Source organism: Mycobacterium sp. NGS58 (assembly GCF_059812385.1).
The window spans coordinates 1-57,671 of the sequence record NZ_JCALCO010000003.1; the positions used below are offsets into that span (position 1 = coordinate 1).

Annotated in this window: 49 protein-coding genes and 3 pseudogenes (1 of these 52 running past the window's edge); 28 read left to right on the plus strand and 24 right to left on the minus strand. The window is 66.2% G+C overall.

Annotated elements, in window-relative coordinates; translation table 11 throughout:
- Together AC5Y4H_RS03635 and AC5Y4H_RS03640 are read right to left on the minus strand one after the other, a co-directional pair.
- Positions 1–222: pseudogene (locus tag AC5Y4H_RS03635) on the minus strand (hypothetical protein); the annotation flags it as partial.
- A 120-nt stretch (positions 223–342) separates the two neighbouring features.
- Positions 343–1,014 carry a TetR/AcrR family transcriptional regulator gene (locus AC5Y4H_RS03640; protein ID WP_499978662.1) on the minus strand — a complete coding sequence of 224 codons (672 nt, stop codon included), beginning with the start codon at positions 1,012–1,014 and terminating at the stop codon, positions 343–345.
- Positions 1,015–1,192: 178 nt separating this feature from the next.
- On the opposite strand from AC5Y4H_RS03640, the gene AC5Y4H_RS03645 reads away from it, so the two are divergent.
- Entirely contained in the window at positions 1,193–2,959 is a 1,767-nt protein-coding gene (locus AC5Y4H_RS03645; protein ID WP_499978664.1) for an N-acyl-D-amino-acid deacylase family protein, read from the plus strand.
- A gap of 31 nt (positions 2,960–2,990) precedes the next feature.
- Here AC5Y4H_RS03645 and AC5Y4H_RS03650 read toward each other — a convergent pair whose 3' ends face one another.
- Entirely contained in the window at positions 2,991–3,596 is a 606-nt protein-coding gene (locus tag AC5Y4H_RS03650) for a TetR/AcrR family transcriptional regulator (RefSeq protein WP_499978665.1), read from the minus strand.
- A gap of 154 nt (positions 3,597–3,750) precedes the next feature.
- Here AC5Y4H_RS03650 and AC5Y4H_RS03655 point away from each other — a divergent pair, with 154 nt between their 5' ends.
- The gene (locus AC5Y4H_RS03655; protein WP_499978667.1) at positions 3,751–4,296 is read left to right on the plus strand and encodes a class I SAM-dependent methyltransferase; all 546 of its coding nucleotides are present in this window, start codon (positions 3,751–3,753) and stop codon (positions 4,294–4,296) included.
- 11 nt (positions 4,297–4,307) lie between these two features.
- Here AC5Y4H_RS03655 and AC5Y4H_RS03660 read toward each other — a convergent pair whose 3' ends face one another.
- The 4 genes and pseudogenes from AC5Y4H_RS03660 to AC5Y4H_RS03675 all read right to left on the minus strand — a co-directional run bounded on the left by AC5Y4H_RS03660 (position 4,308) and on the right by AC5Y4H_RS03675 (position 7,723).
- Entirely contained in the window at positions 4,308–5,681 is a 1,374-nt protein-coding gene (locus AC5Y4H_RS03660; protein ID WP_499978668.1) for a DEAD/DEAH box helicase, read from the minus strand.
- A 303-nt stretch (positions 5,682–5,984) separates the two neighbouring features.
- Complete coding sequence (locus AC5Y4H_RS03665) at positions 5,985–6,275, minus strand: thiocyanate hydrolase (protein WP_499979138.1); 291 nt, start codon at positions 6,273–6,275, stop codon at positions 5,985–5,987.
- A gap of 89 nt (positions 6,276–6,364) precedes the next feature.
- Positions 6,365–6,866, minus strand: a pseudogene (locus AC5Y4H_RS03670) (nitrile hydratase subunit alpha).
- Positions 6,863–7,723: an SH3-like domain-containing protein gene (locus AC5Y4H_RS03675; protein WP_499978670.1), complete on the minus strand. Its 861-nt coding sequence runs from the start codon at positions 7,721–7,723 to the stop codon at positions 6,863–6,865. Before AC5Y4H_RS03675 ends, AC5Y4H_RS03670 begins: the two are co-directional and overlap by 4 nt.
- Before the next feature lie 112 nt (positions 7,724–7,835).
- Here AC5Y4H_RS03675 and AC5Y4H_RS03680 point away from each other — a divergent pair, with 112 nt between their 5' ends.
- Positions 7,836–8,669, plus strand: coding sequence for an enoyl-CoA hydratase-related protein (locus tag AC5Y4H_RS03680; RefSeq protein WP_499978671.1), 834 nt, complete (start codon positions 7,836–7,838; stop codon positions 8,667–8,669).
- Here AC5Y4H_RS03680 and AC5Y4H_RS03685 read toward each other — a convergent pair.
- Genes AC5Y4H_RS03685 through AC5Y4H_RS03720 form a run of 8 tightly spaced genes read right to left on the minus strand, consistent with a single transcriptional unit; the run spans position 8,666 to position 17,321 of the window.
- Positions 8,666–10,363 carry an FAD-binding protein gene (locus AC5Y4H_RS03685; protein WP_499978672.1) on the minus strand — a complete coding sequence of 566 codons (1,698 nt, stop codon included), beginning with the start codon at positions 10,361–10,363 and terminating at the stop codon, positions 8,666–8,668. The two genes, AC5Y4H_RS03680 and AC5Y4H_RS03685, sit on opposite strands and share 4 nt — an antisense overlap.
- The gene (locus tag AC5Y4H_RS03690) at positions 10,360–11,748 is read right to left on the minus strand and encodes an aromatic ring-hydroxylating oxygenase subunit alpha (protein ID WP_499978673.1); all 1,389 of its coding nucleotides are present in this window, start codon (positions 11,746–11,748) and stop codon (positions 10,360–10,362) included. The genes AC5Y4H_RS03685 and AC5Y4H_RS03690 overlap by 4 nt, the downstream gene beginning before the upstream one ends.
- 16 nt (positions 11,749–11,764) lie before the next feature.
- Positions 11,765–13,297 carry an acyl-CoA synthetase gene (locus AC5Y4H_RS03695; RefSeq protein WP_499978674.1) on the minus strand — a complete coding sequence of 511 codons (1,533 nt, stop codon included), beginning with the start codon at positions 13,295–13,297 and terminating at the stop codon, positions 11,765–11,767.
- 8 nt (positions 13,298–13,305) lie between these two features.
- Positions 13,306–14,178, minus strand: a complete 873-nt coding sequence (locus AC5Y4H_RS03700) for an enoyl-CoA hydratase-related protein (protein WP_499978675.1) — start codon at positions 14,176–14,178, stop codon at positions 13,306–13,308.
- Positions 14,179–14,183: 5 nt separating this feature from the next.
- Complete coding sequence (locus AC5Y4H_RS03705; protein ID WP_499978677.1) at positions 14,184–14,432, minus strand: lipoyl domain-containing protein; 249 nt, start codon at positions 14,430–14,432, stop codon at positions 14,184–14,186.
- Positions 14,425–15,423 (minus strand): alpha-ketoacid dehydrogenase subunit beta, encoded by a 999-nt coding sequence (locus AC5Y4H_RS03710; RefSeq protein ID WP_499978679.1) that lies wholly within the window; start codon positions 15,421–15,423, stop codon positions 14,425–14,427. The genes AC5Y4H_RS03705 and AC5Y4H_RS03710 overlap by 8 nt, the downstream gene beginning before the upstream one ends.
- A 10-nt stretch (positions 15,424–15,433) precedes the next feature.
- Positions 15,434–16,414, minus strand: coding sequence for a thiamine pyrophosphate-dependent dehydrogenase E1 component subunit alpha (locus AC5Y4H_RS03715; RefSeq protein WP_499978681.1), 981 nt, complete (start codon positions 16,412–16,414; stop codon positions 15,434–15,436).
- 43 nt (positions 16,415–16,457) lie between these two features.
- Positions 16,458–17,321 carry a mycofactocin-coupled SDR family oxidoreductase gene (locus tag AC5Y4H_RS03720; RefSeq protein ID WP_067913341.1) on the minus strand — a complete coding sequence of 288 codons (864 nt, stop codon included), beginning with the start codon at positions 17,319–17,321 and terminating at the stop codon, positions 16,458–16,460.
- Positions 17,322–17,581: 260 nt separating this feature from the next.
- Here AC5Y4H_RS03720 and AC5Y4H_RS03725 point away from each other — a divergent pair, with 260 nt between their 5' ends.
- Together AC5Y4H_RS03725 and AC5Y4H_RS03730 are read left to right on the plus strand one after the other, a co-directional pair.
- Positions 17,582–18,838 (plus strand): CaiB/BaiF CoA transferase family protein, encoded by a 1,257-nt coding sequence (locus tag AC5Y4H_RS03725; protein ID WP_499978683.1) that lies wholly within the window; start codon positions 17,582–17,584, stop codon positions 18,836–18,838.
- A gap of 242 nt (positions 18,839–19,080) precedes the next feature.
- Positions 19,081–19,368, plus strand: coding sequence for an ANTAR domain-containing protein (locus AC5Y4H_RS03730; protein ID WP_499978685.1), 288 nt, complete (start codon positions 19,081–19,083; stop codon positions 19,366–19,368).
- A gap of 109 nt (positions 19,369–19,477) precedes the next feature.
- Here the strand turns inward: AC5Y4H_RS03730 and AC5Y4H_RS03735 are convergent, their stop codons facing one another.
- On the minus strand, positions 19,478–21,307 hold the full coding sequence (locus tag AC5Y4H_RS03735) for a DUF4407 domain-containing protein (RefSeq protein ID WP_499978686.1): 1,830 nt from the start codon (positions 21,305–21,307) through the stop codon (positions 19,478–19,480).
- 228 nt (positions 21,308–21,535) lie between these two features.
- Between AC5Y4H_RS03735 and AC5Y4H_RS03740 the strand changes: the two genes are divergently transcribed.
- Positions 21,536–22,093 (plus strand): hypothetical protein, encoded by a 558-nt coding sequence (locus tag AC5Y4H_RS03740; RefSeq protein WP_499978688.1) that lies wholly within the window; start codon positions 21,536–21,538, stop codon positions 22,091–22,093.
- Positions 22,094–22,173: 80 nt separating this feature from the next.
- On the plus strand, positions 22,174–22,602 hold the full coding sequence (locus tag AC5Y4H_RS03745; protein ID WP_499978690.1) for a type II toxin-antitoxin system Rv0910 family toxin: 429 nt from the start codon (positions 22,174–22,176) through the stop codon (positions 22,600–22,602).
- A gap of 15 nt (positions 22,603–22,617) precedes the next feature.
- On the opposite strand, the gene AC5Y4H_RS03750 is transcribed toward AC5Y4H_RS03745, so the two are convergent.
- The 5 genes from AC5Y4H_RS03750 to malQ form a co-directional block, all read right to left on the minus strand.
- Positions 22,618–22,893 (minus strand): LapA family protein, encoded by a 276-nt coding sequence (locus tag AC5Y4H_RS03750; RefSeq protein WP_499978692.1) that lies wholly within the window; start codon positions 22,891–22,893, stop codon positions 22,618–22,620.
- Between the two features lie 101 nt (positions 22,894–22,994).
- Positions 22,995–24,740, minus strand: a complete 1,746-nt coding sequence (locus AC5Y4H_RS03755; RefSeq protein ID WP_499979140.1) for a molybdopterin-dependent oxidoreductase — start codon at positions 24,738–24,740, stop codon at positions 22,995–22,997.
- Positions 24,741–25,046: 306 nt separating this feature from the next.
- A complete protein-coding gene (locus AC5Y4H_RS03760) occupies positions 25,047–25,514 on the minus strand; it encodes a nuclear transport factor 2 family protein (RefSeq protein ID WP_499978694.1) in 468 nt (155 codons plus the stop codon).
- Entirely contained in the window at positions 25,511–26,392 is an 882-nt protein-coding gene (locus tag AC5Y4H_RS03765; RefSeq protein WP_499978696.1) for an LLM class F420-dependent oxidoreductase, read from the minus strand. Before AC5Y4H_RS03765 ends, AC5Y4H_RS03760 begins: the two co-directional genes overlap by 4 nt.
- Positions 26,393–26,427: 35 nt before the next feature.
- Positions 26,428–28,593: a 4-alpha-glucanotransferase gene (gene malQ / locus AC5Y4H_RS03770; RefSeq protein ID WP_499978698.1), complete on the minus strand. Its 2,166-nt coding sequence runs from the start codon at positions 28,591–28,593 to the stop codon at positions 26,428–26,430.
- A gap of 421 nt (positions 28,594–29,014) precedes the next feature.
- Between malQ and eccB the strand changes: the two genes are divergently transcribed.
- Entirely contained in the window at positions 29,015–30,532 is a 1,518-nt protein-coding gene (gene eccB / locus AC5Y4H_RS03775; RefSeq protein WP_499978700.1) for a type VII secretion protein EccB, read from the plus strand.
- Positions 30,529–34,695, plus strand: coding sequence for a type VII secretion protein EccCa (gene eccCa / locus AC5Y4H_RS03780; RefSeq protein ID WP_499978703.1), 4,167 nt, complete (start codon positions 30,529–30,531; stop codon positions 34,693–34,695). Before eccB ends, eccCa begins: the two co-directional genes overlap by 4 nt.
- Before the next feature lie 31 nt (positions 34,696–34,726).
- On the opposite strand, the gene AC5Y4H_RS03785 is transcribed toward eccCa, so the two are convergent.
- Positions 34,727–35,890 carry a cytochrome P450 gene (locus AC5Y4H_RS03785; RefSeq protein ID WP_499978705.1) on the minus strand — a complete coding sequence of 388 codons (1,164 nt, stop codon included), beginning with the start codon at positions 35,888–35,890 and terminating at the stop codon, positions 34,727–34,729.
- A gap of 228 nt (positions 35,891–36,118) precedes the next feature.
- Between AC5Y4H_RS03785 and fdxE the strand changes: the two genes are divergently transcribed.
- The 9 genes from fdxE (at position 36,119) to AC5Y4H_RS03830 (ending at position 44,734) form a co-directional block, all read left to right on the plus strand.
- On the plus strand, positions 36,119–36,313 hold the full coding sequence (gene fdxE / locus AC5Y4H_RS03790; RefSeq protein WP_499978706.1) for a ferredoxin FdxE: 195 nt from the start codon (positions 36,119–36,121) through the stop codon (positions 36,311–36,313).
- Between the two features lie 479 nt (positions 36,314–36,792).
- Complete coding sequence (locus tag AC5Y4H_RS03795; protein WP_499978707.1) at positions 36,793–38,070, plus strand: PPE family protein; 1,278 nt, start codon at positions 36,793–36,795, stop codon at positions 38,068–38,070.
- Between the two features lie 84 nt (positions 38,071–38,154).
- Positions 38,155–38,454 (plus strand): PE family protein, encoded by a 300-nt coding sequence (locus AC5Y4H_RS03800; RefSeq protein WP_499978709.1) that lies wholly within the window; start codon positions 38,155–38,157, stop codon positions 38,452–38,454.
- Between the two features lie 7 nt (positions 38,455–38,461).
- A complete protein-coding gene (locus AC5Y4H_RS03805; RefSeq protein ID WP_499978711.1) occupies positions 38,462–39,688 on the plus strand; it encodes a PPE family protein in 1,227 nt (408 codons plus the stop codon).
- 519 nt (positions 39,689–40,207) lie between these two features.
- On the plus strand, positions 40,208–41,479 hold the full coding sequence (locus AC5Y4H_RS03810) for a PPE family protein, SVP subgroup (protein ID WP_499978713.1): 1,272 nt from the start codon (positions 40,208–40,210) through the stop codon (positions 41,477–41,479).
- A 332-nt stretch (positions 41,480–41,811) separates the two neighbouring features.
- A complete protein-coding gene (locus AC5Y4H_RS03815) occupies positions 41,812–43,029 on the plus strand; it encodes a PPE family protein (RefSeq protein ID WP_499978715.1) in 1,218 nt (405 codons plus the stop codon).
- Positions 43,030–43,496: 467 nt separating this feature from the next.
- Complete coding sequence (locus AC5Y4H_RS03820) at positions 43,497–43,796, plus strand: PE family protein (RefSeq protein WP_067123308.1); 300 nt, start codon at positions 43,497–43,499, stop codon at positions 43,794–43,796.
- Between the two features lie 315 nt (positions 43,797–44,111).
- Entirely contained in the window at positions 44,112–44,408 is a 297-nt protein-coding gene (locus AC5Y4H_RS03825) for a WXG100 family type VII secretion target (protein ID WP_007771418.1), read from the plus strand.
- A 41-nt stretch (positions 44,409–44,449) separates the two neighbouring features.
- Positions 44,450–44,734: a WXG100 family type VII secretion target gene (locus AC5Y4H_RS03830; RefSeq protein WP_499978717.1), complete on the plus strand. Its 285-nt coding sequence runs from the start codon at positions 44,450–44,452 to the stop codon at positions 44,732–44,734.
- A 106-nt stretch (positions 44,735–44,840) separates the two neighbouring features.
- Here the strand turns inward: AC5Y4H_RS03830 and AC5Y4H_RS03835 are convergent, their stop codons facing one another.
- The gene (locus AC5Y4H_RS03835; RefSeq protein ID WP_499978719.1) at positions 44,841–46,169 is read right to left on the minus strand and encodes a PPE family protein; all 1,329 of its coding nucleotides are present in this window, start codon (positions 46,167–46,169) and stop codon (positions 44,841–44,843) included.
- A 693-nt stretch (positions 46,170–46,862) separates the two neighbouring features.
- Here AC5Y4H_RS03835 and AC5Y4H_RS03840 point away from each other — a divergent pair.
- The 4 genes and pseudogenes from AC5Y4H_RS03840 (at position 46,863) to AC5Y4H_RS03855 (ending at position 49,835) form a co-directional block, all read left to right on the plus strand.
- Complete coding sequence (locus tag AC5Y4H_RS03840; protein WP_499978722.1) at positions 46,863–47,636, plus strand: response regulator transcription factor; 774 nt, start codon at positions 46,863–46,865, stop codon at positions 47,634–47,636.
- On the plus strand, positions 47,633–49,153 hold the full coding sequence (locus tag AC5Y4H_RS03845) for a sensor histidine kinase (RefSeq protein WP_499978723.1): 1,521 nt from the start codon (positions 47,633–47,635) through the stop codon (positions 49,151–49,153). The genes AC5Y4H_RS03840 and AC5Y4H_RS03845 overlap by 4 nt, the downstream gene beginning before the upstream one ends.
- Positions 49,154–49,600: 447 nt before the next feature.
- A pseudogene (locus tag AC5Y4H_RS03850) lies at positions 49,601–49,664 on the plus strand (hypothetical protein); the annotation flags it as partial.
- Positions 49,665–49,733: 69 nt separating this feature from the next.
- The gene (locus AC5Y4H_RS03855) at positions 49,734–49,835 is read left to right on the plus strand and encodes a potassium-transporting ATPase subunit KdpA (RefSeq protein WP_499978725.1); all 102 of its coding nucleotides are present in this window, start codon (positions 49,734–49,736) and stop codon (positions 49,833–49,835) included.
- Positions 49,836–50,067: 232 nt separating this feature from the next.
- Here AC5Y4H_RS03855 and AC5Y4H_RS03860 read toward each other — a convergent pair whose 3' ends face one another.
- Positions 50,068–50,577 carry a DUF6611 family protein gene (locus tag AC5Y4H_RS03860; RefSeq protein WP_499978727.1) on the minus strand — a complete coding sequence of 170 codons (510 nt, stop codon included), beginning with the start codon at positions 50,575–50,577 and terminating at the stop codon, positions 50,068–50,070.
- Positions 50,578–51,503: 926 nt separating this feature from the next.
- On the opposite strand from AC5Y4H_RS03860, the gene AC5Y4H_RS03865 reads away from it, so the two are divergent.
- The 6 genes in view from AC5Y4H_RS03865 to AC5Y4H_RS03890 are tightly spaced (at most 12 nt apart) and all read left to right on the plus strand, a layout consistent with a single transcriptional unit that may run on beyond the window.
- The gene (locus AC5Y4H_RS03865) at positions 51,504–51,587 is read left to right on the plus strand and encodes a potassium ABC transporter ATPase (RefSeq protein WP_499979142.1); all 84 of its coding nucleotides are present in this window, start codon (positions 51,504–51,506) and stop codon (positions 51,585–51,587) included.
- Positions 51,584–51,673, plus strand: coding sequence for a K(+)-transporting ATPase subunit F (gene kdpF, locus AC5Y4H_RS03870; RefSeq protein ID WP_499978728.1), 90 nt, complete (start codon positions 51,584–51,586; stop codon positions 51,671–51,673). Before AC5Y4H_RS03865 ends, kdpF begins: the two co-directional genes overlap by 4 nt.
- Positions 51,673–53,343, plus strand: coding sequence for a potassium-transporting ATPase subunit KdpA (kdpA, locus tag AC5Y4H_RS03875; RefSeq protein WP_499978729.1), 1,671 nt, complete (start codon positions 51,673–51,675; stop codon positions 53,341–53,343). Before kdpF ends, kdpA begins: the two co-directional genes overlap by 1 nt.
- Positions 53,343–55,493, plus strand: a complete 2,151-nt coding sequence (gene kdpB / locus AC5Y4H_RS03880) for a potassium-transporting ATPase subunit KdpB (RefSeq protein ID WP_499978731.1) — start codon at positions 53,343–53,345, stop codon at positions 55,491–55,493. Before kdpA ends, kdpB begins: the two co-directional genes overlap by 1 nt.
- A 1-nt stretch (position 55,494) precedes the next feature.
- Entirely contained in the window at positions 55,495–56,418 is a 924-nt protein-coding gene (locus AC5Y4H_RS03885) for a potassium-transporting ATPase subunit C (protein WP_499978732.1), read from the plus strand.
- A gap of 12 nt (positions 56,419–56,430) precedes the next feature.
- Positions 56,431–57,671: the 5' end (the start) of a DUF4118 domain-containing protein gene (locus AC5Y4H_RS03890; RefSeq protein ID WP_499978734.1), read on the plus strand. Its footprint extends 1,333 nt past the window's final position; 1,241 of the gene's 2,574 nt are visible here — the first part of the coding sequence; the start codon lies at positions 56,431–56,433; the stop codon falls past the right edge of the window.

Consider the following 57,671-nt stretch of genomic DNA (forward strand, 5'->3'; position numbering starts at 1 on the left):
GATGGTGCGCCGCAATTCGGCGCGCCTGTGGACGTCCTCGGGGGGCAGGCGATCGAGCAAGTCCATGTCCTGCCTGATCGCCTCCCGGTAATCCGGGCCTCTGAATTGCCCCGCCGCGACCGCGAGCAGCGCGCCACCGAAGATGGGTGCGCTGTTCAGCGCGACCTGTCCCAAACCGACCACGCCGAGGCCTCCTTCAATCGGTAGACAACGTCGGCCCATTAAGGATGGCTGGGCCGGGGGCACGGATCAATCGCTCTCCAGGCCGGACACGGCGCGCGGCCGGCCGGACACCATCACGGATATGTATGGTCAGGTTCCGCCCGTCCTGTCTTGGCCGGCTCAGGAGGCTTTCGAGGAACGCCGGCGTGTTCTCGGCGGCCCCGGGGCGCCCACCGCGTCCATCGCCCGGACCATCTGCGGATAGGCGATGGCCGGCCCGATCCAGCGGGTGAGGTAGCGGCGCAGATCGGCACCGCTGCGCGCCGGCCGGCCCGGGTCGGCCAGGAAGGAATGCAGAACTCGCAGCGAGAATTCGTTCAGCTCGTCCAGCCCGGCTTCGTCGAAACCGTAATGCTCCCAATCGATGTCGTAGCGATGGAGCATCGAACGACCGAACGCCAGCGCGGTATCGGAGATGATCGAGACTTTGTGGCCGCCGCGGTGGCGCTGGTTGAGCACGAATTCGACCTGGTTGTCCGCGGCAAGCTCTTCGATTGCGAAAGCCATTCCCTCGGTGATGGCCACCACCGGGTCGGTGACTCCCTGAAGGTGTGCCGCCATGCGATCGAGGAAACCGTCGGCCGACCGCATCGCCGAGGCCACCAACAGGGCCTGCGTTCCGGGGAAGTATCGATAGACGGTCTGCCGGGTCACCCCCAGGGCCCGCGCCACGTCCGCGATGCGCATAGCCGAGCCACGTTCGTCGATGATCTTGTCGGCGGCGTCGAGGATGCGCTCGATCGCCTCCGCATCGGATGACGGCGTATTACCTGACCAACCGTGACTGCGCATGATTAACGGGCGGCAAACCCGTAGTCGGTGAACCCCACAGCGGGATCATATCGTCTTCAGGACGCCATCGTTGCTGGCTAACCGCCGAGTCCCGCCTCGCTCGCGCGGCAAGACAAAATGCGTTTTATGTATGATCACCGCGGGTCCGGAGGCTCCGGCGCAACAGAGAGGCCGACCGATGCAGTACGACACCGTAATCACGAACGGACGCTGGTTCGACGGCACGGGTGGGCCGTCGGCTGTGCGGGACATCGGCATTCGTGACGGCCGCGTTGCCACCATCGCCACGGGGCCACTCGACACGACCGGCGCTCAGATCATCGACGCCACCGGCCAATGGGTGATCCCGGGCATCATCGACATCCACACCCACTACGACATCGAAACACTGTGTGAGCCGGCGCTTTCCGAATCGCTGCGACACGGGGTGACGACCGTCATGCTGGGCTCCTGCTCGCTGTCCACCGTGTACCTGGACAACGTCGACGCCGGCGACATCTTCGGCCGCGTCGAAGCGATTCCGCGGCGCTACGTCATCGAGCAGCTCAACGAAACCCGGTCATGGAACAGTCCCAAGGAGTACGTGGCCGCACTCGAACGGCTGAACCTCGGCCCCAACATTGCGGCGTTCATCGGTCACTCCGACATCCGCGCCGCGACGATGGGACTGGACCGGGCAACCCGCAAGGACACCCGCCCGTCGGCGGCCGAGCTGGCGCGAATGGAGTCGATGCTCGAAGACGCTCTCGACGAAGGCTTCGTCGGGCTGTCGTCGCAGCAACTGCTGTTCGACAAACTCGATGGCGAGGTGTGCCGCTCGCGCACCCTGCCATCGACCTACGCCAAGCCGCGCGAACTTCGGCGTTTGAACGCTATCCTGCGGCGGCGCAACAAGATCCTGCAGTCGGGGCCCGACATCAAGAACCCGTTGTCGATCATTTCTCAACTGGCCACGTCGCTGGGGGTGGGGCGCCGACGGTTGAAGACCAGCCTGCTGTCGGCCGCCGACGTCAAGTCGCTGCCGCCGGTCATTTACCTGATGGACTGGCTCGCCCGCCTGGTCAACGCGCTCGGTGCGGACTTCCGCTGGCAGCACCTGCCGGTGCCGTTCGAGGTCTACGCCGACGGCATTTCGCTGGTGATCTTCGAAGAGTTCGGCTCCGGCGCAGCGGCGCTGCATCTGCAGGATGAGATCGCCCGCAACGAGCTGATGCGCGACGAGGCCTACCGGCGGCAGTTCCGCAAGGACTACGACCAGAAATACGGGCCACGGGTGTGGCACCGCGACTTCTTCGACGCCGACATCGTGGCGTGCCCGGACGAATCCGTGATCGGGAAGTCCTTCGGGCAGGTGGGCTTGGATCGCGGCGGGCTGCATCCGGTCGACGCGTTCCTGGATCTGGTGCTCGAGCACGGCGACGAGTTGCGCTGGCGCACCACGATCTCCAACCACCGGCCCGAAATGCTCAGGCGGCTGGCGCAAAGCGCGGGCGTGCAGATGGGGTTCTCGGACGCGGGTGCGCACCTGCGCAACATGGCGTTCTACAACTCGGGCCTGCGCCTGCTGCGCCACGTGCGCGACGCCGAGAAGCAAGGCACGCCGTTCATGTCGATCGAGCGCGCCGTGCACCGGCTTACCGGGGAGCTCGGTGCGTGGTACGAGATCGACGCAGGCACGCTGCACGAGGGCGACCGCGCCGACATCGTCGTCATCAATCCGGACAAGCTCGACGAATCACTGGACCGCTACGCCGAAAATCCGGTGGAATCCTACGGCGGGCTGTCGCGGATGGTGAACCGCAACGACGACACCGTCACAGCGGTGCTGGTGTCGGGGAAGCTCGCCTTCGGCGCCGGCACGGCTGCGCGGGAGCTGGGCCGGCGGCGATTCGGTGAATTCCTCCGGGCGGGCAGCCCGGCGCGAAAGCTGGCCCGAACCGGTTAGCCGCACCTACTGGCTTGGCGGGCCGAAACGTTCATGCCGTCGACGCACCCAGGATGAGGTTGACCGCCTCGTCGAGCTGGCCGGAGATTTCGGCGAAGCTGATGAACCGGGCGGTCATCAGCGCACCGGAGAAGGTCATCTGCAACGTGGATTTCACGGCCCGGGGCCAACCGGGGCCGAGCGCGGCCCCGATCCGCTTGGTTACTTCTTCGCCGATCTGCTCCCGGAGCGGTGCGACCGCAGGATCGTCGGCCATCAGCGCGGCGCCGCAGGCGGCGGTCAGCTCCGGCTCGTCGGCGACCACGACCGCCATGTCCCGCAGGGTGGCGCTGACCCGGGTCTTGGTCGTGTCGTTGACGTCGGTGTGTAGCGGCAGCTCGCGCAGGAAACGCAGATACACCGCGGCGACGAGCGCACTCTTCGAGGGAAAGTAGGTGTAGGCGCTGGCAGGCGATACCCCGGCGCGAGTCGCGACCGCGCGCATCGTCAGGTTCGCGTATGAGGACTCCCGCAACTCCGCCAACCCGGCGTCGAGGACCTTGCGAATGGTCTGCCCGGGCCGGCGATCCGACCTGCGGGCCGAGTTCGCGGTGGCCGCTTTCCCGGCAACGACCGGCGACGACGCATCTCTAGACACTCGTCCAGTGTAGGAACGGGACTCGCCGCCAACAACATCCACTCAGCGCGGCCGGCTCGCCCTTTTGCTGGCCGTTTGGCAGCGCACGCTGTCCGTACAGATGTCTAGAACAAGACCGAATGCCACCGGCGCGGGCGGGTTCTAGAGTGGCGCCATGGGCGAGGCGGACCGGCATCGCTGGGACGAACGGTATGCGGCGAAGGGACCGCCACCGTTGAGTTCGGTTGCGCCGCCCCCCGTTTTTGCGGGCCACGCGGATCTGTTTCCCACGTCCGGAAGGGCGCTCGAGCTCGCCTGCGGACAGGGGACCGGCTCGGTCTGGCTGGCCGCACGCGGCCTGCAGGTGGTGGGTTTCGACGTCTCCCCGGTAGCCATCGGCCAGGCGCGAGAACTGGCCCAGCGCGCCGCGGTGGGTCACCGCTGTCGTTTCGAGGTCGTCGATTTCGATGGCGGTCTGCCGGCGGGGGCGCCGGTCGATGTCATCGTCTGCTGCAAGTTCCGGGACCCCCGCCTCGACCGGGCGATCATCGACCGCCTGGCGCCGGGCGGGCTGCTGGCGATCGCCGCGCTCAGCGAGGTCGGGGCCGGGGCCGGTGCCTTCCGCGCCGCGGCCGGCGAGCTGCCCGCAGCCTTCGCCGACCTGGAATTGATCGACGCTGACGAAGGCGGCGGTCAAGCATGGCTGCTGGCCCGGCGCTGAATCGCTCCGCCCTAGCCGGCACTTCCTTGCGCTCGGCTCGAGCGGCGACGGTCCGGCCGCCGCGCAGGCGTACCGCTGCGGTGAGACATCGCCGATTCGCTGGGTGCGGGATTGGTCTTCGGCGGCCTCCCGGACCGGCGACGCCGCTGCCCGTTGGTGTTGGTCCGATGCTGCTGGGGCGCGCCTGCGGCCAACCGGGCGGGTGCGGGGGCCTGGTATGGCGCCACCTCACCGACGAGCGCTTGCACCGCCTCGGATGCGGCGGTGACCTGCTGGGGGGCGACAGTGATGCCGGCCTTGCGCATCAGCACCTGGGTGTCGCGGCGCTGCTCGGGCAGCACCACGGTGACCACGTCGCCGGCGCTTCCCGCCCGGGCGGTGCGCCCGGACCGGTGCAGATAGGACTTGTGCTCACTGGGCGGGTCGATGTGCACGACGAGTTCGACCTCGTCGACGTGGACGCCACGCGCGGCGATGTCGGTTGCCACCAGCACCCGGGCGCCACCCGAGGCGAACATCGCGAGGTTGCGCTCACGCGCGGGCTGAGACAGGTTGCCGTGCAGGTCAACTGAGGGAACGCCCGATTCGGTCAGCTGCCTGGCGAGCTTGCGCGCTTGATGCTTGGTACGCATGAACAGAATCCGACGCCCGGTGCCGGATGCGAGCCGGTGCACGACCTCGTTCTTGGCTTGGGCATTGGCGACATGAAACACGTGATGGGTCATCTCGGACACCGGCGAGTTGGCCTCATCGACCGAGTGCAGCACCTCGTTTCGCAGGAACCGCTTGACGAGCTTGTCGACGCCGTTGTCCAGGGTCGCCGAAAAGAGCAGCCGCTGACCACCATTCGGAGTTGCGGCCAGGATTCGGGTGACGCCGGGCAGGAAGCCTAGATCGGCCATGTGGTCGGCTTCGTCGATGACGGTGACCTCGACCGCGTCGAGGCTGATCAACCGCTGCTTCATCAAGTCCTCGAGCCGGCCTGGGCAGGCCACCACGATGTCGACTCCGGACTTGAGGGCTGCGACCTGACGGCCTTGTGAAACGCCGCCGAAGATCGTGGTGATCGCCAAGCCGGAAGCGGTTGCCAGCGGCTCGAGCGTCGCTGTGATCTGCGTCGCCAATTCCCGGGTCGGCGCCAGCACCAGGCCCGATGGCCGCGAGGCCGGCCGGTTTCGCACCGACAGGCGGCTGACGAGCGGGATCGAGAAGGCCAGGGTCTTGCCGCTCCCGGTCTTTCCGCGACCGAGCACGTCCCGACCGGCGAGCGTGTCGGGCAGGGTCTCGACCTGAATCGGGAACGGGTCTGTAATGCCACGCTTGGCGAGCGCCTCCACCAGGTGGTGGCGCACGCCGAGGTCGGCGAAAGTCTTGCTGGTAGTCACTTTTCGGTGCCTTTCAGGCATCGGTGGTGCCGGGGGCGGAGACGTCATCGTCGAGCAGCCATCAGCACTTGAGTGGCGAGATTGCCGGTCGGCAAAATCGATCGCCGCGAGACAAGCTAGTGCGGATGCACGGATCATCTGGATTCAGTGCTCAGCGCGAACTCCGGCCGGCAAGAAGGGGATGAGAAAGCGTTCCACGACGGTGTTGGCGTTCAGTGTGGTGAGGCCAACGTTGTCGTCAGTCTAGCCTATTCGCGACGAACGGCGAAACAGGCGGTCGAAACAGGGGACTGCCCCGAAAGCTCAGGCGTCGCCGGCTTCCAGCCTGGTGCGGACGGCCGCCAGTCGCTCGGCCAACTCGGCCTCGGTGATGACGCCCCGCGCCACGAGCGAGTGCGCCAACGCCACCAGCCGATTCTCTGGATAGGGGAGGGACGCATAGACCGTTGCGGACAGGGAGTCCTCTTCGTTTCGCCGGTCGATGAAACTGAGCACCTCTGTGCCGCAACTGCTTTGGTCCAGGACATCGCACATGCCGTCAAGGCTCGTTTTCCACGGCGGCACCGGATTGTCGACCCCGTGTTTCGCCATCATCCGGCTCCAGACATGTTGGCGTTCAACGATTTCCGCCAATGGCGCGATCCTGGGATTCTCTGAACTGCTCACCCGTCTGCCCCCGGGGTTCAGCTGTCGACCGGATGGATGGCCGGCCGGGTTTCGGTGATCACGTTCGCCGTCACCCCAGCTTTAGGGAGCGCGACACCGATCAGGCAATCGCGAGTGACGATTTCGACCAGCTGGTCCTCGGTCCAGCCCTGGGTCCCTTCCGGACGCACCGGCATCACCATGAAGCGGTGTTTCTGGTTGGAATCCTCCACCCGGATCTCGACGTCCTCGGGAAGAATCAGGCCGAATTCCGCGAGCACCTGGCGCGGCCAGCGCACGATGCGGCGGCGATAGTTGGGCGTGCGGTACCACTCCGGTGAGTTGCCCAGGATCGGGCGCGGGTAGCAGGAGCACAAGGTACACACGATGACGTGGTGCAGGGTGGGCGTGTCCACCAGAACGTGGAAGGCGGTGAAGTCGCTGACAATTCACGAAGGGCGATCTCAAGGACCTCGAAGTCGGTGACTCGTCCACCATCGGTGCGGCGGTCCGGTCGTGGTCGTGGTCGTGGGCGGTCATGCCGATGGCCCCTCGGAATGAACGGCACGCTCGAGCCATCGCTCGGGTATCTCGGTTTGCAGCGTGTCGTTGGGGGGGCCGGTGTAGCCGTGCCAGAGCTCGGACTGGTTGAACCGAACGATGTAGAACCACTCGGGTTTCTGATCCGGGCCCGCCCACGTCTCGTCTTCGGCGGCGGGGCTTTCATATGTGACGACGGCAATCTCACCTACTGCGCCCCGAACGTATTCCTGGGTGCGGGTATAGAGAAGGATGGGCAGGTCCTTCACGACGACCTTGTCGCCGACGCGGAACTTCGGCTCGCCGGCCTGCCCGGCAAATATCTGCGGATCACCTTTGCCGACGGCGTGGATGTGGTGTTCGTTGCGTTTGACCTTGGCAGGATCGCCTTCGAATCTGGGTTCGGCCCGCAACGGCTTTCCCGCCAGCCCGTCCTCATACCGTGCCTTCACCTGGGCCATTCGCTCGGCCAATTCGCTCAGGCCGATGTGGTGTTTTTCGACGAGGACGCGCACCACGGCGAGCAACCACCGCCCGTAATAGGGAAGGCCGAGATAGATGGTGCGGCCGAGGTCGACGTTGCCCATCCGGCGGCGTTCCTCGGACAGCCAGATCCCGCGCCAGCCGAGCACCTCGCACATGATGTAGGTGTTCTCTTCCCAGATCTCGTACTGCTTGTTCTCGTATTCGGCGGGAGCGTCCGGTTCTCCGCCGACATCGTGTGGGGTCTTGACGTACGCGTTGAACCGTTCGTGGTCAATGAGATCCGGTGTGGGGGCGTCCGGGAGTTCGGGGTAGGAGGATTGCAGCCGGGCCACCAGGTCCAGCTGTGCCGCCCGGTCCGACGCAGTCGTCATCACAGCTCCATTCCGGCTGATCCAGCGCTTCCATACACTTCACTCCAACCGCTGACATTGCGCAACCGCAAAGCGAATTCGGAGAATGGCGGTCTCCGGTAGTGTCACCAGGATGGAGCGCCGTGTCCTGGAAGCGGTCATTTATGAACGCGAACCGCCGATTGCGCGGATCATCCTGAACCGGGTGGACAAGGCCAACACCAAGGACGCCGTCCTGGTCACCGAGGTCGACGACTGCCTGCACGAGGCCGACCGGGACAAGGACATCAAGGTCGTGATTCTCAAGGCGAACGGCAAGGGATTCTGCGGCGGCCATGTGGCGCGCTGGGGCCCGGACGAGAACCCGTACCCGGATTTCGGGAGCACGTTCGAGGACCTCTACAAAGGCACCGCCGATTTGTTCCTGTGGCCGACGCTATATCTGTGGGAATTCCCCAAGCCGACCATCTCGCAGATCCATGGATATTGCATGGGCGGCGGGATCTATCTCGGCTTGCTGACCGACTTCTGCGTTGCCTCCGAGGACGCGTATTTCCAGATGCCACTTGCCCAAAGCCTCGGCGAACCCGGCGGGCACACGATGATCGAGCCGTGGCTGTTGATGAATTGGCATCGCACCATGGACTGGCTGCTGCTGGCGCCGACGCTGTCCGCGCAGCAGGCCCTCGAGTGGGGGCTGCTCAACCGGGTGGTTCCACGCGACGACCTCGAGGACACCGTCGAGGAGATGGCGCGCAAGATCGCCCAAATCCCGTTGACCACACTGATGGCGGTCAAGAACAACGTGAAACGCGCGTGGGAATTGATGGGCATGCGGGTCCATCTCCAGGTCAGCCACATCCTGACCAACATGGTGGGTGCCGCGTCCGATGTGCAGGCGCGGCGCACCGAGCTGATGCAGTCGGGCATGAAGCCGCGTGACTTCGTCGACCGCGACGAGTCCTAGCGAGTCCGCTCGCCGGCGATCTTGCGGCCGGCTGCGTGCCGCGCCGCGACGTAGCCGAACACCATGGTGTATGCGATGCTCCCGCCCGCGCCCAAATAGTTTCGGCCCATCACCGTCGCCGTGATGTTGCCCGTCGCATACAACCCGTCGATCACGCAGTCGTCCTCGTCGAGCACCTGCGCGTGTTCGTTGGTGATCACGCCTCCGCACGTCCCGACATCGGCGGGTAGCACCCTGGTTGCGTAGTACGGTGGCCGCTCGAGCGGCCCCAACGCGGCGTTCGGGCGGTAGCCGGGATCACCCAGGCAGTCGTTGTACGCCGACTGGCCGCGGCCGAAATCGGGGTCGAGGCCCTTGACCGCAAACCCGTTGAACCGCTTGACCGTTTGTTCGAGCGCGTCGGCCGGGACATCGATCTGGCGTGCGAGATCGGCGATGGTCGCACCGCGCAGGACCGCGCCCCGCTCTATCAGCTCCTCGGGCAGGCTGCGCTTCTTGAACGGGTTGGCGCCCGAGACGTATCGGCGGATGTAACCCTCGTCGAAGACCATCCAGCAGGGCACCGCCTTATTGGCGTACATGGCCTTGCCGACCTCCACGTAGGAATTCGACTCGTTGCAGAATCTCTTGCCCGCCCCGTCGACGTAAATGGCACCCGGCCGCTGCCGCCCGCTGCCGAGCGCCCTCGCGGCATCACCGCCGTCGGCGATGAAAATGGAGGGCAGCCACCAAGCCTCGTCCAGCAGGTCGGTCTTCGCGCCCAGCCGCATGGCGGTCTGAAGCACCTCGCCGGTGTCGCCGGCATTGGCGATCGACCAACGCGCCTCGTTGGGCTGGTCGCCGCTGTAGCGGCGGCGCATGTCCGCATTGCGGCTGAAGCCACCCGCCGCGAGCAGTACGCCCTTGCGCGCCTCGACATTGCGCGTGGCGCCGCCGTGGGAGACGCGCGCGCCGACGACACGGCCGTCCTCGACGATCAGATCGAGCATGGCCGCGTCAGTCCAGATCGGCGGGTCACCGCGCAGGTCGATCAGCACCTTCAGCATCTGGCCGATGAGTGAGGCTCCGTTGGTGAGCATCTCGCGACGGCGCAGCCGCGCCGCCCTGGTCCGCGCGAACACCCGCATCGCCACGGCGAAGGCGCGCGGCGATCGGTTGAAGTACTGCACCGAGCGCAACTCGTTCGTCTTGAGGACGAACCCGCCGTAGCTCTTGGCCATGGACGGCTGCACCTTGTCGCGCCAGTCTCCCAGCGCCGCCGCGTCATAGGGAACGCATTCGATGGCACGACCGGACTCGTTGCCGCCCTTGTGGTTCGGGTAGTAGTCGCTCCAGCCGGGGCACCGCACGAAGCGGACGCCCTTGCGGATCAGGAAGTTGACCATTTCGTAGCCCGCGGTCAGGAACGTCTCCCGGCGCGCAGGTGAGGACGCGGCCCCGATGTCGCCGACGACGTCGTCGAAGTACGCCAGGCCGTCCTCATGCGAGTCCGCGATTCCGTCGGCGCGCATCAACGGGTTGTTCGGCAGCCACACCATGCCACCGGAAAGCCCCGTGGAACCGCCCACCAGCGACTGCTTTTCGAGCACCAGCGGCTCGATGCCGGAGTCGAGCGCAGCCAAGGCCGCGGCCATGCCGCCCCCGCCGCTGCCCGCGATGAGCAGGTCGACGGAGTGGTCCCACTGGGTGCTCATCGTGCCGCCCTGCCGGCGGCCCCGAATGCCGAAGTGAAGCCGAGATCCACCATCGGCACGTCGATGGTGGTGTTGGTCTTCTGGATGGCGGGTACCAGCGTGTCGTACGGCAGTCCGGCGAGGAAGCCGTCGATGACGCGTTCGAAGTTCGAGATCAGCCCCTCGATTCTGCTGGACAACCTCATGTATTCAAAACCCTTCGAGTGCAGTCCTTTTTGTTGCTTGGGCAGATTGGAGAAGTCCTGCGCGGGAATCGGCGGCCAACGTGGGTCGTCGGGCGCCATCGGAACCGGCGGCGTCGGCTTGGGCGTGGTGCGGTCGGGTGGGATGCGGGTGAGTGACCAGATCTCGAAGAGGGTTTCCTCCGCCCCCAGCGGCCGGATCCGGTAGGACGACGCGCTGCTGTACTGCGGCAGCACAAAGTAATGCGGGAAGCAGAAGTTGATGGCCTCGGTGATGCCTCGCCGTGCCAGGTCGTTGAGGTCGGGGATGTCGCAGCCCCTGGCTCGATGCCAGTGCACGATGGCGTCGTTGAGGGTGCTGCGCCAGACCGCCATCGCCTCGGCCGGATCCGACGGCAACTCCATGTCCTGCAGGCCTTCGGCGATGCGGACGTCATTCTCGTGCGTCATGCCGGCCATGCCCTCGCCGAGCGCGCGCATGAAATACACATTGGTCTGCGCCAGGCCCGGTGGCTTGGCGGTAGTCGGCATGCTGGAAGGCAGCAGCTGCGGGTGGGTCTGCGGCACGTGATAGCCCTCCATGAAGGCGGCCGTCGCCAGCTTCCAGTTCACCGGCAGCCGGCACGACTGCCACCACTCGACGCGCAGTGACTCCACCTTCCATGCGTCGTAGATCGATGCGAACGGCTCGAAGCAGTCGCGCAACGGCGGTGCGTTATCGTCGAGGTTGATCCATGCGCACCCGCCCCAGACCTCGCATCGCACCGAGACGAGGCGCAGATCCTCGGGGCTCAGGTTGTGCTCGTCAAACTCCTCGGGCCTCAACACAAACGTGTTACGCCCATCCATGCCCCAGCACCAGCCATGGAAGGGGCACACGAAGGTGCGCCGATTCCCGTTGCCCTCCACCAACTTCACCCCGCGGTGGCGGCACGCATTGTGGTAGGCGCGCACGGTCTCGGCGTCCAACCGGACCACGATGACGGAATCGTCGATAATCTCGTACTCGACATAGTCGCCCGGCTTGGGGATTTCCTCGAGGCGGCAAGCCATCTGCCACACCCGCGGCCAGAGCAGTTCATTTTCGAGCGCGTAGAACTCCGGGTCGTAGTACCGCTGCTTGGGAATCCGATCGGCGGTCTGGACCGCCCACGGCACCGGAAGCGGGGTCCAGTTCACGTCGTTGTTGTTGGTGGTCACCATGCTTCGATTCCCTTTTTCATAGGATTCGCGACGCCCGTCCCTGCCAGTAACGGTCGCGGATGCGCCTCTTGTACAGCTTTCCGTTTGGGTCCCGCGGGAGCTCGCGGTCGAATTCGACCGTGCGGGGGCACTTGTAGCCGGCCAGGTGGGCCCGGCAATATTCGAGCAGTTCGGCCTCGAGCCCGGGTCCGGGCTCCACGCCGTCGGCCGGCTGCACGACGGCCTTGACCTCCTCGCCGAACTCGTCGTTGGGCACCCCGAATACCGCCGCGTCAATCAGCTTCGGATGCATGACGAGCAGATTCTCCGCCTCTTGCGGGTAGATGTTCACCCCGCCGGAGACGATCGTGAACGTCGACCGGTCGGTGAGATACAGGTACCCGTCACGGTCGACATAGCCCATGTCGCCGAGCGATCGCCACCCCCGGTCGTTGTACACCGATGCGGTCTTGGCGGGATCCTTGAAGTATTCGAAGTCGGGCCCACCTTCGAAATAGAGCTCGCCGGATCCGCCGACGGGAAGTTCTTGCCCGTCTTCGCCGAGCACGTGAACGGGGGCCATCGGAATCCCCACGGAGCCGGGATGCGCGAGCCAATCCTGCGGACCGATCGTGGTCCCCGCGAAACCCTCGGTGCCGCCGTAATATTCGTGAATAATGGGCCCGAACCAGTCCATCATCCCGTGCTTGACATCGACCGGGCAGGGTGCGGCCGCGTGAATGACGCACTGCAAGCTGGACACGTCATAGCGTTCGCGGACCGCCGCGGGCAACTTGAGCATGCGCACGAACATCGTCGGGACGAACTGCGCGTGGGTCACCCGGTGGGTCTCGATCAGCCGCAACACCGCCTCGGCGTCGAACTTGCGCATGAGGATCGACGCCGCGCCCACCCGGTTGGCCGCCATGGTGTAGTTCACCCCCGCCGCGTGATACAGCGGCGCGGGCGACAGGTACACGCTCGAGGAGCTCATGCCGTATTTGTGGATGAGCGCCATCTCGAGCACCGACTGTGCCCAGGATCCGTTGCCGTCGACCGGCAGCGGCCGCCGCACCGCCTTGGGCCGCCCGGTGGTGCCGGATGAATAGAGCATCTCCGACCCGTCCGAAACCGGTGGGGCCGCGCCGGCCGCCGCCAGCGCGTCCTCATATGACCGCCAGCTGGCCAGGAAATCCCCGATCGCGATGTGGGCGACCACGCCGGCGTTGGCGTTGTGGATGTGCGCTGCCAGGCCGGGCATCGAGGCGTCGACGAAGACCGCCTTGGCGTCCGAGTCGTCGATGACGTAGCTGACCTCCTCGGGCAGGAAGTGGGTGTTGACCGCGGTGTAGTAGAGGCCGGAAAGCTGAGCACCCCAAGTGATTTCGAAGAATTCCGGCCGGTTCGGCAGCACCAGTGCCACGCCGTCGCCGCGGCGCAGGCCCGCCTCGTGCAATACGGCGGCCACCCGCCGGCTCCGGGCATACAGTTCGCCGAACGAGATCGTGCCGCCGTCGGTGACCAGGGCCGACGACTGTGCGGCTGCGATCGCGTGATCGGCGATGTTCACCAGCAGCCCTAAGTTGTTGCGGCGCCGTCGGTCTGGGCGGCGGCCGCGGCCTGTCGCCGGGCGTGCTCGGACGGCAGCACCTTGTCCTTGAACACGGTCTGGATCAGCTGCTGCACGTCCTTGCTGATCGAGGCGAGCGCGACGAGGTCGTTGGAGCTCTGCCAGTGCACCCGCATGCCCATCAGTTCCCAGGCGCGTTTGAGGTTGGCCTTGGTGAGCATCAGGGTCGTCAACGGCGCCTGCGCGATGTGGCGAGCGATCGCGTCGACGCGGTCGTCGAGCTGGTCTCGCGCAACGACCTCGTTGACGAGGCCGACGTCGAGCGCCTTCTTGGCGTCGATCACCTCCGCGGTGAACAGGTAGTAGGCGGCGCGGCGCCAGTTCATGAACACCCAGGGCTCGATGGAACATTCACCGGACGGCATGCCGAACCCCTGCAGCGGCGGGTAGGAGAAGTAGGCGTCCTCGGAGGCGATGACGATGTCGGTGGTAAGGCCCATGTGGGTGCCACCGCCCACGCAGTAGCCGTGCACCTGCGAGATGGTGGGCTTGGAGAATTCCCACAGGTTCAGGGTTGGCTTGACGAAGAGGTCCGACTGCGCCTTCCACGGGTGGCCCGTGACCATGGCGTTTTCCACGAACGACGGGTAGTCGACGGCGTTGTTGCCGATCGCGTGCCCGGAGCAGAAGCCCTTGCCGTTGGCCTTGAGTACCAACACCTTGATGTCATAGTCGCGGTCCGCATCCAGCAGCGCCGCATCGACCTCTTCGGCCAGCTTCTGGTCCTGGGCGTTGGCCTTCTCCGGCCAGTTGAGCGTGATGCGGGCGATCGGGCCCACTTTTTCGTAGATGATTCTCTCGCGGGTCTCGTTGAGATCCATAGGGCTTACCCTTCCTCGTTGAGCGTTATGACGCCGATTTCGGCGCCGATGTCATAGGTTGTCCCGACCTGACCCGTCCAGCGCACGGTGCCAGATGCCCCCGCTTCGACTTCCTGTTCCACCTTCTCGGTGGCGATCACGTAGATCGGCGTGCCCGCTTCGACGCGCTCACCGGCATCGACGAGCAACCCGGTGAGTTCGGCCTCGGACACGGCCACCGACACCCGGGGGATGCGAATGATGAACTCAGCCATGCGCATTCGCCTTTTCCAGAGTGCGCTCGGCCGCCTCGACGATGCGTGCCGGCGACGGATACACCTGGGCTTCGAGCGCGGCGGCGGCCGGGTTGGGCACGAACCGAGTGGCGACCCGCTCGATGGGCGCGGCGAGTTCGCCGAACAGCTCGGTCCCGAGGATCGCCGCGATTTCGGCTCCCGGGCCGCCGAATTGGACCGCATCGTGCACGATGACGGCCCTGCGAGTGCGCCCGACGGACGCGATCAGGGTCTCGACGTCCAGCGGCACCAGGGTGCGCAAGTCGATGATCTCGGCGTTGACTCCGTGCTCGGCCAGGGTCGCCGCCGCGGCGAGCGCGTCGTGCACGCAACGGCCATAGCAGATCAGGCTCACGTCGGTGCCGGACCGCTTGATATCGGCCTGGCCCAACGGGATCGAGAACCCGGGATCTAGCGGCACCGGCCCCTTCTTGCTTTGCAACCGGATTGTTTCGATGAACAGGCAGGGATCCGGGTCGAATATCGCCGCCGACAGCAGTCCCTTGCCGTCGCGCGGGGTGGACGGCACGATCACCTTCATCCCGGGGATGTGCAGGAACCACGCCTCCAGGCTTTGCGAATGCGTCGCACCGGTGGCCAGCCCGGCGTACACCTGAGTGCGGACGGTGATCGGCGCCGAGGTGCGCCCGGCCGTCATGAACCTGAGCTTGGCGGCGTTGTTGATCAGCTGGTCGGCGGCGATGCCGATGAAATCCATGATCATGATCTCGGCGACGGGCAGCAGACCGTCGATCGCGGCCCCGACGGCCGCGCCCAGGATCGCGGCCTCCGAGATCGGTGTGTCGAGGACGCGCTGGTGCCCGTACTTGGTGGACAGCCCCGCGGTCGGACCGGACGCGCCGGGATCGGCAATGTCCTCACCGAGCAAGAAGACCCGCTCGTCCGCCGCGAGCGCCTGATCGAGCGCGAGGTTCAGCGCCTCGCGCATCGTCATCTCTTTTTCGTCCATCGCCGAATCCTCAGACCGGGAACCGGATCGGAGCTGCGTACACGTCCCGGTCGAGTTCGTCCGCCGTCGGCGGATCCGCGCTCATCACCGCCTGCAGGGCGGCTTCCACCGTGGCCGCCGCCTCGCCTTCGATGCGGGCGAGTTCGTCCTCATCGCAGGTGCCGGCGTCGGCAAGGTGGCGGCGAAAGCGGGGCACCGGATCGGCAGCCAGCGCCGCTTCGAGTTGTTCGGCGGGTATGTAGGGCATCCGGTCCCCGAAATAGTGGCCGCGGAAGCGGAAGGTCACGCACTCGATGAAGGTGGGACCTTCGCCGCCGCGGGCCCGCTGCAGCGCCGCGTCGAGGGCGGCTTTCACCGCCACGGGATCGTTGCCGTCGACGCGTACACCCGGCATTCCGTATCCGGCGGCCCGGTCGGCCACCTGCTCGAGCTTCATGGTGTCGCCGGTCGGGGTCATCTCGGCGTACTGGTTGTTCTGGCAGACGAACACCATGGGCAGGTCCCAGAGCGCGGCCATGTTGGCCGCTTCGTGGAAGGAGCCGGTGTTGGTGGCGCCGTCACCGAAGCTGACCACCGTGACTCGGTCGAGCCCCTTGCGCCTGGCGGCCATCGCCAGTCCTACGGCCACCGGCGGCCCGGCCCCGACGATGCCGGTCGATAGCATCACGCCCACCTCGGGTTTGGCGATGTGCATAGTGCCGCCTTTGCCCCGGCTCGCGCCGATCGTCCGGCCCATCATTTCGCCGTAGATCTCCTCGAGCGGCACTCCCTTGCCGACGAGGTCGTGCAATCCGCGATAGGTGGTCACCAGCTGATCGTCGGGCCGCAGCGCCACACCCATCGCGGCGGCGATCGCCTCCTGACCGCGCGACGGCCAGTACACGCACATGAACTCCCCGGTGCCGATCCCCTTGGATAGCCGGTCGTCGGCCGCCTTCATCAGCACCATGAGCGCGTAGAGGCGCCGTTGCGTGGAGGGGTCGTCGGTCATCGCGTAATCCCGTTGCGGTGCAGTTGGATTGGTGACACCGCCGTCACGCGCCCGACCACGGCTTGACCTTGAGGAAGCCGCCGCCGTCCACCCGGAGTTGCTGTCCGGTAATATAGCGGGCGGCGTCGGATGCGAGGAACAACACCGCCTCGCTGATGTCCTCGGGCTCGACGTAGGGGATGGGCATCGCCTGCACGAACGGGAAGATCGGTTCGGCGTCCTCGCGGGTCGGCTCCTTCAGGTCGGGCCGGAAGGCCCGGTACATCGGCGGGCTGTGCAACATGTCGGTGTTGACATTGGTCGGGTGCACCGCGTTCATCCGGATGGAGAACGGAGCGAGCGCCAGGGCGAAGTCGTTGACGTAGTGCGCGGCAGCCAGTTTCGCGAAGGCATAGCCGGCTCCGCCGGGGCCGCCGTCGATGCCGGTCGTGTTCATCGACGACATGAAGGCCGCGTTGGACCCGATGACGACGATCGACGCGCCGGCCTGCAAGTGTTTGAGGCTGGCATGGACGAGGTTGAGCACGCCGACCAGGTCCACGTCCACCGCATCGGCGAAGGCCTTCGGTGGCAGGCCCGCGGTCAGCGGGCAGATGCCCGCGTTGGCCACCACGACGTCGAGGTGCCCGAATTCGGCGACACCCTCGTCGATGGCCGCGGCAAGGGCGACGCGGTCACGAACATCGGCGATCGCGGTGAAGGCCCGCTGTCCCTCCTTCTCCACCAGCCGTGCCGTTTCATCGAGGTCCTCGGGGCGCGCCAGGGGATACTCGTTGGTGTCGATGTCGGTGCAGAGGTCCACGGCAATGATGTCCGCACCTTCGGCGGCCAGCATTCGCGCATGTGAACGGCCCTGACCGCGCGCGGCACCACTGATCACGGCCACCTTGCCGGTTACCCTGCCCATCGCCCGTCCTTCGTCCGTGTATAGGAATCACGACCCACGTTGCGCCGCAACGTCACTCGTTGGCACCGCTCGTGCTGGCGTGGGAAGGAATCGACTTCTCGCCCGCCCGCGCCGCAGTACGACGCACCTGTCACCGCGGCTGGCACCGGAATGAGACCCTCGGTCGGCTCCATCGCATCTCTTCCACCAAAAACTGCGCTGACCTGCAGATGGGCTATCACTACGCCCAAGACTAGCTAGAATATCTAAAATAGCAAGGAATGGACACGACGAGGGGATTGACGATGTCTGACGTGCACGGCGGTGTCCTTCGAGGGGTGCGGGTGATCGAACTGGCCTCGTGGACCTATGTGCCCTCCGCGGGCGCCGTGTTGTCGGACTGGGGCGCCGACGTCATCAAGGTGGAGGGCGTCAGCGCGGGCGATCCCGGACGCGCGCTGGTCGTGGGTGGCTTCACCCGTCAGGCGGCCCGCCCGGACGCCGACTTCATCCTGGAGCTGGGCAACCGCGGCAAGCGCAGCATCGCCATCGACATCAAGTCGGAAACGGGCCGCGAGCTGTTCGGCCGGCTGTTGGCCAGTGCCGATGTGTTCTTGACCAATTGGCTGCCGGGTGCCCTCGAACGCGCCCGGCTGACAGTTGAGGACATCCGCTCGTTCAACCCGAAGATCATCATCGCGCGCGGCACCGGCCTGGGGGTCCGCGGGCCCGATCGCGATCGCGGCGGATTCGATGCCACGACGTATCTGGCTCGCGGCGGGGTCGCCTATACGCTCACGCCATTCGGCAGCGAGAACCCCGCGGTCCAGGGGCCCGGCTTCGGTGACTTGCAGGGCGGGGCGACGCTGGCGGGCGGGGTTTGTGCCGCGTTGTTCCACCGGGAACGCACCGGCGAACCCGTCATCGTCGACTCTTCGCTGCTGGCACAGGCGATGTGGTCGATAGCGCCGTCCATTTCGGCGGCCGACTTCTTCGATATCGACGGTATCCCGGGCGCACCGCCGGGGCTGGCCATCAACCCGCTGGTGAATCGGTACAAGACCAAAGACGGCCGGTGGATCCAGCTGGTGTTCCTGCAGCCCGACAAATTCTGGGCGGGCTTCTGCCGGCGCATGGGACTGGCCGAACTGGCCGACGATGAGCGATTCGTCCCGTCGGCCAACCTGATCGCCAACGCGGCCGCCGCGACCGAGCTGCTGGCCAATACCTTTGCCCGTCACGACCTCGCACACTGGCAGGCGGTGCTCGCGGACGAGCCGGGCGTGTGGGGTGCGCTGGCGACCCCACGCGAAACGCTCAACGACCCGCAGGTCGAACCCAACGGATACGTCGTGACCAATGTCGACGACCAAGGTGAGAAGTACCGAATCGTCGCCGCGCCAGTGCAATTCAACGAGACGCCACCGTCTCCCGCGCGCGCCCCGGAGCACGGACAGCACACCGAAGAGATCCTGCTGGAACTCGACATCGACTGGGATGACATCGCCGAGGCCAAGGCGACCAACGCCATTCTCTGATTGCGCTGCTTTGCAGCCCTTTTCGATACCATGTGTCGCGAATTCTTTGATGAGCAACCGATTCCGAAACGGTAACGGCCGCGTCTCAATGTCAATGGTGCACTGGCACAACGCGACGGATCCGCAAATCATTGCACAGGGCGCCTTTTGGGGATTGCGGCCGCAACGAAGCGTACCGCACGAATTCCTGCCGCTATGCGAGTAGCGGTTCCGCAAGGGCGCAGCAGGAGGTATCACACAGCATGACGTCGAACTGGGTCCCCGCCCAAACTTCTTGTGGGCCGAATTCCGGTCGGATTCTCGACACCGCCCGGGGCATTCTCATCGGCCTTCGCCGGTGTCCTTCCGACGCCGCTTTGGACGAATTGCACAGCGCGGCGATACGGCACAAAGTACCGGTATTCGCCATGGCCTGGGCACTCGTCCACCTGGCGGGCGACGGCGAGAAGACTCCCAGCTTCGTCGACGCGCAGTCCGCAGCCCGCCACGAGTGGGGTGCGCTGTTCACATCCGCCGCCCTGACCTGCTGAGGGCGCCAAGACGTTGGGGCGGCCGAGCTTCGAGGGGTTGCCCGGCCGCTTCCAACTACGACGATGTCAACCCGACAGCAAAGCGCTTCCGATGTCGAATAACGACAGGCTATTTCGGCGGCGGCAGCTGGCGCGGGCCGTCCGGCGGATCCAATTCGGGTGGCCCGTCCCGCTTCGTCAGCGAACGCCGAGAGCCGCGGTCGGCGGATTCCACCGACAGCCGTCCCGCATCATGTCCGGACCGCCGCGGCAAGGGCGAATGGAAATCCCGACCCGCCACCGGCCGACGTGCTCGACCGCCGGGTTCCTGCCGCGACGAGGCGACGAATTCCGTTTTTGCCGAGCCGGTTTGAGCGTTGGGGGGCAGCCCAGATAACTCGGTGTCCGAGGCCTCGGAGTTGACCGCCAACTTGCGGCTCCGCTTCAGCGTGAATGTGATCTCTTCCGTCTCTTCCAGGACGCCTTCGAACACCTGGCGCGCGCTGCGCAGCGGCTGGGTGGTCGTATCGATCACCTTCGCCACGAACGGCGGCACCAGCGGGCGAATCCAGCGGGCCGCTGCCCTGGTGGCGTCCGGGATCGACGGGATCGACGGTGCATTCCGCTCTTCGTGGGCCTCGACCTCGCCGGCCTGCGGCAGGGGCGCGGGCAGGTTCTCCGGCGCCTCGGAGGTCTGGGCAGTGCCTGCGGCCGGTTCCGGGGCGGGCAGTTGGGTGATCGCCAGGCTGGCCGCCTCGGCTTCGGCGGCGATCGGCAGATACACGTCGTCGTCGGCCGGCTCGAAGGCGCGGTGCGATGGCGCGTGCACCGCGGGGCCCAAAGCCTCGGAAACCCGGCGGCGCTGCTGCTCGCGGTCGATCTCGGTCTGCGCCGCAATGGCAAGCCGAGCCTGCGTCAGTTGGTGTTCGGCCCAGAGGATTTCGGCCTCGCGGCGCACCTCGGCGCGCTTGACGGCGATGGCGGTGTCCGCATCGAGTTCGGCGCGTTCACGCTGGGCGCGCGAGGAGGCACGGCGATCGTGGGTAGTCTCACCGCGCCACAAACCCAGGATCAGTGGCGTCACGTAGAGCAGCATGCACAGCGCGATCGTCAGCAGCCGCAGGGTCATTGCCCCGGCATCGGCGGAGGCGAGGTCGTTCATCGCGACCCACCGTGCGCCCAGGCCACGGCCCGCGTCCGCCACGGCCCCGCTCCGTGCGTTGCGCAGAGCCAGCTCTTCACGGGAAATCGCGGCATCCAGGTCCGGCGCGCGGCTGTCCCGCGCCGCCAGCGCGGTGTCCAATTCGTGCTGAGCATCCGCGAGAAGCTCGTTGGCCGTGCGCGTCTCCGGCCCGGCGCCGGGATCACCGGTGATCCGGGTCTGGGGGCAGCCAGGCGTGGGACGGTATTCGCAGCGGGCGACGACCAAGGCCTTGTCCTGGCGGTCGCGGGCCTGCGCGACCGCGCTGTCGAGCCCGGCGCGGGCAGCCTTGGATTGCTGCAGCGACGCCGACGCTTGCGCGACCGCGGGGGCCGATTCGGCGTTGCGCACCGCTCGTTCGTCGAGACGATGGTCGATCGAGCTGGACAGTATGACCAGTGCCGCCAGTTCGCCGACGACGACGCCCACCGCCGCCGCCACAGCGGCGCGGCCCACGACACCTGGGCGGCTGCGTTTGAGCCCCGGGATGGTGCCGCGGACGACAGCGCCGACGAGCAGGCCGAAGACTCCGGTGAGCGGCACGACGGCCGGCAGCGGCCAGCGAGCCGACTCGCTGACCGCCAGGATCGCGACCAGCCACGCCAACACCGCGCCCGCCAACACGACGGCGCCGGCGACCGCGTGAGTGGACCGTTCGTGACGCTCACCCAGCTCGCGCCGGTGTCCGCCACCGAGCCAGATGAGGACCTCCGACACCTGGGCCAGGCCCGTGCGCGGTTCAGTTACTTCCTGGGGCATGAGACTCCAAACACCTCCACCATCAAGCCTTGCAGGCGATCGCCCTGCGCATCGAATCGAAGCCCCCCGCCTGTGATGCGCTTCACAAACTCCGCGGAATCGATGCATGTTGCCGGGGGATCGACCGCCGGGTTTGCCAGCCCTGGACGAGGGGATCTGACGCGTGATTAGTGCGACGCGAACAGATCAGCGACTGTTCCGGCAGGCGACATGAGACGGTATAAGCCTATGACGAATCACGATTATGTCACCTACGAAGAGTTTGGCCGCAGGTTCTTCGAGGTCGCCGTCACTCCGGAGCGGGTCGCTGCCGCGTTCGCCGACATCGCCGGCAGCGAGTTCGCCATGGAGCCGATAGCCCAGGGACCGGGCCGAATCGCCAAAGTCAGTGCCAACGTCCAAATCCAGGAGCCCCGCGTGACGCGCCGGCTGGGCGACAGCATCACCTTCGTCATTCACATCCCGCTCTCGATCGACCTGCTGGTCGACCTATGGCTGGACAAGCAGCGTTTCAAGGTCTCCGGGGATATTCAATTGCGCGCGACCGCGCGAGCGGCCGAACCGCTGTTGCTGATCGTCGACGTCGCCAAACCGCGGCCTTCCGACATCACCGTCAACGTTTCGTCCAAGTCAATCCGTGGCGAGGTGCTGCGAATCCTGGCCGGTGTCGACGGTGAGATCCGGCGCTTCATCGCGCAATACGTCGCCGCCGAGATCGATGCGCCCCAATCGCAGGCGGCGCAGATCATCGACGTGTCCCAGCAGCTGGAGAAGGCCTGGCCCTGAGCGGGCGGCCCACGAATACGTGCGGCGGCGTCGGGGTACCCAGCCATGGTTGTGCGTTCTGATCGCCAGGGAGGAAGACGTTGGCTCGCGTAGATGTCTCGGTGTCGTCGCAGGTGGAACCGGAAGCGGCTTGGAAGCTGGCGTCCGACCTGGATCGATTCGATGAGTGGATGACAATTTTCGCCGGGTGGCGGGGGCCGGTGCCCGACACGATCGAGGAGGGCACGTGCGTCTCGTCGTGCGTCAAGGTCAAGGGTTTCCGCAACGTCATCCACTGGAAGGTCACCCGATACGACGAGCCCAAAGCGATTGAGCTGCAAGGGCGCGGGCGTGGCGGTATCCGCCTCACGGTGGCGATGACCGTGACCGATGATCATCCCGGATCGACGTTCCACCTCACCGCCGACCTCGGTGGCGGGTTACTCAGTGGACCGGTCGGGGCGCTGGTCGCCCGGGTTCTGCGCTCCGATGTGCAGAAGTCCGTCAACAACCTCGCGGCGCTGCGATAGCCGCTCCACGCTGCGCTATCGGACCCGCCGGCCGAGCACCCACTCCCGTTCGGCGTCGCGGATGCGCCTGCCGTCCATCGCAAGCCAGGACAGGCCGGCCCCGAAAGCAAGCATGGCGATGATCGCGGAAACGACGCCCGCGCCGGCCTCGCCGAGGGCGAAATTGACTACGCACACCGCGAACGCCAGTGCGGCCGCCGCGACCACGAGGAGCCCGGGCGGCCGCGCCGCAACCGACCTGTGCGCATACCGATCAGCGGTCCGACCGTGGTCGACAGGGCTGTGCCTCACGGGCGTCTCCTCTGCTGTCACATCGTTTCGACCGATGTGTTGGAGCTACCCGAAAGGCCGTTCGGACAAACGACTTCGCGGCGGTAACGCGGCTCGCGCTGTTAGAGCGTTTGGTGCCGCCCGAAGTACTTGTGGTCTTCGCTGTAGCCGCCATAACCGCTGCCGATGTCGTGGTAGTCGGCAACGAACTCGATGCCTTTGATCCACTTCACCAGCTTGAAGCCGTGCTGCAATTCATTGCGCAGCCGCAGCGGTCGGCCGTGCATGTAGGGCAGCTGCTGGTCGTTCATGTTGTAGGCCAGCATCGTCATGTGGTGGTCCATCTGACCGATGTGGTGGGCGTTGTAATAGATGCCGCCCGTGGCGCCCAGACCCATCGAGTAGAAGACCGCCCATTTCGCTTCGGGAAGCGGTTTGACGATGTCCATGATCGTCTTCATCTGCACGCCACCCCATTTGGCGACGCCTGACCACGCCTGGATGCAGAAGTGCTGGCTGATCTGCTCGTGGTAGGGCAGCGCCATCAAATCCTCGAGCGAGAATTCCATCGGGTGCTCGACCAGACCGTAGACCCGCAGCCGCCAGTCCTTGAAGTCGTCGCGCTCGAGCTCTTTGTATTCGACGGTCTCCGGCAGGCGTCCGTTGCGCCAGTGGTGCGGCGAGATGTCCTTTTCGGTGAAGGCACCGGGCTTGGGGTCCAGCTGCTCGAGCATCCGCTGGAAGGGACCCACCAGCGCATAGCCGACCCGCTGCACCACGCGGGGGTGCTTGATGGTGAACGGGGTGGCCCATACCCAGGCGACAGCCGTCACCACCATGGCCGCCGCGAAGATCCAAAAGCCCATCCAACCGTTGTCGTCGCGGGCGGCGAACATGTGGTTGAGGTTCTTCAGCGCGCTGGTCGCGAACACCAGCGTGACGTGCACGATGATGAAGAACAAGAAATAGACCAGCACCAGGAAGTGCAGCGACCGCGCGTGCTGAATGCTCAGCCGCTTGCTGAGCCAGTGGACGCGCTGCGACAGTGCGGGCGACATTCCCAGACCGGTGATCAGCGCGGCCGGCGCGGCGATGAACACGGTGGTGAAGTACGCCAACACCTGCATGCCGTTGTAGGCGACCCAGCCGTTGTCGGCCGGCCAGTGCTCTACGGATAGGTACTGAATCGCCACCGAAAGCGCATTGGGGAACACGTCCCAGCTGGTCGGCACGATGTGCCGCCATTGCCCGGTGACGAACAACAGAACGTAGAAGACCAGGCCGTTGAGCAGCCACAGCACGTCCATGCCCAGATGCCACCAGCGGGCCAGCCCGATGGAGTGCCGGAAACCGGGCAGCCCCAGTTGGGGCGGCAGGGCGACGGTGTCGGCGTTGGCGGTCCACAGCTCGTCGTCCGGCACCGGGGGCCCTACGCGCAGCCACTCGTCCTTCCCAGGGGTGGCGTTGCGGCTGAAGTAAAGCCGCGGGTGATCACAGAGGATCTGGATGCCGGTCCTGATGATGAACATCATCATGAACAGGTTGAAAAAGTGCGTCCAGCCCAGCCAGGCCGGGACGCCGGGCACCTTCGCGGGGATATCGGCGCCGGGATAACGGTGAATGAATTCCTGCACCGACGGCATGTTGTACAGGCCCTTGCCGATGGCCACCGCCGCGACCAGGAGGGCGAAGCCGATGGGGATGAGCCACAGCAGGTTGAACCACTTGTCGCGGCCAACTCGGAGCTTGGGTGCGGTGGCCCGCCTCGTGAGATCGAAGCCGCCACCGTAGTGCTCCACATCGATGATGTCTTCGGCGGTGTGTATCTCGTTGCGGTAGTCCGGATTGGACGTCAGCGGGGTGCCCACTCCCAGCGTCGATACCGAGCCGTGCTGCGCTGCTCGCCCTCCACCGGTCTCCGCGGAATCAACGGTGTTCGTCACGCGGCCGAAATTACACGAACGCGCCTGGATTAATTGGAGTCGATCGGGAACGAAAGCGATGGTCCGGGCGCCCATCCGGGCCGGAATGTTTGTGGAGCGCGCTGAGGGCGCCAAATCCGGCCGGTTGTCGGCAGCGTTAGCCGCACCTACCCCGAGAAAGCCGCAATTTGCTCCGCACATACGAACGGGTGGGTTTTGCTGTGAGTGTGCGCACAATTTACTGCCAACACGCTAGCCAGGGTCATGCGGCAGCAGCCGGCGCACTGGGCGCGTCTCGATCGCGTTGACCGTCAATGCCCTGCGGCTGATCCGCCAGCCCACGTCGGTCAGCAGATACTCGTCGTCGTAGCGCAGGTGCCATGCCACGTCCACCAACTCACCGTCGCGCTCGTTCCAGTGGTGCGCGACGGCCGCGATCCGCCCGCGGGCGGTGCCGGGTTGCGCGGCGTCGTACACCTCACCGATGATCGCGTGCTCGGTGCGGGCGACCGCGGCCACGGCCGCCACCGCGGCGGTGATGGCTCGCCGGCCGCGATACGACTGGATCGGCCGCAGATCGGCCGGCGGCGCGGGCGCCACCAGCTCGGCATCGTCGTTGAAAAGCCCTGCAACAGAGGTGAATTCGCGGTCATCGACGTAAGCGGCATACCGGTGCACCAGGTCGCTCAGCGCCGCCCGCAGTTCGGCCGGAAGCGTCATGAGCCCAAGGACAGCCGCTGAGCGCACGCCGACAGCAGGTCCTTCGCGTGCTCGATATCGGTGGCCGGCGGCATGGCCAGCACCAGACGGTCGGCACCCTGATCGACGAGCGCCGCCGCGCGCTCGGCATCGATCTTGTTGACCGCGTGGCCCAATGACACCTCGAGCGCCGCCGGATCACGGCCCGCCGCCGACGCCTCCTCACGCATGAGCGCGATCAGCGACGCGAGCTTGGGCCCCGTCACGCCCAGCGGCTGAAAGCCGTCGCCAAGGCGCCCGGCGCGGCGCGCGGCGGCCCGGCTGTGTCCACCGATGTGAATCGGAAGGCGTTCCGCCGCAATCGGTTTCGGGTAACACATGACGTTCTCAAAGTCGAAGAACTCGCCTGTGAAGGACGCGCCATCGGACCGCCGCGCCCACAATTCCCGCATGACGGCCAGCTGCTCATCCGCGCGCCGGCCCCGGCTCTCGAAGTCCACATCACAGGCGGCCAGCTCCTCCTTGAGCCAGCCCACACCCACACACAGGCGCAGTCGGCCGCCCGACAGGACATCGAGGGTGGCTGCCCGTTTGGCCAGCACCACAGGGTGGTGGTTGGGCAGGACCAGCACGCCGGTGGCCAGCCCCAGGCGGCTGGTGTGGCCGGCCAGAAACGCAAGCAGGTCAAGCGGATCCGGGATGGGGCAGTCCGGCGCCAGTCCGACGCGACCCGAATTGTCGTAGGGATAGACGCTGTCGTAGCGGGTGAGCAACACGGTGTGCTCGACAGCGACGATCGATTCGAACCCGCACTCTTCGAGGTGGCGCGCGAAGGCCACCATCCAGTCGGGGTCCGCGGTGACACCGTCGCCGACCGGGGCCACGACTGAGACCTTCATGGTTTTCGAAGCTAACAAGGCCCGAGCCGGGACGACTAGCGGGCCGCGCTTTCCGCGGCGACCGGCGCGACCGCCGCACGCACGGCTTCGGCGAGCGTTGCGGTGCGGCGATCGGCGAAGACGTCCTCGAGCATCACCGCCCGCCCGTCTGGACCGGTCAGCGGCACCCGCCAGTTGGGGTATTCGTCGGTGGTACCCGGCTGATTCTGGGTCCGGCGGTCACCGACGGCGTCGGTAAGTGCCACACCAAGCAGCCGGGACGGCGTCCTGCCCAGATAGCGGTACAGGGCCAGCACGACCTGCTCGGGTTGTTCTTCGCCGTCCTCGAGCAACCCGACCCTGCGCAGTTCAGCCATCCACGCCGCCAGCTCGGTCCGGTCGGACTCGAGCTCCTCTTCGACCGGACGGGTCAGCAGACCCAACGAATCGCGCAGCCGCACATGATCACCCGCCAGATAGCCCGCGGTCGGAGGCAAGTCGTGCGTGGTGACCGAGGATAGGCAGTACTCGCGCCAACGCTCGGCACGCAGCGGAGCACCGCTGGCCCTCGGGTCGTCGCGATCCAACTCGAACCAGAGGATCGAGGTGCCCAGCAACCCCCGCAACAAGAGGTAGTCGCGCACCCACGGCTCGACCGTGCCGAGATCCTCGCCGACGACGACGGCGCCGGCCCGGTGCGCTTCCAGCGCGACGATGCCGATCATGGCTTCGTGGTCGTACCGGACGTAGGTGCCCTCGGTGGGTGAACTACCGCGCGGGATCCACCAGAGCCGGAACAAACCGATGATGTGGTCGATGCGCACCCCACCGGCATGCCGCAACACCGCACCGATCAACGCGCGAAAGGGGCGATATTCGAGCTCGTTCAACCGGTCCGGGCGCCACGGCGGCTGGGACCAGTCCTGGCCGAGCTGGTTGAACTCGTCCGGCGGCGCGCCGGCGGTCACGCCCAGCGCCATCACGTCCTGCAGCGCCCAGGCGTCCGCGCCGTTGGGGTGCACGCCGACGGCCAGGTCGTGCATGATGCCCAACGACATGCCGGCCCGGATCGCCTGTGACTGCGTCGCGGCAAGCTGCTCGTCGAGTTGCCACTGCAGCCAGCGGTGGAAATCGACTGTGTCCGAGTGCTTTTTGACGAAGTCCGCGACCCCGGAGGCGTCCGGGTGCTGTAGCGCCTGTGGCCAGGAATGCCAGTCGGCACCGTACTTTTCGGCCAGCGCGCACCAGGTGGCGAAGTCGTCCAGCGCGCGGCCCTCCCGGTCGCGGAACGCGACGTAGGACAGCTCCCGTCCCGCCGACCGCGGTTCTGAGTGCAGCAGCTTGAGCGCTGCCCGTTTCGCCGTCCACGAGCTGTCGCGGTCGATGGCGTCGAGGCGGGCGGCATGCTGCTGAACCTCGGAACGGAGCCGTCGGACCCGGCTGCGCTTGGTCAGGTCGGCGAATTCGGGGATCGCCTCGACGTGAAGATAAATCGGATTGACGAAGCGCCGCGAGGTCGGCAGGTACGGCGAAGGCTCCATCGGCTTGGTCGGGGCCGCCGCGTGCAGGGGGTTGACCAAGAGATAGTCGGCGCCGTGCCGCGAAGCCGACCACACGGCCAGGTCGGTCAGATCGGTCAGATCGCCGACACCCCACGACTGCCGTGATCGCACGCTGTAGAGCTGAGCGGCCAGGCCCCACGCGCGGCGGGCGCCGAGGCGCTCCGGCAGCCCGAGCCAGTCCGGCGTGACGATCAGCGCGGTGCTGGTCTCGGAGCCGCCGGAGCGCAGGTGTACCCGGTGGTAGCCCAGGGGCAGATGGGCGGGCAGCAGGAAGCTGGCCTCGCCGACCCAGCGGCCGTCCAGGTCGAACGGCGGGGTGAAGTTGTCGACCTGTTCGACATCGGCGCGCACGGTGCCGTCTTCCAGCGCCAACCACACCTCGGCGGGATCGCCGTGGGTGACGTGCGCCCAGAACCGGATCTGCTCGCCGGTGCGCCCAACGATGGTCGCGGGCAGTCGGCGCGCCCAGTGCGACCGCGCTTTCGCGGTCAGCGCGACGTTGCGTTCTTGCTCGGTATCGGCCGCGACGCCAAAAGAACCCAACACGGCCTTCAATGTGCCCTCGGAAACTCGCACCCGCCGACCTGTCCAGTCCTCGTAATCCGTCGCGATGCCATATCTCCGGGCGAGTTCGATCAGCGACGGCGCGAGTTCAGTCATACGGCCATCTTGCTGCCATGTTTCGCGTGCCGGCGACTCGGACCCGACGCGAGTTAGCGCATTGTTTGCTGGGCGGTGACCTGCCATTAACAAATGGCTCCCGCGGACAACGGCGCTGTGCGCTCGACAGGACGAGCCGCCGTGTGGCCACTACGATGCTTCGAGAAGGCGAAGAGATCCGGTGAGCTCTTCGGCGGGGAAAATGAATTGCCAGCTCAATGGCGCATGTCGCGGTTGGCCTCGCGGGGCTCCGGCGCCGCGGGCGCCGCTGGATTCGGGTGCACAAAGAGATGTAGAAGTGAATGGCTTCGGCGCCGCGTGGCGAGGTCCGCGCAGGTGCCTTAACGTTGTCATGTAATTCGCGCTGGATCAGTTCATCGGGACAGAATTCAGACGCATCAGCAGACCGGATGGTGAATAAGTGGCGGAAGAGAGTCGCGGGCAGCGCGGGTCGGGGTACGGCCTCGGGTTGTCGACCCGGACCCAGGTGACCGGCTACCAGTTCCTGGCGCGCCGGACCGCGATGGCACTGACCCGGTGGCGCGTCCGCATGGAGGTCGAGCCCGGCCGGCGCCAGAACCTGGCCATCGTGGCATCGATCTCGGCCGCGCTGGTGATCTGCCTGGGCGCGCTGCTTTACTCCTTCATCAGCCCGGCCGGCCAGATCAACGAGTCGCCGATCATCGCCGACCGCGACTCGGGCGCGCTCTATGTCCGGGTCGGCGACAAGCTGTACCCGGCCCTGAACTTGGCGTCGGCCCGCCTCATCACCGGTCGCCCCGACAACCCGCACCTGGTCAGGTCGAACCAGATCGCCACCCTGCCGCGCGGTCCGATGGTGGGCATCCCGGGGGCGCCCTCGAGCTTCCACCCCACCAGCCCGTCCGCGTCGTCCTGGTTGGTCTGCGACACCGTGGCCAACTCGACGGGAGCCGGCGCGCCGTCGGGTGTGACGGTGACGGTGATCGACGGCAATCCCGATCTGAGCAACCATCGGCGGGTGTTGACCGGCTCGGACGCGGTGGTGCTGAACTACGGCGGAGACTCGTGGGTGATCCGCGACGGACGCCGCTCGCGCATCGACGGGTCGAACCGATCGGTGTTGCTGCCACTTGGACTCACCCCTGAGCAGGTCAGCACGGCGAAGCCGATGAGCCGCGCGCTGTACGACGCGTTGCCGGTGGGTCCGGAACTGACTGTGCCGCAGATCCAGAATGCCGGCGCCGGCGCTTCATTCCCGAACGCGCCCGGCCCGATCGGCACGGTGATCGTCACCCCGCAAATCAGTGGGCCACAACAGTATTCGTTGGTGCTGGCCGATGGAGTGCAGACGCTGCCGCCCCTGGTCGCCCAGATCCTGCAGAACGCCGGACCGGGCAACACCAAGCCGGTGACGGTCGAGCCGTCCGCGCTGGCGAAGATGCCGGTGGTCAACAAGCTCGACCTGTCGTCCTACCCGGACGCGCCCCTGAACGTGATGGACATCCGCGAGAACCCGGCGACCTGCTGGTGGTGGCAGAAGACCTCCGGTGAAAACCGGGCCCGCGTCCAGGTCATCTCCGGCGCGACCCTCCCGATCGAGGCGAAGGACGTCAACAGGGTGGTGTCACTGGTCAAGGCGGACACCACCGGACGCGAAGCCGACCAGGTCTTCTTCGGACCCGACTATGCGAACTTCGTGGCGGTCACCGGGAACGACCCCGGCGCGAAGACAACCGAATCGCTGTGGTGGCTCACGGATGCGGGTGCCCGCTTCGGGGTCGACGACACCCGCGAGGTGCGAGAAGCGTTGGGCCTCAAGACTAAACCGGGCCTGGCGCCGTGGGTGGCACTGCGGCTGCTCCCGCAAGGCCCGACGTTGTCGCGAGCGGATGCGCTGGTGGAGCACGACACGCTACCGATGGATATGTCCCCAGGAGAGTTGGCGGTACCGAAGTGAAACGTGGATTTGCGCGGCCGACGCCGGAGAAGCCTCCGGTCATCAAGCCGGAGAACATCGTCCTTCCGACGCCGCTGAGCGTCCCGCCTCCGGAAGGCAAGCCCTGGTGGCTGATCGTGGTCGGCGTCGTGGTGGTCGGTCTGCTGATCGGCATGGTCGCCATGACCTTCGCCAGCGGTTCGCACGTGTTCGGCGGCGCGGGCTCGATCTTCCCGATCTTCATGATCGGTGGCGTCGCGATGATGATGTTCGGCGGCCGGTTCGGCGGCCAGCAGCAGATGAGCCGGCCCAAGCTGGACTCAATGCGCGCCCAGTTCATGCTGATGCTGGACATGCTGCGGGAGACCGCCCACGAGTCGGCCGACAGCATGGACGCCAACTACCGGTGGTTCCACCCAGCGCCGACCACCTTGGCCGCCGCGGTCGGGTCGTCGCGGATGTGGGAACGCAAGCCCGACGGTAAAGACCTGAACTTCGGCGTGGTCCGCGTCGGTGTCGGTATGACGCGGCCCGAGGTGACCTGGGGTGAGCCCCAGAACATGCCGACCGACATCGAGCTGGAGCCGGTGACCGGTAAGGCGCTGCAGGAATTCGGTCGCTATCAAAGCGTCGTCTACAACCTGCCGAAGATGATCTCGGTGCTGGTCGAGCCCTGGTACTCGCTGGCCGGAGATCGCGAGCAGGCGGCGGGGCTGATGCGGGCGATCGTCTGCCAGCTGGCGTTCTCGCACGGGCCCGACCACATGCGCATGATCGTGGTCAGTTCGAACCTGGACGACTGGGACTGGGTGAAGTGGCTGCCCCACTTCGGTGACCCGCGCCGCCAGGACGCCGCGGGCAACGCGCGGATGGTCTACAGCTCGGTGCGTGAGTTCGCGGCCGAGCAGGCCGAATTGTTCGCCGGCCGTGGCTCTTTCACGCCCCGACACGCCAGTTCGTCGGCCCAGACCCCGACGCCGCACACCGTCATCATCGCGGATGTCGTTGACCCGCAATGGGAGTACGTGATCAGCGGTGAAGGCGTCGACGGGGTGACGTTCTTCGACCTCACCGGCTCGGCGATGTGGACCGCCGTCCCGGAGCGCACGCTGCGGTTCGACAACAAGGGTGTGATCGAGGCGCTGCCCCGCGACCGCGACACCTGGATGGTCATCGACGAGAAGCCCTGGTTCTTCGCCCTCACCGACCACATCAGCACCGCCGAGGCGGAAGAGTTCGCGCAGAAGCTGGCGCGCTGGCGGCTCGCCGAGGCATACGAGGAGATCGGCCAGCGGGTGGCGCACATCGGCGCCCGCGACATCATGGCCTACTACGGAATCGACGATCCGGGCCGCATCGACTTCGAGGCGCTCTGGGGTAGCCGCAACGACTCGATGGGCAGGTCGCGGTTGCGGGCCCCGTTCGGTGTTCGCTCCGACAACGGCGAACTGCTGTTTTTGGACATGAAGTCGCTGGACGAAGGCGGTGACGGTCCGCACGGCGTCATGTCCGGAACGACGGGTTCGGGTAAATCGACCCTGGTGCGGACGGTGATCGAGTCGCTGATGCTCAGCCACCCGCCGGAAGAGCTCCAGTTTGTGCTGGCCGACCTCAAGGGTGGGTCGGCGGTCAAGCCGTTCGCCGGGGTGCCGCACGTGTCCCGGATCATCACCGACCTGGAAGAGGACCAGGCGTTGATGGAGCGCTTCCTGGACGCGCTGTGGGGTGAGATCGCCCGTCGCAAGGCGATTTGCGACAGCGCCGGTGTCGATGACGCCAAGGAATACAACTCGGTGCGCAGCCGGATGCGGGCGCGTGGCCAGGACATGGCACCGCTGCCGATGCTCGTTGTCGTCATCGACGAGTTCTACGAGTGGTTCCGCATCATGCCGACGGCGGTCGACGTCCTCGACTCGATCGGCCGTCAGGGCCGCGCGTACTGGATCCACCTGATGATGGCGTCGCAGACCATCGAGAGCCGCGCCGAAAAGCTCATGGAGAACATGGGTTACCGGTTGGTGCTGAAGGCGCGCACCGCCGGTGCGGCCCAGGCGGCCGGTGTGCCGAACGCGGTGAACCTGCCCGCCCAGGCCGGTCTGGGCTACTTCCGCCGCAGCCTGGAAGACATCACCCGGTTCCAGGCCGAATTCCTTTGGCGGGACTACTTCCCGCGGGGCATCACCGACGACGGAGAAGAAGCGCCGTCGCTGGTGCACAGCATCGACTACATCCGTCCGCAACTGTTCACCACCTCGTTCACCCCGCTGGAAGTCAGCGTCGGCGGGCCGGACGTCACCGCTCCCGCCATTCCCGCCGACGGTGAGCCGCTTCCGATCGAGGCGGCCGAGGACGACGACGCCGAAGGGATCCGGACGCCCAAGGTCGGTACGGTCATCATCGACCAGCTGCGCAAAATCGACTTCCAGCCGTACCGGCTGTGGCAGCCGCCGCTGGACCGGCCGGTCGCCATCGACGAACTGGTGAACCGGTTCCTCGGTCACCCCTGGCAGCAGGACTACGGCACCGCCCGGGATCTCGTCTTCCCGATCGGGATCATCGACCGTCCCTTCAAGCATGACCAGCCGCCGTGGACCGTCGACACGTCGGGACCCGGCGCCAACGTCCTGATCCTGGGTGCCGGCGGTTCGGGTAAGACCACCGCGCTGCAGACCCTGATCTGTTCGGCGGCGCTGACCCACACGCCCGAGCAGATCCAGTTCTACTGCCTGGCGTACAGCGGTACCGCGCTGACCACCGTCGCCCGCCTACCCCACGTCGGTGAGGTGGCCGGCCCCACCGACCCCTACGGCGTCCGCCGCACGGTGGCCGAACTGCTGGCCTTGGTGCGAGAGCGCAAGCGCAGCTTCCTCGAGTACGGGATCGCCTCGATGGAGGTGTTCCGGCGCCGCAAGTTCGGCAACGAGCCCGGTCCGGTCCCCAACGACGGGTTCGGCGACGTCTACCTGGTCGTCGACAACTACCGGGCGCTGGCCGAAGAGAACGAGGTGCTGATCGAGCAGGTCAACGTGATCATCAACCAGGGCCCCTCGTTCGGGGTGCACGTGGTGGTCACCGCCGACCGCGAATCCGAGCTGCGGCCGCCGGTGCGCAGCGGCTTCGGCTCCCGGGTCGAGCTGCGGCTGGCCGCCGTCGAAGACGCCAAGCTGGTGCGTTCCCGGTTCGCCAAGGACGTTCCGGTCAAGCCGGGTCGCGGCATGGTCGCGGTCAACTACGTCCGCCTCGACGCCGACCCGCAATCCGGTCTGCACACCCTGGTGGCGCGTCCCGCGCTGGCCAGCACGCCGGACAACCGGTTCGAATCCGACAGCATCGTCGAGGCCGTCAGCCGCATCACGAGCGCTCAGGCTCCGCCGGTGCGCCGGCTGCCCGCGATCTTCGGGGTGGAGCAGCTCCGCGAGCTCGCCGCGCACGACACCCGCCAGGGCGTCGGCGCGGGCGGAATCGCCTGGGCCATCTCGGAATTGGATCTGTCCCCGGTGTATCTCAACTTCGCCGAGAACGCGCACCTGATGGTGACCGGACGTCGCGAATGTGGGCGTACCACGACACTGGCCACGATCATGTCCGAGATCGGGCGGCTCTATGCGCCCGGCGCGACCAGCGCACCGACGCCTCCGGCCGGCCAGCCGTCGGCGCAGGTGTGGCTGGTCGACCCGCGTCGTCAGCTGCTGACCACGCTTGGTTCCGACTACGTGGAGAAGTTCGCCTACAACCTCGATGGTGTGCAGGCGATGATGGGCGAGTTGGCCGCCGTTCTGGCCGGCCGCGAGCCGCCGCCCGGGTTGTCCGCCGAGGAGTTGTTGGCGCGGAACTGGTGGAGCGGGCCGGAGATCTTCTTGATCGTGGACGACATCCAGCAGCTGCCTGCGGGTTTCGACTCGCCGCTACACAAGGCCGCGCCATGGGTGACCCGAGCCGCCGACGTCGGCCTGCACGTAATCGTCACGCGTACGTTCGGTGGCTGGTCCTCGGCCGGCAGCGACCCGATGTTGCGGGCGCTGGCGCAGGCGAACGCACCGTTGCTGGTGATGGACGCCGACCCGGACGAGGGATTCATCCGCGGCAAGATGAAGGGTGGTCCGCTGCCTCGCGGTCGAGGACTGCTGATGGCCGAAGACACGGGCGTGTTCGTTCAGGTCGCGGCGACCGAACTGCGCAAGTGAGACGGCGCCGCTGCGCTGTGGCTGTTGCACCTCAGCCCCAGCGCAGCGGCAACTCCTTGAGCGCGAAACTCTTCGAGGGGTAATTGATCACGGGGGAGTAGTCCTCCGGCAGTTCGAACTCCGGAATCTGGGTCAGCCATTCCGCGACGACCACCGTCAGTTCGATGCGCGCCAGATGAGAACCCAGGCAGCGGTGTGGTCCACCGCCGAACCCCCAGTGCCGGTGGACTTTTCCATCCATATTGAGTTGGTTGGTGGACATGGCGTCGTTGTCATCCCGGTTGACCGCGGCCATGCACAGGCGCACCGACGTGCCCGGCGGCAGCGTCATGCCGCCGACCTCAACGAATTCGGTGGTGATCCGTGGTGCCACCGGCGCGGACGGTTCGAGCCGGACGATCTCCTCGATGAAAACCCTGATCTGCTTCGGGTTGTCGCGCAGCTCCTCGCGCAGCTCGGGTCTACGCGCCAATTCGTACAACGAGAAGCCGATGGCCGCGGTCACCGTGTCCAATCCCGCCAGGATCAACAGGTGACTCATGCCCAGCAGTTCGACGTCGGTGAAGTCGCCCTTGCCGGTCATCACTTGTGACAGCATGTCCGATCCCGGGTTCTGCCGTCGCTGCGCGATCGCATCGGCCAAGTACGCGAGCAGCTTCTCCGACTTCTCGATGTCGGTCCGGGTGATGAACGGCTTGTCGTTGACGACGGCGTCTTTCCAATCGATGAGACGATCGCGATCCTCCAGCGGCAGCCCGTAGAGGTCCAGGAACACCTGGAACGGGTACAGGTGGGCGAAGTCCGCCATCACTTCACACCCGCCGCGGCCGGTCAGCGCCGCGATCATGTCACGGGCGTGGCGCACCAGCACCGGACGCGACTTGCTCAACGCGTGCGGGCTGAAGTACGGCTGCAGGATCTGGCGATAGCGGGTGTGTTGTGGTGGATCAAAAGCCAAGGGCAGCACCGGCAATGGGTGGCCGGGGGGCTGGAGCACCGTCGATGAGAACACCTTGGTGTTGCGCAGCGCGGCCAGCACATCTTCGCGCCGGGTGATGTAGTAGTGGCCGTTCATGAAGACGACCGGCCCGGCGTCGCGCAGCGTCTTCCACCCGAGGCCCCGGTCAACGGTCATCGGCAGGGTCGCGAAATCGAGCCGGGGTAGGTAGAACGAGCCCTGCTGGCCTTCGCTCATGCGTTTCGGTCTCCGGTTGTCGGTCGCGCTTCGTGCCTACCAACACGTGGCGGCGGAGCAATATTGCATGCGCGGCAACGGAACACGGTCCGCCTGCTCACGCTAATCCGGGATCCCGGGTGCCGGTGAGCGATTGGCGAGCATTCTGGACACTTTACCGACCGACTAATCTGGGTAGCGAACGGTGAACTGCAAACCCGTCAGCCGGGCCGCTAGGGAGGAAGCCTCGTGAGGGTTCGTCTGGAACAGTCGAAGTGTGTGGGCCACGCCCAGTGCTACGCCGTCGACCCGGAGCTCTTCCCCATCGATGAGTCGGGTTATTCGATTCTCGAGGAGCATGAGGTCCGGCCCGAGGACGAGCAATCCACCCGCGACGGCGTCGCTTCCTGTCCCGAAATGGCGCTGATCCTCGAACAGGACTGAGGACGCCGACCGGCGCTGCCCCAGCGCGGAAAGCAAACGGTCGGTGAACATTCCGTTGCCTTGCATGAACTCCCGCCGACCGGGAATGAACAGTGGCTGGCCATTGATGAACAGGTGGCTCTGGGGGGTCCGTGTTTGCCCCGTAACGAACTAATCTCAGTGCCGGGCGGCAGTTCGGGCATACGCGAGCTGTCGCTCGGTTGCTGATAGCGGGAGATTAGCCGGGGCAGAGAGCGCATGTCATTTCCGACCAGAAGTCCGAGAAGTACGGTGGCAGACCACCTTTGCGGACACAGTCAGCTGGTCAGCGCGCGCACACCGCACCGGTTGATGGGGTTGCGGGGCGAAGAGGCCCCGTTGGTGACTCCCGTGGGCGCAGCGGCCGACCGGTGGCGTCGTCTACAGAGCCGTGACCACGGCCACCACTGATACCTGTGTGACAGCCGAGATCGCGTTTCCGGCCGACTGAGGAGGACACGGTGTTTGACTTCGCGGCGTTTCCGCCCGAATTCAATTCCGGTCGCATGTACGCGGGTCCGGGGTCGGGGCCAATGATGGCCGCGTCCGCCGCCTGGGATGAGATCGCGGCGGAATTGGGTGTAGCGGCCAGCGGTTACGGCTCGGTGATCACCGAGCTCACCAGCGGGCCATGGGTGGGGCCGGCATCGATGTCGATGGTGTCGGCGGTCACCCCGTATGTGAGCTGGCTGAACACGATGGCCGCGCAGGCCGAGGAGACGGCGGGGCAGGGCCGGGCGGCCGCGGCGGCCTTTGAGGCGGCGTTTGCGATGACGGTGCCGCCGCCGATGATCGCGGCCAACCGAGTGCTGCTGGCGACCCTGGTCGCGACTAACTTCTTCGGGCAGAACACCCCGGCCATCGCGGCCACCGAGGCGCAGTACATGGAGATGTGGGCACAAGACGCCGCCGCGATGACCGGTTATGCCGCGGCGTCGGCGACCGCGTCGGTGCTGCCTCCGGTAGCGATGCCGCCCAACACGAGTGCTCCCGAAGCGTTTGCCAACCAGGCCGCCGCGGTCGAGCAGGCAGCCGCCGAGCCCGCCGGCAGCACCGCACAGACCACCGCCAACACCACGTCGCAGCTGGCATCCTCACAAGCGTTGTCGCTCAGCACGACTCAAGCGGTACAGGCGCCCACGGCCGCAGCGAACGCGTCGGACCCGGGACCGTTCACCTGGCTCACGAGCGCGATTCAGAACTTCTTCCAGTCCGGACTTCCGACGCCGACCAATAACTACCTGGGGTTGAACTCCACTTTCTACGACACGATCTTCAAGCGGATGACGGGTCTGGGTTACTTCTCGAACGGACTGGCGCAGTTCAGTTCCTCGATCGCACAGCAGTTGACCTTCGGTCCCGGCGGTAGCACGGCGGGCGCCGGCGGTGCCTGGTTCCCGACCCCGCAGTTCGCCAATCTGGGTCTGGGCAACCTCGGCGGCGGCGTCGGGCACGTGGGCGCGGTATCCGCGGGTGCCGGACAGGCCGCCCGGGTGGGGATGCTCTCGGTACCCCAGCACTGGGCGAACCTGACCTCGGCGGTCAGCCCGGCCGCGGTCTCCGAGGAGGCCACACCCGTTCAGGCCGTCGGCGCGACGGGGGCGCCCGGTTCACCGGCCAACGGTCTGCTGCGGGGAATGCCGGTGGGGGGCATGGGACGGCGCGGCGCCGCCGCCGGCTACGTCAACAAATACGGATTCCGCTACAGCGTCCTGACGCGCCCGCCATCGGCCGGATAGCGGAGAGTCCAGATGAACATCAACCCACCAGCAAACCTGCCCCGGAACGTCGCCGGGTCCGATGTAAGGAAAGAAGGAGTCTAGATGTCGTTTGTGACCACGCAGCCGGAGGCGCTGGCAGCGGCAGCTGGCAACCTCCAAGCCATCGGCTCAACGCTGAGCGCTCAGAATGCCGCGGCCGCGGCCCCAACGACGGGGGTGGTGCCGGCCGCTGCCGACGAGGTGTCGGCGCTGACGGCGGCGCAGTTCGCCGCCCACGCGCAGACGTATCAGGCCGTCAGCGCTCAGGCTGCGGCGATCCACGAAATGTTTGTCAACACCCTGAGCACAAGCTCCGGGTCGTACGCCCTGACCGAGGCGGCCAACGCCGCCGCGGCTTGTTAAGGAGTCGATGATGTTGGATTACGGGATGTTTCCGCCGGAGTTCAATTCGGCGCGGATCTATTCGGGTCCGGGGTCGGGTTCGTACGTGGCCGCGGCATCGGCATGGAATGCGATTGCCGCCGAGCTGCAGTCGGCTGCGTTGAGTTACCAGACCGTGATAACGCAGCTGTCCAGTGAGGAGTGGACCGGGACGGCGTCGGCGGCGATGGTTCAGGCGGCGACTCCGTACGCGGAGTGGCTGAGCACCACGGCGACGCAGGCTGAACTGACGGCCACCCAGGCGCAGGCGGCGGCGGCGGCGTATGAGTCGGCGCTGGCGTCGTCGGTGGCGCCACCGTTGATCGCGGCGAACCGGATGCAGTCGCAGCAGCTGCAGATGACGAACGTGTTGGGTCAAAACACGCCGTTGATCATGCAGTTGGAGGCTCAATACGGCGAGTTTTGGGCCCAGGACGCCGCCGCGATGTCGACCTACGCGGCTCAGTCGACCACGCTCACCAAGGGCATGACGACGGTTCAGCCCGCTCCGAAGGTCACCAACGACGTGGGCACGGCGAACCAGGCCAATGCGGTCACCACCGCTACGGCGAACTCGACGGCGACCAACACCTCGAAGGTCGTGAGCAACGCGGCGACGAACGCAACGAACGCGACGACCAACGCGACCACCCAGGCCACTCAGACGGCCACGGATCCGCTGACCGAGCTGTGGTTCCTGTTGACCGGGCAATCGGTGCTGCCCAGCAACCTCGGAACGGCCGTCAACGGCTATGCCCCGTTTGCCGGTTTGTTCTACAACACCGAGGGTCTGCCGTACTTCAGCATCGGTATGGGCAACAACTTCGTGCAGATCGCGAAGTCGCTGGGTGTCATCGGTGGTGCGGCTCCGGCCGCGGCCAAGGCCCTGCCCGGACTCGGCGGGCTGGGCGGCATGCTCGGCGGTGGGGCCGCGGCCGCACATCCGGTGGCGGCGCTGGGCAACGCGGCTTCGGTGGGTGGCAAGTTGTCGGTCCCGGTCGCCTGGACGGGTGGTGGTCCGAGCGCGGCTGCGCCGACGTTGGGACGTGCCATCCCGGTCAGCGCCATCAGTGCTGCCCCGGAAGCCGCGGGCGGACCCGGAAACCTGCTCGGCGGCATGCCGCTGGCCGGTGCGGGTGCCGCAGGTCACGGCGTCGCCGGTCCCAAATACGGATTCCGGCCCACCGTCATGGCCCGGCCCCCCTTCGCGGGATAGCCCGCACCGCCGGCGCGAGCTGCGACGCGCCCTGCCCCCGAAGAATCGGCGGCAGGGCGCGTTTCGCGTCTTGGTGCGACCGGCACCGCCGACCGATCGTCGGTCATTGGATGGGTGAATCCGCGACCGCTTGTGCCGAGGCGCGTCCCAGGTGCCGCAGCGAATCTCGAGCGGGCTTTATCTGCGGCCGGATTTTTACCCCGCGCTGGGGTTTTCGCGTCGGTGCCGCCTCCCCGACACGACCCTCGATGTCGGGATAGTGGACGGGCAGCGGACCCCTCGGCCCGAGTGTCCCTGCAGGTAGCGGCCGTGACGGCGGGATCCGCCGGCCGGCGCCCCGACTGCGCGGCTACGCGGGAATCCCGCTCTGGAAAGCGGCGCCGCCGCACCAGCGGCCGTATCGCGGCGCGGCGATCGGCCGGTGCGGCCATTTAGCCTTTGGCAAGCAAATTCTGAAAGTCATCGCTGCGAATTATCTGCGAGGGGTTACATGTCGTTCGAGCCCGGTGCTTCGTAACCATGTACTTCTGGGCATTGCCACCGGAGGTCAATTCCGGCCGTATTTATGCGGGTCCGGGGTCGGGGCCCATGATGGCCGCGGCAGCGGCCTGGGACGGACTCGGTGCCGAGCTGGGCTCGGCGGCCAGCGGCTACACATCGGTGATTTCGGAGCTGACCCAGGCGCCGTGGGTCGGCCCTGCCTCGGCGACGATGTTGTCGGCGGTCACGCCGTACGTGAGCTGGCTCAGCGCCCTGGCCGCGCAGGCCGACGAGACCGCCGGGCAGGCCAGGGCGGCCGCCGCGGCGTTTGAGGCGGCGTTTGCGATGACGGTGCCGCCGCCGGTCATCGCCGCCAACCGGGTGTTGCTGGCGACCCTGGTGGCGACGAATTTCTTCGGGCAGAACACCCCGGCGATCGCGGCCACCGAGGCGCAGTACATGGAGATGTGGGCCCAGGACGCCGCCGCGATGACCGGTTACGCCGTCTCGTCGGCGGCCGCATCGGAGCTGGCTCCGTTCACGTCACCGCCCAACACCACCGCCCCGGAAGCGGCTTCCAACCAGGCCGACGCGGTCGAGCAGGCCGTCGCCGAGCCCGCCGGCAACACCGCTCAGACCACCGCTAATGCGACCTCGCAGCTGGTGTCCCCACAAACGTTGTCCGCCACCACTTCTCAGGTGGTTGCGCAAGCATCGACCACGACCGCCACGGAGCCGGGTCCGTTCACCTGGCTGGATAATCTGATCCAAGGATTCCTGACTTCCGGGCTGCCCACCCCGACCAATAACTACGCCGGGCTGACCAGCAGCATTTACGACACGATTCTCAAACGGACGACGGGTCTGGGTTACTTCTCGATCGGTATGGCGAGCTTCAGTTCGTCGATCGCCCAGCAGTTGACCTTCGGTCCCGGCGGTAGCACGGCGGGTGCGAGCGGTGCCTGGTTCCCGACTCCGCAGTTCGCCAGTTTGGGTCTGGGCAACCTGGGCGGCGGCGTCGGCCAGGTGGGCGCGGTCTCCGCGGGTGCCGGGCAGGCGGCCCGGGTGGGGATGCTCTCGGTGCCACAGCACTGGGCGACGCTGACCTCGGCGGTCAGCCCGGCCGCGGTCTCCGAGGAGGCCACACCCGTTCAGGCCGTCGGCCCGACGGGGGCGCCCGGTTCGCCGGCCAACGGTCTGCTGCGGGGAATGCCGGTGGGGGGCATGGGACGGCGCGGCGCCGCCGCCGGCTACGTCAACAAATACGGATTCCGCTACAGCGTGCTGACCCGCCCGCCATCGGCCGGATGAGCGGCGGAATCCGTCATGTACACCCGCACCTTTATCCGCGGCCGGATTTTATTCCGAGCCTCGACGCACGTCCGCCCGGCCACGCCGCAACCGCGCGGCGCCGACGGTAACCGGCGAGTCCTCAGCTCCGGCTATTCCGGCAGCTCACGCCTGCAATCGCGCCCGAACTTCGGGTGGCCGGCCAGCGCCGAGCGACTGGTCCCGGCTCCCGGCGAAGACGTGCGGCTGGAGGCCGATACTCCGCTGACTGGCGTGGCCGCGGCCACCAGCGCATTAACGTCGTTTACTACTCGACTCTTCGATCCGAAAATCACAGGATAAGGGGCACATTCGTGGTGGATTATGGGGCGTTCCCACCGGAGTTCAATTCGGCGCGGATCTACTCCGGTCCGGGGTCGGGTTCGTTCGTGGCGGCGGCATCGGCGTGGAGTGCGCTTGCGGCCGAACTCAACTCGTCCGCGCTCAGCTATGACAACGTCATCACCGCCTTGAGCAGCGACGAGTGGACCGGGACCGCGTCGGCGGCGATGGCGCAAGCTGCCCAACCGTACGTGGACTGGCTCACCACGACGGCCGCTCAGGCGGAAGAGGCTGCCACACAGGCGCGTTCGGCCGCGGCGGCGTATGAGACCGCGCTGGCCTCCTCGGTGCCGCCCCCGCTGATCGCAGCCAACCGCACGCAGGTGACCCAGCTGCAGGCGACCAACGTCCTCGGGCAGAACACCCCGCTGATCGCTCAGCTGGAAGCACAGTACGGCGAGTACTGGGCCCAGGATGCCGGCGCGATGTACAGCTACGCGGGGCAATCGGCCGCCGCGACCAAGCACACGCCGTTCCAGAAGGCGCCCGAGGTCACCAACCAGTCGGGCGAGGTCAATCAGGCCAACGCCGTCAGCACTGCGACGGCGAACTCGACGGCGACCAACACGTCGAAGACACTGCAGTCGCTCGCGCAGCCCGCGGCGACCACAGCGACCAACGCGACAACCCAGGCCACCACGGCCACGGATCCATTCACCGAGATCTGGTTTCTGCTGACCGGACAGACGGTGCTGCCCTCCAACCTGGGAACGCTCGTCAACGGCTACACCCCGTTTGCCGGTTTGTTCTACAACACCGAGGGTCTGCCGTACTTCAGTATCGGTATGGGCAACAACTTCGTGCAGATCGCGAAGTCGCTGGGTGTCATCGGTGGTGCGGCTCCGGCCGCGGCCAAAGCCCTGCCCGGACTCGGCGGGCTGGGCGGCATGCTCGGCGGTGGGGCCGCGGCCGCACATCCGGTGGCGGCGCTGGGCGGCGCGACCTCCATCGGCGGCAAGCTGTCCGTGCCGGTGGCCTGGACGGGTGGTGGTCCGAGCGCGGCTGCGCCGACGTTGGGACGTGCCATCCCGGTCAGCAGCATCAGCGCCGCCCCCGAAGCGGCGGGCGGACCGGGCAACCTGCTCGGCGGCATGCCGCTGGCCGGTGCGGGTACCGCAGGGCACGGAGTCGCCGGTCCCAAGTACGGATTCCGGCCCACTGTCATGGCCCGGCCACCGTTTGCCGGCTGAGCGCCGCATCTCCTAGGTATTGACGTCCGCAATGGTTACGCGATCACCAGCGTGCGCAGCGTGATGCGCCCCGAGTTTGCCCGATCGCTCCCGCAATCCGTCGCCGGCACCAACCGGGGCAATCGAGCGCCTGAGATCGTGGAAAGGAGGCTACGCGGCATGGGAATGGTCGTCGCATTCATGCGCAACGAGTTAATCGGCAATCAGATTTTTATGGCGGGCGACGGGTCCACGTGACCGCGGGTGGTGACGACCAGCAACTTTTGCGACGCTGGGCTGGTACCGTTTGCTGTGACCCTCCTGCGAGGGGCAGCGGTCGAGGTCAGGCACTGTTACTGTGTCGTTACCAAAAGTGAATTCGCCATACCGCTAGGTGAACAATTGCAAACACCGGGCTTTGGCACCGACCTAGGGGGCCGCAGTCATCTAGTCTCACAGAGTCCGGGGAGTAACTAGGAGGGAACAATATGTCGTTCGTGACCACGCAGCCGGAGGCTTTGGCCGCGGCGGCCGGGAACCTGCAGGCTATCGGGTCGACCTTGAGCGCTCAGAACGCAGCCGCTGCAGCCCCGACGACGGGGGTCGTGCCCGCCGCTGCCGACGAGGTGTCGGCGCTGACCGCGGCTCAGTTCGCCGCCCACGCACAGATGTACCAAGCGGTGAGCGCCCAAGCCGCCGCGATCCACGAGATGTTCGTGAACACCCTGTCCACCAGCGCGGCGTCGTACGGTCTCACCGAGGCAGCCAACGCAGCTGCCGCTCTCTGATCGGACTGACGCTTCGGGGCTGACAGATCGTCATCGCCATGGGTCACAGCAGCACCGCCCAGCAGGGGATGATCCCGGGGACCCAGAGCTCCGCCCACACGGGTCGCCGGAAAGCCGCAAGTACTCCGTCAACTCAAACGCCGCGGTTCGGGTTTGACGTCCGTCTCACCGTAGACAACACCCGGTGGCCGCCGGCTGACGGGAAGGGGGGGTCATCTTTATTCATTCGGCTCGGCGGTTGCGTAACGCGTAAACGATCCGGCCACCGTCTTCACCACATCACCCAGTAAGCACGCAGCAAGGAGAACAGCCGACATGGCAACACGTTTTATGACCGACCCGCACGAGATGCGGGCGATGGCGGGCCGCTTCGAGGTGCACGCCCAGACCGTTGAGGACGAGGCCCGCAAGATGTGGGCGTCGTCGATGAACATCGCCGGCTCGGGCTGGAGCGGTCAGGCCCAGGCCACCTCGTACGACACCATGGGCCAGGTCAACCAGGCCTTCCGCAACATCGTCAACATGCTCCACGGAGTGCGCGACGGGCTGATTCGCGACGCGAACAACTACGAGCAGCAAGAGCAGGCCTCGCAGCAAATCCTCGGCAGCTAGCAGCCGAACCGGCTGTCGCCCAACACTAAGGAGCTAAGGAAATGAGCATCAATTACCAGTTCGGCGATGTAGACGCCCACGGCGCGTTGATCCGCGCCCAGGCCGCATCCTTGGAGGCTGAGCACCAGGCCATCGTTCGCGATGTGCTTGCTGCCGGCGACTTCTGGGGCGGTGCGGGTTCGGTGGCATGCCAGGAGTTCATCACCCAGTTGGGTCGCAACTTCCAGGTCATCTACGAGCAGGCCAACGCGCACGGACAGAAGGTTCAGTCCGCGGGCAGCAACATGGCCAACACCGACAGCGCCGTTGGGTCCTCCTGGGCCTGACAGCTCGTCTCGACAACGGGGCCGCACACCGCATGGTGTGCGGCCCCGTTGTCCGATAAGCGGATACAGTTGTGCCGCAACGGCCAATCTGATCGGTGGCCGCGGGTCAACCCGCCACCGGCGAATGTGGAATCAGCGAGGGGCGCAGGCCGATCCGGTGCACCGCGCCGTCGGACTCGCGGCCGACCATCGCGCCCAGCGGCAACTTGGAAATTCCGGCAGTGGTGACGGGTGACGGCACCGCGCCCGCAACCGCATTGGGCTGAAATGCCGGCAGCGGTGCCACCGATGACGCCGTCTGGGCCCACATCGGCGGGACCGACAGGGTGCCGAGCGAAGGCGCTTGCCCGACACCGGCGGATGCGCCTTGGCCCAGCCCCGCGAAGGGCGCCATGCCCCCGGGATTGCCCAGATTTGCCAGCCCCCCAACACCTTCGGCGCCTGCCACGCCCTCAATCGAATTCACACCCGCATAGTCCAGCGACAGGCCGTAGAGATCGATGCCGATGCCTCCGCCGTCGGCGCCCAGCCCCGCGCCGTCGGCACCGAGGCCGGCCACATCCGACGCCAGCCCGGCCACCTCGCCAGACCCCGCAGCGCCACCGAGGGCAGACGTCAGGCCTCGCGCGGCACCCAGACCGGTGCTGGCGCCCTTGGTGGCGCCTTTGCTCGTGCCGGACACACCGGACAGCGCGCTGAGCGGTGCGGAAGCTCCGGATGACCCCAGCGACGCGCCGGTGCCCATCGCGGCCGGCGACAGACCCGTACTTGTCGATGAGCCCGGCGTGGACAGGCTTTGCAGCGCTTGCGGCACCGAGGACATCGCATGCCCCGCGGCCCCCTGGGCATGGCCGCCGACCTGCGTCGCGGTCGCGTGCGCGACCGCACCGGCCTGACCGGTCATCCCGCTCGGGTTCGTCGTATGTGGGGGCGGGGTGAACGGGCTGAAGGTCGAGGCGGTGGCCGAGGCGGCCGCGTAGCCATACATCGCGGCGGCGTCCTGGGCCCACATCTCGCTGTAATGTGCCTCGGTGGCCATGATCGCGGGCGTGTTCTGTCCGAGGAAATTGGTCGCGACCAGAGACATCAGCTGCGCGCGGTTGGCGGCGATGAGCGGTGGCGGCACCGTCATCGCGTACGCGGCTTCGAAGGCCGCCGTCGCGGTGCTGGCTTTCAGACCCGACTGCTCGCATTGCTCCGCGGTGGCCCTCAGCCACAACACGTAGGGAGCGGTGGCGGCGGCCATCGCCATCGACGTCGGGCCCAACCACTCGCTCGTCAGCGTGGTGATCACCGACTCGTAGCCGGCGGCGGCGGCGCACAGCTCAGCGGCCAGTGCGTCCCACGCCGCCGCGGCGGCCAGCAGTGTTCCGGGACCCGGCCCCAGGTACATCCGACCGGAATTGACTTCCGGGGGCAACGCGCCGAAATCCATGAGCTCTTCGCTTTCTACTAAGTTTGCTGATCCGGCTGGACGGGCCGACCGGTGCCGACTGGGGGCGACGCGGCCTTCGGAGGACATCGGGCGGCCCGTGCTATCCCCCATCGCCCGCGGCCGATTCCGTACCGGCGCTAAGGGCCGGACCATTCGCCCCACCGGGCGACACCGGTTCTGCGACCCCGCCCGCCGGCACGCCGCCCGGACGGCGATTCACCTAAGCTGCAATGGCCAGCGTGGGACTCGTCGGCATCGGCGCAGACCGGGACCGCACCGCGTCCGGTTCTTGGACTCGCACAACCGAGGACGCCACGAAAAACTGGTCAAACAAACACTATTTTTAAACAACAGCTGACCGAAGTATGAGCGTGGGGACACCGTCGTCCCCGCCGTCGCGTACTGATCGAACATTCGATGGCAATCGCTGCGCCGCAACGCGTGTGCAATTATTGGAATTCCTTCTCGCGCCACAGGTTTGGCGACGCAGCCCAGCTACTGGCCCGCGGGGTCAAACCAACGACGCTGCAATCCAGTATTTTTCGAACGCGGATCCGGCTCAAGCCGACACACCCGGGACATAGAAAACACATATTTGAGCGGCACCGGGTGTGATCTGGCGGACAGGCTTACATTTGAGAATTCTATGAACTCCGTGACAGTCGTATGTGTGGCTTGCCAGAATGTAGGAGCATGACCGTGATGCCGGGATACTCGGGCGCGCAGCGCCCACGCCAAGCCATCCTGGGGCAGCTGCCCAGGATCTACCGCGCCGACGGGTCACCCATCAGGGTTTTGCTGGTCGACGACGAGCCGGCGTTGACGAATCTGGTGAAGATGGCGCTGCATTACGAGGGCTGGGTCGTCGACATCGCCCACAACGGGCGCGAAGCGATGGCCAAGTTCGACCGGGTCAGCCCCGACGTCCTCGTCCTCGACATCATGCTTCCCGACGTGGACGGGTTGCGAATCCTGGAACGCATTCGGCAATCCGACGCCTACACCCCCACGCTGTTCCTCACCGCGCGCGACTCGGTGATGGACCGGGTCACCGGACTGACCGCGGGCGCCGACGACTACATGACCAAGCCGTTCAGCCTCGAGGAGCTGGTCGCCCGGCTGCGCGGCCTGCTGCGCCGCTCCGGCCAGCAGCCCACGCCGACCGCCGAAACACTCAAAGTCGGCGACCTCAGGGTCGACAGCGCCAGCCGGGACGTCACCCGTGACGGCGACCCGATATCGCTGTCCTCCACCGAATTCGAATTGCTGCGCTTCCTCATGCGCAATCCCCGCCGCGCGTTGAGCCGCACCGAGATCCTGGACCGTGTCTGGAATTACGACTTCGCCGGCCGCACCAGCATCGTGGATCTCTACATCTCGTACTTGAGAAAGAAGATCGACTCCGGGCGGGAACCGATGATTCATACCGTCCGCGGTGTGGGGTACATGCTGCGGCCGGCGGAATGACCCGGGACCCGGACGGCACATCCGGGGACTTCCCCCGGTGGTTCCCCCGTTCGCTGCGGCGCCAACTGCTGCTGGGGGTGCTGGCGGTGGTCAGCGTGGTGCTGGTGACGGTCGGGATCGTCTCGGTGCTGAGCCTGCGCGGCTACGTCAACGCCATGAGCGACGCCGACGTCGCCGAGTCCCTGGACGCGTTGAGCCACCAGTACACCAAATACCGCCACGGCGAACACGTTTCGCCGCGTCCCGGCACCCCGCCGATCGCGCAGGCGATGCTGGAGTTCACCGGGCAGACGCCGGGAAACCTGATCGCCGTGCTGCACAACGGCACGGTGATCGGGTCGGCGGTTTTCTCCGAAGACGAACCGAAGCCGGCGCCGCCCGACGTCGTCCGCGACCTCCAGTCGCAATCATGGAATGACGGATCGCCGCGCACCGAAATACTCGGCAGGATGGGGCCTTACCGCATCGACAGCACCGTCGACGGGTCGGACGTCCTCGTGGTCGGGGTCTCGCAGAACCTCGCCGACCGAATCATCGCCCGCAAGCAGCTCACCACCATCGTGCTCACCGCAGCGGCATTGCTGCTCACCGCCGGGCTCACCGTGTGGGTGGTCGGCTACACGCTTCGCCCGCTGCGCCGGCTCGCGTTGATCGCCGCCGGCGTCGCCGCCATGCCGCTCACCGGCGACGACCATCGGATCAGCGTCCGGGTGCCACCGCAGGACACGAATCCGCAGAATGAAGTGGGAATCGTCGGTCACACGTTGAACCGGTTGCTGGACAACGTCGATAGCGCGCTGGCGCATCGGGTCGACTCGGATCTGCGGATGCGCCAATTCATCACCGATGCCAGCCATGAGTTGCGCACACCGCTGGCGGCCATCCAGGGCTACGCCGAGCTCACCCGTCAGGACAGTTCGGCGCTGCCGCCGACCACCGAATACGCACTGGCCAGAATCGAGTCCGAGGCTCGGCGGATGGCACTGCTCGTCGACGAGTTGCTCCTGCTTTCCCGCCTGGGTGAAGGCCAGGACCTGCAGTCGGAGGACGTCGACCTGGCCGAGTTGGTCAGCAATGCGGTCAATGACGCGACGGTGGCGGCCTCGACGCACCGCTGGGTCAAAGAACTGCCCGACGAGCCGGTGTGGGTGCGGGGCGATCACGCCCGGTTGCATCAGCTGGTCAGCAACCTGCTCAGCAATGCCTGCGTGCACACCCCGCCCGGGGTAACGGTGACGACCGGAATCACCTGCCGCCGTGTCGGTCCCGAGGGGCCTTACGCGGAACTGACCGTCACCGACGACGGCCCGGGCATCGACGCGGAGCTGCTGCCGAGGTTGTTCGAGCGGTTCGTTCGGGCCGACAAGTCGAGATCCAACGGCTCGGGCAATGGACTGGGTCTGGCCATCGTCAGTTCGATCGTCAAGGCCCATCACGGTTCGGTCACCGCCGAATCCGACGATACCCGCACCGTTTTCCGGGTGCGGCTGCCGTTGACCGAAGCCGATGGCGCCTGATCGCGCCCTTGGCGAGATGCAGGCCCTCGTAGTAACCGCCGTCGACACGGAGTAAGTGCGTGATCGGCAGTTGGGTCCTTGGGGCCATGACAGCAGACGCGGACAGATGCCGGCAACACGGCGGCTTACGACTTTCTGCCGTGTGGGCAGATTCCTTGATGGGTTACTTACGCCGAGGTGGGACATGTTGCACCAGCGCGGTTTTCTTTGACCACGGGATGAAAGAGCAATCAATATAGCGTCAATGAAGGCGCCCATAGCGTAGAGATTGCGTAACTGCCGGTGTCTCATCGCCCTATCCGCCGTACTTTCGCCTCGGAAGGCTCGGGTCTGGACTGAGGGAGCAGCCCCATCAACGATCCGTCTCAGTGGTCAACGGCGGCTTGGCTACAGGTAGCCGCGGTTTTCGCGTTGGTCGTGACGCTGCACGTGCCACTCGGTGGCTACATGGCCGGTGTCTATTCCAACGCGCGACATTGGCGCATCGAGAAAGTGGTGTACCGGCTGATCGGCGCCCAACCCGACGACAAGCAGCGATGTACGAATTACGCCACGTCGGTGCTGGCATTCTCAGCCGTCAGTGTTCGTTGTCCTGATCGCCGGCGCGACTTTGCTCATCGTCGGGCTGGAGTATCTGCCGGCCCTGGCGCTCGGGCCGGCGGCCGACGCGCTGCCGAGATAGGTGTCCCTCAGGAGACCAGTGTCCCCTCAGGCGGGCGCCAAGCCTCGCGCCTTGCACGACGTCCAAATACGGCGGGCGCGAAGTACGCGTTCTCGTGACCCTCAAATCTTTTCGCTTGTCGCTGGACCCTCAAGGCCTGGCATGGGGATCGTAGATGTCCTTTCCGCCATGCGTCGTACACGGTCAGCAAGCTCGTCGCGGCGTGAACGGCGCCGGAAATTGAATCGGGGCGTCAGACGTGAGTGGTCGCCAGGCAGTCATACGCTTTCCACCACGCTGCCTCATAGTCGACCGGCGACATGGCACGAGTCGTCAACATGCGGTCAGCCTCGATCAGCATGTCGACCAACGTCCGCCATTGCATGTACCTGCGCAACTCTTGCACGTCTGCATTATTGGGCATGAGGATGATCGACATCGACCTCGCTTGAACGCGTAGGGGGCCGGCCCTGAAGAAGAGGAGCAGGCTGATGCTCAGGTAGGCGGCCGCAGCGACTGTCAGCACGGTATCGGCTGAGGTCGCCGCGCTGCCAGACACCATGACGCCCAGCAGCATGAGCGCGGCGCCGGCTATCGGCCAAGCGCGCCACAGCCGTGCCAGCCACCGATGAGTGGTACTCACTCCGGGGCGGTAGATGGTCAGGCTATAGCGGCGAACACCGTACCGGCTGACCGTGGCCTCGTACGATCCCCAGGGGTGGGCACCGTCGAGCAGGCGCGACAACCAACTCGTCCCAAACACTGGTTTCTGGGTGGGTTGGGCAGCTACGCGTTCAACGGTTCGGTTTTGAGCCTCACGCATGATTTCGGGTCTACGCCGAACTCACGGCGCCCGCTGCGGTCCGAACAGCATCCATACGGCGCAGGCACCCATGTTTACGAATCCTTTTCGACCTAGGCACACCCAGTCGGTTTGGATCGAGTTCGGTGAACACCAGCACTTGCAATCGTCGGTGCCGGTCAGTTGAGTATCCGCCATGGCGAGCGCCCCGGTGTTCCTCTGGTTGGGCGGACGCACTGATGTGATGCCGCCCCTCGGTGCGGATGTGGCCACGGTGGCATCGAGAAGAGCCGCGCACGAATCTGTGGCTGGTTCCGACTAGTAATCCTCGTCAGCCCTGGACTTTTCGGCCTTACGCTGCGATTGGACCGTGCCGCTTAGTACGGCCGGTTCGACCTCCTCGTTCGTGATTAGCAACCCACCGAAGCGACGCGTCAGATCCTGACGTGGATGCAACGCACCGGAGTTTTGATGGATCGAGCGGGCATGGTCGAGCGCGCGCGAATCTCGAATCGGTTCCCGACGATTCCGATCGCGCCGACGTCGGTCGGCGCTACGGCACATCATGGGCCACTCACGAACAACTAAACCAGTACCTCTGATTGCTCATCGCTATCAAAGTCTTTGTCGGGGTTTGTCATAGAGCAGAAAGTAAGTGGGCGGCTGATGAACTTGCAGGGAGCCCTGAGCTCAGGCGGCGGCTTCGAACGGACGTGCGTAAAGAAAGCGTAAATGTGCACTGCGGCCCCGTTAGGAAAATGTCAACCAAAGGCCGTCCCCGATAAGTCCCAATTAATTTCAAGCTGACCTTGCCTCCGAGTACTGCGATGCGGCGGACTCGATGAGGTCCTTTCGTATCTACGTCATTGGCGAGGAACGGAGACAAGATGGGCGTGTTGGTGTACATCGTGCTCACGGTGGCGATCTTCGCCGCGCTGGGCCTCGCGCAGAAGTTGATCGAGCGCCTGTGAATTACGAAAATATCGTCGGCTTGGCATTATCCGTCGTTCTCGCGCTGTACCTCGCGGGCGCCCTGCTGTTCCCGGAGAGGTTCTAGTGAGCACAACAGCAGCGGGGCTGATGTCCCTCGCCGTTCTCGTCGTCGCACTCGTGGCGGTGCATGTGCCCTTAGGCGACTACATGTACAGGGTGTACTCGACGGACACGGACTCCTATGTCGAGCGGGCGATCTATCGGATTATCGGTGTCGATTCCCGCACGGAACAAACATGGGGAGCCTACGCGCGAAGCATCTTGGCGTTCTCGTCGGTCAGCATCTTGTTCCTGTTCGTGTTCCAGCTCGTGCAGGGCAAGTTGCCACTGCATCTGCATGACCCGGCCACCAAGATGACGCCGTCGCTGGCGTGGAACACCGCGGTCAGCTTCGTCACCAACACCAACTGGCAAGCCTATTCGGGTGAATCGACACAGGGCCATCTGGTCCAGATGGCCGGGCTGGCGGTGCAGAACTTTGTCTCAGCCGCCGTCGGAATGGCGGTGGCGGTGGCGCTGGTGCGCGGATTCGCCCGCAAACGCACCGGGGAGCTGGGCAACTTCTGGGTGGACCTGGTGCGCGGGACGCTGCGCATCCTGCTGCCCATCGCGATCTTCGGCGCAATCCTGCTGGTCGCCGGTGGCGCGATCCAGAACTTCCATCTGCACGACCAGGTTGTCACTACGCTCGGCGGCACCCAGCAGACGATCACCGGCGGCCCGGTGGCCAGCCAGGAAGTTATCAAGGAGCTCGGTACCAACGGCGGCGGGTTCTACAACGCGAACTCCGCTCATCCGTTTGAGAACCCGACGAAGTGGACCAACTGGCTGGAGATTTTCCTGCTGCTGGTGATCAGCTTCTCGCTGCCCCGCACCTTCGGGCGCATGGTGGGCAGTACCAAGCAGGGTTTCGCGATCGCATCCGTCATGGCGTCGCTCTATGCGATCAGCGTGACGTTCATGATGTGGTTCCAGTTGCAGCATCACGGCACGGCGCCGACCGCCGTCGGGTCGGCAATGGAGGGGGTCGAACAGCGGTTCGGCGTCGCCAACTCGGCGGTGTTCGCCGACTCGACGACGCTCACCTCCACCGGTGCCGTCGACTCATTCCATGACTCCTACACCAGCCTCGGCGGCATGATCACGATGTTCAACATGCAGCTCGGCGAGGTCGCACCCGGCGGCACCGGCTCCGGCCTGTACGGCATGCTCGTGCTGGCGGTGATCACCGTTTTCGTCGCAGGCCTGATGGTCGGGCGCACCCCCGAGTACCTCGGCAAGAAGATCAATCCCCGCGAAATCAAGCTCGCCGCAAGCTATTTCCTGGTGACGCCGTTGATCGTGCTGACCGGCACCGCGATCGCGATGGCCTTGCCGGGCGAACGCGCCGGCATGCTCAACACCGGCCCGCACGGGTTGTCCGAAGTCTTGTACGCGTTCACCTCCGCGGCCAACAACAACGGCTCGGCGTTCGCCGGAATCAGCGTCAACACCAACTGGTGGAATACCGCCCTGGGGTTGGCAATGGTCATCGGCCGATTCCTGCCGATCGTGCTCGTTCTCGCCCTGGCCGGCTCGCTGGCCAGGCAGGGCATGACACCTGAATCGGCGGGCACCCTACCCACCCATCGACCACAGTTCGTCGGCATGGTCGCCGGCGTGACCCTGATCCTGGTCGCCCTCACTTTCCTGCCCATGCTCGCGCTCGGGCCTCTCGCTGAAGGAATCCACTGATGACCGCGTCCACCATCGATACGGCTGGGGAGACCCAGTCGACGACGCACCCAAGCATGAAACGGGTGCAGGGCGGCCTGCTCGACCCGAAGATGCTGTGGCGCTCGACGCCCGATGCGTTGAGCAAACTCGACCCGCGCACCCTGTGGCGCAACCCGGTGATGTTCATCGTCGAGATCGGCGCCGCGTGGAGCACCGTGCTGGCCATCATCAACCCCACCTGGTTCGCGTGGCTGACCGTGGCCTGGCTGTGGCTGACCGTGCTGTTCGCGAACCTCGCGGAGGCGGTGGCCGAAGGCCGCGGCAAGGCGCAGGCCGAAACGCTGCGCAGGGCCAAAAGTCACACCGTGGCGCGGCGAATCAAGGACTGGCGGCCCGGCGCGCCGGTAAACGAAGAAGAGATTGCCGCACCACTGCTGCAGCAGGGCGACGTCGTCGTGGTCGAGGCCGGGCAGGTGATACCCGGTGACGGCGACGTGGTGGAAGGCATTGCTTCCGTTGATGAATCGGCGATCACCGGTGAGTCGGCCCCCGTGATTCGCGAGTCCGGCGGCGACCGCTCGGCGGTTACCGGCGGCACCACCGTACTGAGCGACCGTATCGTCGTGCAGATCACGCAGAAGCCCGGGGAAAGCTTCATCGATCGGATGATCGCCCTCGTCGAAGGGGCCAACCGGCAGAAGACCCCGAACGAGATCGCGCTGAACATCCTGTTGGCCGCGTTGACGATCATCTTCGTTTTCGCCGTCGCCACCCTGCAGCCGCTGGCGATCTACTCGAAGATGAATAATCCTGGAGTCCCAGACACGCAGGCGCTCAACACGAATGGCGTCACCGGAATCGTCATGGTGTCGTTGCTGGTGTGCCTGATCCCGACGACGATCGGCGCGCTGCTCTCGGCCATCGGCATCGCCGGCATGGACCGGCTGGTGCAACGCAACGTGCTCGCCATGTCCGGGCGCGCGGTGGAAGCCGCGGGCGACGTGAACACGCTGCTGCTCGACAAGACGGGCACCATCACCCTGGGCAACCGGCAGGCCGCTGCCTTCGTCCCCCTCGATGGAGTCACCAACGAGCAACTGGCCGACGCCGCACAGTTGTCCAGCCTGGCCGATGAAACACCTGAAGGACGCTCGATCGTCGTATACGCCAAGCAGCACTTCGGACTACGCGCACGGACACCGGGCGAACTCTCGCAAGCTCAATGGGTGGCCTTCTCGGCCACCACCAGGATGTCGGGTGTCGACCTCGACGGACACCTGCTGCGCAAGGGCGCGGCCAGCTCGGTCGCAGAATGGGTTCGCGGGCAAGGCGGCAAGGTGCCGCATCAGCTCGGCGAAGTCGTCGACGGCATCTCCGCCGCCGGAGGTACCCCGCTGGTCGTCGGCGAGGCCGTCAACGGCGAGGCGACAGTACTCGGTGTCATTCACCTCAAGGACGTCGTCAAGCAGGGAATGCGTGAGCGCTTCGACGAGATGCGGCGGATGGGCATCCGGACGGTGATGATCACCGGCGATAACCCGTTGACCGCCAGGGCAATTGCCGATGAGGCAGGTGTCGACGACTTCCTTGCCGAGGCCACGCCCGAGGATAAGCTCGCACTGATCAAGCGTGAACAAGAAGGCGGCAAGCTGGTCGCGATGACGGGCGACGGAACCAACGACGCGCCGGCGCTCGCTCAGGCCGACGTGGGCGTGGCGATGAACACCGGCACGTCGGCGGCCAAAGAGGCGGGCAACATGGTCGACCTCGACTCCGACCCCACAAAGCTCATCGAGATCGTCGAGATCGGTAAGCAACTGCTGATCACCCGAGGGGCGCTGACTACCTTCTCCATCGCCAACGACATTGCCAAGTATTTCGCGATCATCCCGGCGATGTTCGTGGCACTGTTCCCCGGGCTCGACATGATCAACATTATGCGGCTGCACAGCCCTCAATCGGCGATCCTGTCCGCGGTCATCTTCAACGCGGTCGTCATCGTGGCGCTGATCCCACTCTCGCTGCGCGGCGTGCGGTACACACCGAGCAGCGCGTCAAAACTGTTGAGCCGCAATCTCTATATTTACGGCCTCGGTGGCATCGTGGCACCGTTCATCGGCATCAAGCTGATCGACCTGATCGTCCAATTCGTCCCAGGGATGTCATGACATGAAGTTTTCGAATTTCGTCCGCATGCACTGGGCGGCCTTCCGCACGCTGCTGGTGCTCACCGTGGTCACCGGTCTCGCCTACCCAGCGTTCATTTGGTTGGTCGCGCAGTTCCCAGGCTTGCGGGACCAGGCCGAGGGATCGATTCTGACCGCCAACGGCAAGCCGGTGGGCAGCAGGCTGATCGGCCAACTGTTCACCGATAAGGACGGCAACGCGCTGCCGCAGTACTTCCAGAGCCGCCCATCGGCGGCCGGCAACGGCTACGACCCGCTGTCGTCGAGTGCGAGCAACCTTGGGCCGGAAAGCATCGTCGACACCGCCGCCGACCCCGCGCAACTGGCGGCCGGCAAGTCCGCGTCCGACGCGGGCTTCAAGCCGAGCCTGCTGACCACCGTGTGCTCGCGCAGCGCCGCGGTGGGCCAGCTCGAAGGTGTCGACGGATCGCGCCCGTTTTGCACCGGCGGCGGCGTCGGTGCGGTGCTGTCGGTGATCGGACCCCGCGACGCGCGCGGCAACGTCATCCACCCCACTCGGGTGGTCAGCGTCAATGAGCCGTGTCAGACGACGTCGGCTCCCTTCCTGAGCCTCTATGAGGGCGTGCGGGTCGAATGCGCCAAGTACGGCGAGGACTACTCGATCGGGCAGACCGTGCCCATCCGCGGCGCCGCACCCGCCGACCCGGCTGTGCCGGCCGACGCGGTGACCGCCAGCGGCAGCGGCCTGGACCCGGACATCTCACCGGCCTACGCCGACATCCAGGTGGCGCGGGTGGCCAAGGTACGCCACGTCAGTGCAGACCAGGTACGTGAGGTGGTTGCACAGAACAGCAGTGGCCGCGGACTGGGGTTCTTCGGTGAACCATCCGTCAATGTGCTGCAACTAAATCTGCAACTTGACCACCGGTACCCGGTCACCAGTTAGCGCCGAGGGGGGATGATGGTTGACGTGAGTGACGTCAGCCTCCGCGACCACCATCCCAAACGCGGGGAGCTGCGCATCTACCTTGGTGCGGCTCCAGGCGTGGGTAAGACGTACTCGATGCTGGGCGAGGCACATCGGCGACTGGAACGCGGCACCGATCTGGTCGGCGGAGTGGTGGAGACCCACGGGCGGTCGAAAACCGCTGAGCTGCTTGAGGGCATCGAGCTCATCCCGCCGCGCTACATCGATTATCGCGGCGGCCGCTTCGCCGAACTGGACGTGCCGGCGGTCCTGGAGCGCCGCCCCCAAGTCGTCCTCGTCGACGAACTCGCACATACCAATACGCCGGGCAGCAAGAATGCCAAGCGATGGCAAGACGTGGAGGAACTGCTCGACGCCGGGATCACGGTGATCTCAACGGTCAACGTGCAACACCTGGAAAGTCTGAACGACGTCGTCGCCCAGATCACCGGCATAGAGCAGAAGGAGACGGTACCTGACTCGGTTGTCCGACAGGCGTCTCAGGTCGAGCTCATCGACATTACACCAGAAGCGCTGCGCCGCAGGCTATCTCATGGCAACGTCTATGCACCGGATCGCATCGATGCGGCGTTGTCCAACTACTTCCGGCGTGGAAACCTGACCGCGCTAAGGGAACTGGCGCTGCTGTGGCTTGCCGACCAGGTCGACACCGCGCTGGCTAAATACCGCGCGGAGAACAAGATCACCGACATGTGGGAGGCCCGCGAGCGGGTGGTCGTGGCGGTCACCGGTGGTCCCGAATCCGAGACGCTGGTGCGACGCGCCTCGCGGATCGCGTCGAAGTCCACCGCCGAGCTCATGGTGGTGCACGTCATCCGCGGCGACGGGCTGGCGGGCCTCTCGGAAGCGCGGATGGGCAAGATCCGGGAGCTGGCGAGCAGCCTGGACGCGTCGCTGCATACCGTGGTCGGTGACGATGTGCCCACTGCCCTACTCGATTTCGCCCGCGAGATGAACGCCACGCAGTTGGTGATCGGCACCTCGCGGCGGTCGCGGTGGGCGCGCGTCTTCGAGGAGGGCATCGGCGCGCGGATCGTCGAGCTGTCGGGCAAGATCGACGTGCACCTGGTCACGCACGAGGAATCCAAACGCGGCTTTCGCTCGGCCTCCCTGGCGCCCAGCGAGCGGCGGGTCGCGTCGTGGCTGGCGGCCTTCATCGTGCCGTCGGCCATCTGCGCGGTGATCGTCACGGCGCTTGACCCGTACCTGGG

Bases quoted from the DNA above. Each gene is read 5' to 3' on its own strand.
- AC5Y4H_RS03830 (WP_499978717.1), top strand. From the start codon at position 44,450: ATGAGCATCAATTACCAGTTCGGCGATGTAGACGCCCACGGCGCGTTG.
- AC5Y4H_RS03735 (WP_499978686.1), bottom strand. From the start codon at position 21,307: ATGCCCCAGGAAGTAACTGAACCGCGCACGGGCCTGGCCCAGGTGTCG.
- AC5Y4H_RS03690 (WP_499978673.1), bottom strand. From the start codon at position 11,748: ATGGTGACCACCAACAACAACGACGTGAACTGGACCCCGCTTCCGGTG.
- malQ (WP_499978698.1), bottom strand. From the start codon at position 28,593: ATGACTGAACTCGCGCCGTCGCTGATCGAACTCGCCCGGAGATATGGC.
- AC5Y4H_RS03825 (WP_007771418.1), top strand. From the start codon at position 44,112: ATGGCAACACGTTTTATGACCGACCCGCACGAGATGCGGGCGATGGCG.
- AC5Y4H_RS03675 (WP_499978670.1), bottom strand. From the start codon at position 7,723: ATGACGACTGCGTCGGACCGGGCGGCACAGCTGGACCTGGTGGCCCGG.
- AC5Y4H_RS03810 (WP_499978713.1), top strand. From the start codon at position 40,208: ATGTACTTCTGGGCATTGCCACCGGAGGTCAATTCCGGCCGTATTTAT.
- AC5Y4H_RS03720 (WP_067913341.1), bottom strand. From the start codon at position 17,321: ATGGGCAGGGTAACCGGCAAGGTGGCCGTGATCAGTGGTGCCGCGCGC.
- AC5Y4H_RS03700 (WP_499978675.1), bottom strand. From the start codon at position 14,178: ATGGATCTCAACGAGACCCGCGAGAGAATCATCTACGAAAAAGTGGGC.
- AC5Y4H_RS03725 (WP_499978683.1), top strand. From the start codon at position 17,582: ATGGACACGACGAGGGGATTGACGATGTCTGACGTGCACGGCGGTGTC.
- AC5Y4H_RS03765 (WP_499978696.1), bottom strand. From the start codon at position 26,392: ATGAAGGTCTCAGTCGTGGCCCCGGTCGGCGACGGTGTCACCGCGGAC.
- AC5Y4H_RS03640 (WP_499978662.1), bottom strand. From the start codon at position 1,014: ATGCGCAGTCACGGTTGGTCAGGTAATACGCCGTCATCCGATGCGGAG.
- AC5Y4H_RS03685 (WP_499978672.1), bottom strand. From the start codon at position 10,363: ATGAGCACCCAGTGGGACCACTCCGTCGACCTGCTCATCGCGGGCAGC.
- AC5Y4H_RS03885 (WP_499978732.1), top strand. From the start codon at position 55,495: ATGAAGTTTTCGAATTTCGTCCGCATGCACTGGGCGGCCTTCCGCACG.
- AC5Y4H_RS03760 (WP_499978694.1), bottom strand. From the start codon at position 25,514: ATGACGCTTCCGGCCGAACTGCGGGCGGCGCTGAGCGACCTGGTGCAC.
- AC5Y4H_RS03740 (WP_499978688.1), top strand. From the start codon at position 21,536: ATGACGAATCACGATTATGTCACCTACGAAGAGTTTGGCCGCAGGTTC.
- AC5Y4H_RS03710 (WP_499978679.1), bottom strand. From the start codon at position 15,423: ATGGACGAAAAAGAGATGACGATGCGCGAGGCGCTGAACCTCGCGCTC.
- AC5Y4H_RS03835 (WP_499978719.1), bottom strand. From the start codon at position 46,169: ATGGATTTCGGCGCGTTGCCCCCGGAAGTCAATTCCGGTCGGATGTAC.
- AC5Y4H_RS03665 (WP_499979138.1), bottom strand. From the start codon at position 6,275: ATGATGGCGAAACACGGGGTCGACAATCCGGTGCCGCCGTGGAAAACG.
- AC5Y4H_RS03645 (WP_499978664.1), top strand. From the start codon at position 1,193: ATGCAGTACGACACCGTAATCACGAACGGACGCTGGTTCGACGGCACG.
- AC5Y4H_RS03705 (WP_499978677.1), bottom strand. From the start codon at position 14,432: ATGGCTGAGTTCATCATTCGCATCCCCCGGGTGTCGGTGGCCGTGTCC.
- kdpB (WP_499978731.1), top strand. From the start codon at position 53,343: ATGACCGCGTCCACCATCGATACGGCTGGGGAGACCCAGTCGACGACG.
- AC5Y4H_RS03865 (WP_499979142.1), top strand. From the start codon at position 51,504: ATGGGCGTGTTGGTGTACATCGTGCTCACGGTGGCGATCTTCGCCGCG.
- AC5Y4H_RS03820 (WP_067123308.1), top strand. From the start codon at position 43,497: ATGTCGTTCGTGACCACGCAGCCGGAGGCTTTGGCCGCGGCGGCCGGG.
- AC5Y4H_RS03785 (WP_499978705.1), bottom strand. From the start codon at position 35,890: ATGAGCGAAGGCCAGCAGGGCTCGTTCTACCTACCCCGGCTCGATTTC.
- AC5Y4H_RS03730 (WP_499978685.1), top strand. From the start codon at position 19,081: ATGACGTCGAACTGGGTCCCCGCCCAAACTTCTTGTGGGCCGAATTCC.
- AC5Y4H_RS03680 (WP_499978671.1), top strand. From the start codon at position 7,836: ATGGAGCGCCGTGTCCTGGAAGCGGTCATTTATGAACGCGAACCGCCG.
- AC5Y4H_RS03805 (WP_499978711.1), top strand. From the start codon at position 38,462: ATGATGTTGGATTACGGGATGTTTCCGCCGGAGTTCAATTCGGCGCGG.
- AC5Y4H_RS03800 (WP_499978709.1), top strand. From the start codon at position 38,155: ATGTCGTTTGTGACCACGCAGCCGGAGGCGCTGGCAGCGGCAGCTGGC.
- AC5Y4H_RS03840 (WP_499978722.1), top strand. From the start codon at position 46,863: ATGACCGTGATGCCGGGATACTCGGGCGCGCAGCGCCCACGCCAAGCC.
- AC5Y4H_RS03845 (WP_499978723.1), top strand. From the start codon at position 47,633: ATGACCCGGGACCCGGACGGCACATCCGGGGACTTCCCCCGGTGGTTC.
- AC5Y4H_RS03715 (WP_499978681.1), bottom strand. From the start codon at position 16,414: ATGACCGACGACCCCTCCACGCAACGGCGCCTCTACGCGCTCATGGTG.
- AC5Y4H_RS03655 (WP_499978667.1), top strand. From the start codon at position 3,751: ATGGGCGAGGCGGACCGGCATCGCTGGGACGAACGGTATGCGGCGAAG.